Annotated in this window: 47 protein-coding genes, 1 tRNA gene and 3 pseudogenes (1 of these 51 only partly in view); 36 read left to right on the top strand and 15 right to left on the bottom strand. The window is 41.3% G+C overall.

What is annotated here, in order from left to right:
* Together CTY47_RS00505 and CTY47_RS00500 are read left to right on the top strand one after the other, a co-directional pair.
* Positions 1–697, top strand: the final stretch of a protein-coding gene (locus CTY47_RS00505; protein ID WP_099462929.1) for an efflux RND transporter permease subunit. Its footprint begins 2,345 nt before the window's first position; only the last 697 of its 3,042 coding nucleotides appear in the window; its start codon lies off the left edge, out of view; it ends in the stop codon at positions 695–697.
* A 5-nt stretch (positions 698–702) separates the two neighbouring features.
* Entirely contained in the window at positions 703–1,998 is a 1,296-nt protein-coding gene (locus CTY47_RS00500; RefSeq protein ID WP_099462928.1) for a TolC family protein, read from the top strand.
* Between the two features lie 288 nt (positions 1,999–2,286).
* On the opposite strand, the gene CTY47_RS00495 is transcribed toward CTY47_RS00500, so the two are convergent.
* From CTY47_RS00495 to CTY47_RS00480, 4 genes are read right to left on the bottom strand one after another with little or no spacing between them, the layout of a single operon-like run.
* Positions 2,287–3,837 (bottom strand): STN and carboxypeptidase regulatory-like domain-containing protein, encoded by a 1,551-nt coding sequence (locus tag CTY47_RS00495; RefSeq protein ID WP_099462927.1) that lies wholly within the window; start codon positions 3,835–3,837, stop codon positions 2,287–2,289.
* A 10-nt stretch (positions 3,838–3,847) separates the two neighbouring features.
* Positions 3,848–4,705 (bottom strand): FecR family protein, encoded by an 858-nt coding sequence (locus tag CTY47_RS00490; RefSeq protein WP_099462926.1) that lies wholly within the window; start codon positions 4,703–4,705, stop codon positions 3,848–3,850.
* Positions 4,702–5,244: an RNA polymerase sigma-70 factor gene (locus CTY47_RS00485; RefSeq protein ID WP_099462925.1), complete on the bottom strand. Its 543-nt coding sequence runs from the start codon at positions 5,242–5,244 to the stop codon at positions 4,702–4,704. The genes CTY47_RS00490 and CTY47_RS00485 overlap by 4 nt, the downstream gene beginning before the upstream one ends.
* Positions 5,245–5,298: 54 nt before the next feature.
* A complete protein-coding gene (locus CTY47_RS00480; protein ID WP_099462924.1) occupies positions 5,299–6,555 on the bottom strand; it encodes a carboxypeptidase-like regulatory domain-containing protein in 1,257 nt (418 codons plus the stop codon).
* Positions 6,556–6,816: 261 nt separating this feature from the next.
* Between CTY47_RS00480 and CTY47_RS17560 the strand changes: the two are divergent.
* A pseudogene (locus tag CTY47_RS17560) lies at positions 6,817–6,984 on the top strand (cell filamentation protein Fic); the annotation flags it as partial.
* An 8-nt stretch (positions 6,985–6,992) separates the two neighbouring features.
* Here the strand turns inward: CTY47_RS17560 and CTY47_RS00470 are convergent.
* Together CTY47_RS00470 and CTY47_RS00465 are read right to left on the bottom strand one after the other, a co-directional pair.
* Entirely contained in the window at positions 6,993–8,432 is a 1,440-nt protein-coding gene (locus tag CTY47_RS00470) for a restriction endonuclease subunit S (protein ID WP_099462923.1), read from the bottom strand.
* A gap of 6 nt (positions 8,433–8,438) precedes the next feature.
* The gene (locus tag CTY47_RS00465; RefSeq protein WP_199163376.1) at positions 8,439–10,607 is read right to left on the bottom strand and encodes an HsdM family class I SAM-dependent methyltransferase; all 2,169 of its coding nucleotides are present in this window, start codon (positions 10,605–10,607) and stop codon (positions 8,439–8,441) included.
* 576 nt (positions 10,608–11,183) lie between these two features.
* Here CTY47_RS00465 and CTY47_RS00460 point away from each other — a divergent pair.
* The 8 genes from CTY47_RS00460 to CTY47_RS00425 all read left to right on the top strand — a co-directional run bounded on the left by CTY47_RS00460 (position 11,184) and on the right by CTY47_RS00425 (position 23,550).
* Complete coding sequence (locus tag CTY47_RS00460; RefSeq protein WP_099462922.1) at positions 11,184–12,146, top strand: tyrosine-type recombinase/integrase; 963 nt, start codon at positions 11,184–11,186, stop codon at positions 12,144–12,146.
* Positions 12,147–12,736: 590 nt separating this feature from the next.
* Complete coding sequence (locus tag CTY47_RS00455) at positions 12,737–13,297, top strand: DUF3575 domain-containing protein (RefSeq protein WP_099462921.1); 561 nt, start codon at positions 12,737–12,739, stop codon at positions 13,295–13,297.
* Between the two features lie 7 nt (positions 13,298–13,304).
* Positions 13,305–14,945 (top strand): DUF3868 domain-containing protein, encoded by a 1,641-nt coding sequence (locus CTY47_RS00450; RefSeq protein ID WP_099462920.1) that lies wholly within the window; start codon positions 13,305–13,307, stop codon positions 14,943–14,945.
* Complete coding sequence (locus CTY47_RS00445; RefSeq protein ID WP_099462919.1) at positions 14,942–15,979, top strand: FimB/Mfa2 family fimbrial subunit; 1,038 nt, start codon at positions 14,942–14,944, stop codon at positions 15,977–15,979. Before CTY47_RS00450 ends, CTY47_RS00445 begins: the two co-directional genes overlap by 4 nt.
* A gap of 84 nt (positions 15,980–16,063) precedes the next feature.
* Positions 16,064–18,790: a BACON domain-containing protein gene (locus tag CTY47_RS00440; protein WP_158228489.1), complete on the top strand. Its 2,727-nt coding sequence runs from the start codon at positions 16,064–16,066 to the stop codon at positions 18,788–18,790.
* 44 nt (positions 18,791–18,834) lie between these two features.
* Positions 18,835–20,970, top strand: a complete 2,136-nt coding sequence (locus CTY47_RS00435; RefSeq protein ID WP_099462917.1) for a fibrobacter succinogenes major paralogous domain-containing protein — start codon at positions 18,835–18,837, stop codon at positions 20,968–20,970.
* A gap of 187 nt (positions 20,971–21,157) precedes the next feature.
* Positions 21,158–22,357, top strand: a complete 1,200-nt coding sequence (locus CTY47_RS00430) for an RNA-directed DNA polymerase (protein ID WP_099462916.1) — start codon at positions 21,158–21,160, stop codon at positions 22,355–22,357.
* 98 nt (positions 22,358–22,455) lie between these two features.
* Positions 22,456–23,550 carry a clostripain-related cysteine peptidase gene (locus CTY47_RS00425; protein ID WP_099462915.1) on the top strand — a complete coding sequence of 365 codons (1,095 nt, stop codon included), beginning with the start codon at positions 22,456–22,458 and terminating at the stop codon, positions 23,548–23,550.
* A 365-nt stretch (positions 23,551–23,915) separates the two neighbouring features.
* Here the strand turns inward: CTY47_RS00425 and CTY47_RS00420 are convergent, their stop codons facing one another.
* On the bottom strand, positions 23,916–25,166 hold the full coding sequence (locus CTY47_RS00420) for an IS4 family transposase (protein WP_262497723.1): 1,251 nt from the start codon (positions 25,164–25,166) through the stop codon (positions 23,916–23,918).
* Positions 25,167–25,581: 415 nt separating this feature from the next.
* Between CTY47_RS00420 and CTY47_RS00415 the strand changes: the two genes are divergently transcribed.
* Positions 25,582–25,866, top strand: coding sequence for an HU family DNA-binding protein (locus CTY47_RS00415; protein ID WP_099462913.1), 285 nt, complete (start codon positions 25,582–25,584; stop codon positions 25,864–25,866).
* Positions 25,867–25,868: 2 nt separating this feature from the next.
* Positions 25,869–26,657 (top strand): OmpA family protein, encoded by a 789-nt coding sequence (locus tag CTY47_RS00410; protein WP_099462912.1) that lies wholly within the window; start codon positions 25,869–25,871, stop codon positions 26,655–26,657.
* 121 nt (positions 26,658–26,778) lie between these two features.
* Here the strand turns inward: CTY47_RS00410 and CTY47_RS00405 are convergent, their stop codons facing one another.
* The gene (locus CTY47_RS00405) at positions 26,779–27,363 is read right to left on the bottom strand and encodes an HdeD family acid-resistance protein (protein ID WP_099464010.1); all 585 of its coding nucleotides are present in this window, start codon (positions 27,361–27,363) and stop codon (positions 26,779–26,781) included.
* Positions 27,364–27,487: 124 nt separating this feature from the next.
* On the opposite strand from CTY47_RS00405, the gene rfbA reads away from it, so the two are divergent.
* The 14 genes from rfbA (at position 27,488) to rplT (ending at position 41,993) form a co-directional block, all read left to right on the top strand.
* Positions 27,488–28,360, top strand: a complete 873-nt coding sequence (rfbA, locus tag CTY47_RS00400; protein ID WP_099462911.1) for a glucose-1-phosphate thymidylyltransferase RfbA — start codon at positions 27,488–27,490, stop codon at positions 28,358–28,360.
* 17 nt (positions 28,361–28,377) lie between these two features.
* Positions 28,378–29,451 carry a GDP-L-fucose synthase family protein gene (locus CTY47_RS00395; protein WP_099462910.1) on the top strand — a complete coding sequence of 358 codons (1,074 nt, stop codon included), beginning with the start codon at positions 28,378–28,380 and terminating at the stop codon, positions 29,449–29,451.
* A 34-nt stretch (positions 29,452–29,485) separates the two neighbouring features.
* On the top strand, positions 29,486–30,637 hold the full coding sequence (gene gmd / locus CTY47_RS00390; protein ID WP_099464009.1) for a GDP-mannose 4,6-dehydratase: 1,152 nt from the start codon (positions 29,486–29,488) through the stop codon (positions 30,635–30,637).
* 111 nt (positions 30,638–30,748) lie between these two features.
* Entirely contained in the window at positions 30,749–31,894 is a 1,146-nt protein-coding gene (locus CTY47_RS00385; protein ID WP_099462909.1) for an OmpA family protein, read from the top strand.
* 98 nt (positions 31,895–31,992) lie between these two features.
* Complete coding sequence (locus tag CTY47_RS00380) at positions 31,993–33,390, top strand: undecaprenyl-phosphate glucose phosphotransferase (protein WP_099462908.1); 1,398 nt, start codon at positions 31,993–31,995, stop codon at positions 33,388–33,390.
* Positions 33,391–33,459: 69 nt separating this feature from the next.
* A complete protein-coding gene (gene ruvX, locus CTY47_RS00375; protein ID WP_099462907.1) occupies positions 33,460–33,885 on the top strand; it encodes a Holliday junction resolvase RuvX in 426 nt (141 codons plus the stop codon).
* Positions 33,882–34,439, top strand: a complete 558-nt coding sequence (gene def / locus CTY47_RS00370) for a peptide deformylase (RefSeq protein WP_099462906.1) — start codon at positions 33,882–33,884, stop codon at positions 34,437–34,439. The genes ruvX and def overlap by 4 nt, the downstream gene beginning before the upstream one ends.
* 10 nt (positions 34,440–34,449) lie before the next feature.
* Positions 34,450–35,997, top strand: coding sequence for an acyl-CoA carboxylase subunit beta (locus CTY47_RS00365; RefSeq protein WP_099462905.1), 1,548 nt, complete (start codon positions 34,450–34,452; stop codon positions 35,995–35,997).
* Between the two features lie 12 nt (positions 35,998–36,009).
* Positions 36,010–36,339, top strand: a complete 330-nt coding sequence (locus tag CTY47_RS00360; protein WP_099462904.1) for an acetyl-CoA carboxylase biotin carboxyl carrier protein subunit — start codon at positions 36,010–36,012, stop codon at positions 36,337–36,339.
* 146 nt (positions 36,340–36,485) lie between these two features.
* A complete protein-coding gene (locus CTY47_RS00355) occupies positions 36,486–38,609 on the top strand; it encodes a tetratricopeptide repeat protein (protein WP_099462903.1) in 2,124 nt (707 codons plus the stop codon).
* A 51-nt stretch (positions 38,610–38,660) separates the two neighbouring features.
* Positions 38,661–40,610, top strand: coding sequence for a threonine--tRNA ligase (thrS, locus tag CTY47_RS00350; protein WP_099462902.1), 1,950 nt, complete (start codon positions 38,661–38,663; stop codon positions 40,608–40,610).
* A 41-nt stretch (positions 40,611–40,651) separates the two neighbouring features.
* Positions 40,652–41,293: a translation initiation factor IF-3 gene (infC, locus tag CTY47_RS00345; protein WP_099462901.1), complete on the top strand. Its 642-nt coding sequence runs from the start codon at positions 40,652–40,654 to the stop codon at positions 41,291–41,293.
* Positions 41,294–41,344: 51 nt separating this feature from the next.
* Positions 41,345–41,542: a 50S ribosomal protein L35 gene (rpmI, locus tag CTY47_RS00340; protein WP_099462900.1), complete on the top strand. Its 198-nt coding sequence runs from the start codon at positions 41,345–41,347 to the stop codon at positions 41,540–41,542.
* 106 nt (positions 41,543–41,648) lie between these two features.
* Entirely contained in the window at positions 41,649–41,993 is a 345-nt protein-coding gene (rplT, locus tag CTY47_RS00335) for a 50S ribosomal protein L20 (protein WP_099462899.1), read from the top strand.
* 111 nt (positions 41,994–42,104) lie between these two features.
* Here rplT and CTY47_RS17185 read toward each other — a convergent pair whose 3' ends face one another.
* From CTY47_RS17185 to CTY47_RS17175, 4 genes and pseudogenes are all read right to left on the bottom strand, one after another.
* Complete coding sequence (locus CTY47_RS17185; protein ID WP_233202057.1) at positions 42,105–42,371, bottom strand: transposase; 267 nt, start codon at positions 42,369–42,371, stop codon at positions 42,105–42,107.
* 39 nt (positions 42,372–42,410) lie between these two features.
* Positions 42,411–42,491 (bottom strand): annotated as a pseudogene (locus tag CTY47_RS17605) (hypothetical protein); the annotation flags it as partial.
* 2 nt (positions 42,492–42,493) lie between these two features.
* Positions 42,494–42,817, bottom strand: a complete 324-nt coding sequence (locus CTY47_RS17180) for a hypothetical protein (RefSeq protein WP_233202056.1) — start codon at positions 42,815–42,817, stop codon at positions 42,494–42,496.
* Positions 42,818–42,977: 160 nt separating this feature from the next.
* Positions 42,978–43,403 carry a transposase gene (locus CTY47_RS17175; protein ID WP_233202055.1) on the bottom strand — a complete coding sequence of 142 codons (426 nt, stop codon included), beginning with the start codon at positions 43,401–43,403 and terminating at the stop codon, positions 42,978–42,980.
* Positions 43,404–44,032: 629 nt separating this feature from the next.
* On the opposite strand from CTY47_RS17175, the gene CTY47_RS00320 reads away from it, so the two are divergent.
* On the top strand, positions 44,033–46,210 hold the full coding sequence (locus CTY47_RS00320) for a glycoside hydrolase family 20 protein (RefSeq protein ID WP_099462898.1): 2,178 nt from the start codon (positions 44,033–44,035) through the stop codon (positions 46,208–46,210).
* Between the two features lie 79 nt (positions 46,211–46,289).
* Positions 46,290–48,533: a GH92 family glycosyl hydrolase gene (locus CTY47_RS00315; protein ID WP_099462897.1), complete on the top strand. Its 2,244-nt coding sequence runs from the start codon at positions 46,290–46,292 to the stop codon at positions 48,531–48,533.
* 382 nt (positions 48,534–48,915) lie between these two features.
* Here CTY47_RS00315 and CTY47_RS00310 read toward each other — a convergent pair whose 3' ends face one another.
* Positions 48,916–49,842: a magnesium transporter CorA family protein gene (locus tag CTY47_RS00310; protein WP_099462896.1), complete on the bottom strand. Its 927-nt coding sequence runs from the start codon at positions 49,840–49,842 to the stop codon at positions 48,916–48,918.
* Positions 49,843–50,049: 207 nt separating this feature from the next.
* On the opposite strand from CTY47_RS00310, the gene dnaB reads away from it, so the two are divergent.
* The 3 genes from dnaB to CTY47_RS17165 all read left to right on the top strand — a co-directional run bounded on the left by dnaB (position 50,050) and on the right by CTY47_RS17165 (position 52,287).
* On the top strand, positions 50,050–51,567 hold the full coding sequence (gene dnaB, locus CTY47_RS00305) for a replicative DNA helicase (protein WP_099462895.1): 1,518 nt from the start codon (positions 50,050–50,052) through the stop codon (positions 51,565–51,567).
* A 15-nt stretch (positions 51,568–51,582) separates the two neighbouring features.
* Complete coding sequence (locus CTY47_RS17170) at positions 51,583–51,843, top strand: hypothetical protein (RefSeq protein ID WP_233202054.1); 261 nt, start codon at positions 51,583–51,585, stop codon at positions 51,841–51,843.
* A gap of 279 nt (positions 51,844–52,122) precedes the next feature.
* The gene (locus CTY47_RS17165; RefSeq protein WP_233202053.1) at positions 52,123–52,287 is read left to right on the top strand and encodes an EamA family transporter; all 165 of its coding nucleotides are present in this window, start codon (positions 52,123–52,125) and stop codon (positions 52,285–52,287) included.
* A 44-nt stretch (positions 52,288–52,331) separates the two neighbouring features.
* Here the strand turns inward: CTY47_RS17165 and CTY47_RS00295 are convergent, their stop codons facing one another.
* Together CTY47_RS00295 and ettA are read right to left on the bottom strand one after the other, a co-directional pair.
* Positions 52,332–52,988, bottom strand: coding sequence for a 3-keto-disaccharide hydrolase (locus CTY47_RS00295; protein ID WP_099462894.1), 657 nt, complete (start codon positions 52,986–52,988; stop codon positions 52,332–52,334).
* A 19-nt stretch (positions 52,989–53,007) separates the two neighbouring features.
* A complete protein-coding gene (gene ettA, locus CTY47_RS00290; protein WP_099462893.1) occupies positions 53,008–54,696 on the bottom strand; it encodes an energy-dependent translational throttle protein EttA in 1,689 nt (562 codons plus the stop codon).
* A gap of 167 nt (positions 54,697–54,863) precedes the next feature.
* Here ettA and CTY47_RS00285 point away from each other — a divergent pair.
* From CTY47_RS00285 to istB, 4 genes and pseudogenes are all read left to right on the top strand, one after another.
* Positions 54,864–54,936: transfer RNA gene (locus CTY47_RS00285), tRNA-Lys, on the top strand.
* Positions 54,937–55,430: 494 nt separating this feature from the next.
* A complete protein-coding gene (locus tag CTY47_RS16870; RefSeq protein ID WP_099462892.1) occupies positions 55,431–55,649 on the top strand; it encodes an Arm DNA-binding domain-containing protein in 219 nt (72 codons plus the stop codon).
* An 86-nt stretch (positions 55,650–55,735) separates the two neighbouring features.
* Positions 55,736–56,776 (top strand): annotated as a pseudogene (gene istA, locus CTY47_RS00275) (IS21 family transposase); the annotation flags it as partial.
* A 91-nt stretch (positions 56,777–56,867) separates the two neighbouring features.
* The gene (gene istB, locus CTY47_RS00270) at positions 56,868–57,650 is read left to right on the top strand and encodes an IS21-like element helper ATPase IstB (RefSeq protein ID WP_099462891.1); all 783 of its coding nucleotides are present in this window, start codon (positions 56,868–56,870) and stop codon (positions 57,648–57,650) included.
* The last annotated feature ends 21 nt before the right edge of the window (positions 57,651–57,671 follow it).

Genomic DNA, 57,671 nt, shown 5'->3' with positions numbered 1-57,671 from the left:
GGTTATTGATGATTTTTCGTTGGATTATGAATATAGCGTAGTGAAGCGTTATAACCGTCAGCGTTATATGATGATGCAGTGCGAACCTAAACGCGGAGCTAATACAATGGCTGCATTTAATAATTTGTGGACGGAAATACAGCAAAAAGTCCAGGTGCCGGAAGGGTATAAGTTACAATATTTCGGAGAACAGTCAGAACAAGATAAAGGTAATAGTGCAATTGCTGCAAATATACCTTTAATGTTCGGATTGATTTATATAACATTGTTATTCTTGTTCCCGAAATTTTATCGTAAACCGATTCTGATTATGTGTATGTTGCCGTTGATCTTTATCGGGGTTGTATTAGGTTTATTGGTATTTGGTAAATCTTTGGACTTCTTTGCCATGTTAGGTTTGCTGGGACTGATAGGTATGAATATAAAGAATGCTATCGTATTGGTTGATGAAATAGGCTTGCAGATGGATAGCGGACTGGCTCCGATAAATGCTGTTATTGAAGCTACAAAAACGCGTATTGTTCCGGTAACGATGGCTTCGGGAACTACAATTCTTGGTATGTTGCCTTTGTTGGGTGATGCTATGTTTGCCGGTATGGCTGCTACGATCATGGGCGGTTTATTTATATCTACTGTCCTGACAATATTCGTACTTCCAGTTACCTATTGTATATTCTTTAAGATTAAATCTGAATAAGTAATATGAGAAATAAAATAATAATAGGTTGTTTACTATTGGGAGCTTTGTCTGTAAAAGCACAGGATGGCCGGTTTTCGATAGAAGAGTATAAACAACGTGTTCTTGAATACAGCCGTCAGATAAAGCAAAGTGCGGAAGAAAGAATAGCTATGCAGCATGCTGTAAAAGCTGCTAAGACGGCATTTTTTCCGGCAGTGGATTTTTCCGGTAACTACCAGTATCGTATTAATAAATATGAACTGGGAATGGGAGACGGAATACCCGGAATAGAAATGGATCATAATACCTATAGTCTGGGTGCAACCGTAAACCAGCCTATCTATGCAGGCGGGCAGATTTATAATAACTATAAAGCTGCACAGGTACAGGGCGAGATTGCATCACAGGCGGAAGAATTAACTACGGATAATATAATCTATACAGCCGACCTGAACTATTGGTCGGCAGCTGCTCGCAAAGGAATGTATGAGGTTATGTGCCAATATGTGGATATAGTTCAGGAATTGGCAAATGTGCTGACTATCCGTTTTAATGACGGCCAGATCAGTAAAACGGATTTATTGCAGGTAGAGTCGCGGCTGAAGGAAGCGGAGCTTAATAAGAGTTCGGCATACAAGGATTATCAGATTGCGTTGCAGAATATGAATTCTTTAATGGGTGTTTCTCCTATGGCTCCGATAATAGTGACGGATTCCATTACAATGTATCAGATGCTGCCTTTGCAGGTGGGCGAGGATGTTGCTTTGCGTAACCGTCCGGAATATACAATTACCCAATTGGATATTGAGTATCAAAAACGTCAGATTAATTTGTCGAAGGCTAAATATAATCCGACACTGGCAATAGGATTCCAAGGTAGCTGGGGAACCCCTATGTTGAATGTGAAAGGTTCCGACTTACTTTGGACTCCGGCAGTGTTTGCCTCATTGAAGATTCCATTGTTTCATTGGGGAGCACGTTTTAAAGAGGTAAACTCTCAAAAGGCACTTCTTCGCAGCAAGGAATATGCAATGGATAATACACGCGATCAGATAGCAAATGAAGTGGCTAATGCCTGGACCAGTTTGAAGGAGAATACGAAGCAAATAACTGTAGCGGAAGAAGCATGCAAGATTGCCGAAGAAAACCTGGATTTGAATACATTTAGTTATAATGAAGGTAAACTTCCTATTTTGGATGTGCTTTCTGCCCAATTATCGTGGATTCAGTCTTATAGCAGTTTGATTCAGACCTGGTATCAGCAAAAGGCTTCTTTAGCGCAATATAATAAAGCAATAGGACTGCGCCGTTTGCAGTAAATTTTGGTTTAAATGGATATTGAAAAGAGATTGCCTCTGTTTGAGGTAATCTCTTTTTATTTTATCTTTGCCCTGTCTAAATGTTAAAATATTGCATTAGCAGCGAAGATGTTTCGATAATTTTAAAAATGTGTTGTATAATATCTTTTTTTATTTGCTCAGTTTTATTAAATGGCGCATCTTTGCATGCAGATAACCTAAACAATCTTTTTGCCTTAAAGACTAATACCTATTAAAAACCTATAAAGCGAGCCTTTGAGAAAAGGCTCGCTTTATGATTTATTAGAGCTAATAGCCTGTCTCTTCTATCTTTGACGATATTTTACTTATGGCTTCATATAACTTTTCTTCGGGTAAGATGATATTAAAATTTCCCCAAAAGTTTTCATCATATATGAAATTTGTTTCCCCAAAAATGGTGCGGGTAGGGAGTATTTCGTTCTTTACAAAACGTTTTACGTCGGAAGTATCCGTTTTACAAGTCACCATTTCGAACCATGTATGAAGATTATTTGTGTTAAAAAGTGATTTTCTTTTCTTAATTTTAAAGTATAAATCGCCTTTTACATGATTGATATAATATGTTTCATTCCATGATTTATAAGTTATCGTATACGAAACTTTTTGAGGTATGATTTTAAGTCCTTTACTTTTTTTTCGTATAAACATGTTGGCTGCATCTTTGATGTATTTGGGATTATATTCGAAAAACACACGGAGCAGGGCATAGTTTTCCGCATCGATATAAATTTCACCTTTGTATAAAGGTCCGCTTATGTTATTTTTTTGTTCGAAAGAAATGACATTTGCCAATCTGTTATCAATAACGGTAATATCAGTGTGCGCGTATGTGTACAGGTTTTCTTCGTCTAAAGTGAGAAAGTCGGGCAGGTTTTTAACAACATCCAATGTGAGGCACGCATTGATACCCGATTTTATTTTGGCGATAAGAGAATCATGGTCTTGCTCATTACTGATCCTGTGCATTTTTAATAATTTGACCTGGTCGCTATGCTGTATATTATAAGGTGTTTTGTACACTTTAAATATAGCTTCCGTAAGATTGGCCAGTTTCTTTTTATGCTCTACACCTTCTCTATAGAATGTTGTTAAATAAACGGATTGGTTCGTATAATTGGATTTTCTTTTATCCAGCATTTCCTGGATTAGTTTGACCGGATTTACCAAACGGATGACAACTTCTTGTATTGGAATAACTTTCGGTTCGAGTGCTAGCGTGTTGTATTTATCTATAAGAATTTCACTTCTTACTTCCTGAGGTTCGTAGCCTATATGTGAAAAATGAATTGTCGATTGCCGGAGTGAGTCGGGGAGCCGGAGCCTGAATTCCCCATTCTGATTGCTTATTGTTCCGATAGGATTTTCTTTTACGCTTATAGTTCCGAAAGAAATAGGTTCTTTGGAATAATGGTCTTGTAAAACTCCTCCAATGTCGAAATAAGTGCTGTCTTTAATTACCGGCGTAACTATGGGTGTGGAAGTAGTCGTGTTTGTTTTTGACGGAAGGGATAGTAGAATATGATTGCCGATAATTTGCATTTGGATTTTGTTGTTTCCTGTAATGGCATAAATAGCTTCCCTGATTGTATATTCTTTCTTTTTTAATTTTATCCTCTTTTCATTATCTATAATTTTGCTATCGTATATGAATAAGAATTCAGAACGTTCTGAAACTTCTTCCAGTAATTGGTATATTGTACCTTTTTGTTTTGAAAGGATTATTTTCCGGTCAAGCATATCATTTCCGTCTGCCTGCATAGGTAATGATATAAATAGCAGGAAGAAGCAAATAATGTATGATGCTTCCCATTTTATCATGATCGTAAAATTAGGGTTCGGAAATGAATACTATATTCTTTTCACGTGTATATTTTAGATTTAAAGCTGCACATATCAGTTGGGCAATTTCTTCCGGCGAGTTGTTTATGAAACGGACAGTCAGGCGATGTTCTTTCATCGACGGGGTTGTCTCTATGGATATTCCCGGATTTGCCTGATTGACAACTTGCAGAATGTCTGCCAGCCGCTCGTCTTTGAATTGCATTTGTTTTGTATACCGGGCAAACTGTCCCAGGTCTTGTGTTTTACTTATTTGTAAACGGCGCGAAAGGAGGGTTGCTGTTTCTCCGGCATTTACAAACACACTTTCGTTATTCTGCCTGTAAGTTACTTTTACCGTGCCATGCTGGACAGATAATTCAAATAACTTATTATTGCTGTTTTTTACGTTGAAAGCAGTACCTATTACTTCTATTTGCATATCTTCGGTTTCGATCAGGAAAGGACGTTCTTTATTACCGCTTACGTTGAAAAGAGCGTTACCTTTTAAAGATACGGTTCTTTTGTCGGTAGCGAAATGTTCCGGGTATTGTATCTGGGAATTGTCTGCCAGATAGATAATAGAACCGTCTTCCAGTGTTTTAACTAAAACCGTTGCATCTTGTTTGTTTTGCAAAGTAAATAACGCAGGCTCAGGACTGGCAGAACGATTTGTCAATAGCGCAACGGTTGCAGATATGAATAGTAGTAGAATGGCTGCCGCCCATCCTGTATTCCTTACCGAAAAGATAACATTCCGTTTTTTTTCGGCAGTATCCGTAAGCAGTCCGTCTTGTTGGAGCCTTGAATATAGCTGGTTCCAGGCTTTGTCTGTTTTACTGATATTTTTATTTGTTTGTTGTTTCATGTTGTATAACTTTCAATTTCTTTACGAAGTGCATGAAGCGCTTTTGTCATTTCCGCTTCAACTGTTTTTATAGAGATAGAAAGAGCTGTTGCTATTTCCGTGTATTTCATACCGCCAAAACGATGCATCCTGAAAATTTGCATCCTGCGTTCGGGTAATCGATAGAGTGTCCGGTTGATTAAATCTTGGAGTTCTTTGTATTCTAACAATTCTTGCGGGGAAGACGTACTGTTTTCTTCTTTCGACAAGAGAACTTCTTTATACCGGTTTCTTACCTCCTGATGTTTCAGCACTTGCAAGGAACGGTTTCGCACGGCACCATATAAATAACTTTTGACCGAGTGGAATAGCTGGAGCTTTTCCCGTTCTTTCCAAAATGTATAAAATAAATCCTGTACTATCTCTTCCGCGGTATCTGTTTGTCCGGTTATGCTGGCGGCGTACAGGCAGAGAGGCGAATAGTAAAGCCTGAAAATACTTTCGAAAGCTTTAATGTTTCCTTCTTTAATCTTGGCAAGTACAAGTAAGTCGTTCAGCATAACCGCATTTTTAGTGGTAAACTTTTTCAAATATACGAAAAAGATAGCAAGATATTAATCATGTTGTTTTTTCAGCTTATAAACGGCCGATTCTAATGATTCTGTTGGTTCTATGATGTTGTAAGCTCCCCAGAAGTCTTCATCCATAAAATCTTCTACTTTGTCGGATAGCGATTGGTTGGATTTGAATGCTACTTTGTAAGGAATGCCTTCTTTTTGTTCTTTGCCGTCGGTTACTACCATTTCGGATAAAATAGTATAATTGGTAGAGAATAATTTCCGTTTCCAATCGCATTTAAACCGCACTTCATTCCGGATATAGCTCAGATAGCTGATGTTGTTTCTTTGCTTGTATGTAACGAGGAAAGAAACTTCCAGCGGTTTGAAACGAAGCCCGAACGGCTTTTTCTTTAGAATGGCGCGGGTGGCCTTATTTCTGTCATCCATACTAAGGTTGAATTCCGCCCGGCTGAATGCCAGGTTTTCTTTATCGATATAAAGCTTGCCGTAATATAAAGCGTATGGCAATATGGCTTGTGGTTGGAAATTAATTACATAATGAGGACGATTATCTATTGTTGTGCTTTCTTCCATTCGGAAAGAATAATAGGGTAGTGATTCAAGATCAAGTAAAATGTCCGGATTTTTTGCAACATCGGCATATACTGATAGATTAGGGCCACCAAGCAACTTGACCACTAAAGTGTCGCTTTGTTTCTGACTCAATAATTTGCGTCCTTTGAATATTTGTACGCGATCCTTATCAACCCTTTCCTCATAAGATGTTTTGTAGATGTCTATGATTGCTTCCGATATATTGATGTAGCGGCGCCCTTTTTGGGCAGTTTCCCGGTAAAAGCCGGTAAATAGATTACTTTTAGGACTGTAGTTCGACGAAATTTTGCTGATGGCGGCTTCTACTAAAGAACGGGGATCTTGTGCATGAATGATCACTTCACGCAATACATTTGCATTAGGCGACAGCCATACCGTAACATCGGAAATGCTCTGGTTTTTTACGGGAATAATGTAGTTGTTATATCCGATGTGGGAAATTTCCACATTTTTGGATACGACAAAATTATTGACTTTTACCAGGAATTCTCCGTCACCGTTGGTAACTGTCCCGATATTACTGCCCGGAATAGTTACATTAACATATTCCAGTCGTTTCTTTGTGTTTTTATCTTTCACAACACCACTGATGGTAATATATTCTCCACTGTTATCTTGTGCATTTAGCGAAGATGTACCTGAAAGTATCAGGAGAATAATAATACATTCTACTATTTGTTTACATAACGTTTTCATATCCGTATTAATTTAAAGTGAATATTAGAACCTCTTTGTACTAATAGGATCGCTCAGGATATAAAAACCCTATCAAAAAATATAGGAATTTAATAGAAATTCTGGAATAAATTTCTTATCGCTTTATTATAAAGGCTTTGGGAGGAATACTCATTTTGAGATAATGGGTTGGCAACTGTGCTTGTTGCAATATCCTGTTGTGTATTACTTTCAAGTAACCCTTTTCATCTGCAAGAATACTAAAACAAATTAAGCTATCGAATACAATTCCTGCTTTATCACTTGCCGGACGAAGAGGGAAAGGTACAGGTAATAATAAAAGACGAGACCATTTGGTTTACACAGAAGGTAATGGCACAATTGTTCGGCATTGATAAGTCGGGCATTAGCCGCCATATTGCCTACATATTTATCAATGAACAGTTGGAAATGTTCAGTTAGCAAATATCATTTACAATTGCATTTAACCTCTTGTCAAGTTGTGATTTAAGTATAACTAATAGAGAGTGAAGTTTATAAACACCTATATTAGATAATGATTTACTAATGTTTAATAGATCGTTGAAGTCAGATATTTCAACGTCGTTCATGAATAGTTTTATCACTTGGGTCTTTGTATCTTCCTTAAATCTCGGGAAAGGAATATTTAAAAACTGATTTAGCTTTATTTCTTTCATTTTGGATCCAACGCAGATTGAAGAACAATATTTCCTCATAATTTGGCTATTCATAAAGCATGTCATAAAGATTAGATCGTTATTTTCATACCCAATTACTCTATATATGCCTTGATTGTGATGACCTTTCCCATGTTCTGCAATATCATAGAATGTTGCTATTCCTACATATTCTCCAATTCCACCTCTTGATGTTCTATTGATAAGGAGCATTGCATTTTCATTGATATTGTTCTTTGTAAGCATGTTGATACGCTCATCTATTAATATATAGCCAACATCAGAACAATTTGTGGGTGTTATCCATCGATATTTTAATGTTTCTTCATTGCCAATATGTCTAACTAAAGGAGTATTGCCACTTTTTAATTTTGATGATTCGATATAATAATATCCAAGACGATAATTTTTTATGGCAAAATCTATTCTTTGAAATTGCTCTGAATACATTCCTGTATCTAACCGTCTATTCTGAATGGTGTCATTATAAGTGGGATATTGGTATTTAAATATAGAGCCTGATTGTCCTGCAAATAATTCTTCTTCAATTAAATTGTTTATTTTTGTATATTTAGTTTGAATTTCAATCTCACAATCAATAATGAGTTGCATTAACGATTCTACATGTTTCGTTGTTTCTTCTATATTTTTGTTTGGTAGAGGAATCTTACAATCTAAAAATTTTGTGCCCGCATGCCTGATTGTAACTCCTTTAGGCACAATGCTATCTAATTGTTCTCTAAAAAACTTATGCTTTAAAAATGCCAATAAATAGAGTTTATTAGTAACTATGGGCAATTTGTATAATGCACCGGAAAGCATATGATTAGGATAGTCTTTATCTAATATAATAACCTCTCCAATATTACTATCTTTTGATATGATAATATCTCCTTTCCGTAAATTATGATTAATGAAAGATGCTGGATGAATACTCTCTACGCTTTCATTAGAAAAAAGGGGTAAATATGTATGAGATTGAAGTGCTTTAGTCTTAATGAAATATTTTAATGAACCTTTCACGTAATTTATCGAGCCCACTTCTGTTCCTAAATCAGTACGAAGTAAATCTCTGCTCAAGAAATCTCGTACAGTTTTTGTATTGGAATTAGGAGTAATGAATATTTTGTGCATCGAAGGAGATAATTGAAATTTCCCATCAATCACATTTTGATATTTTGTTGTAATGAATGATGACATAGTCGCTTATTTTTCTTTAATAAAAAGGTCTTTCAACGTTTCTTCTTGGCTTAAGCACCAAGCCTTAAAATCTCGTACTGTATCATTAAAATCTTCATCTAATATGGGTTGGCCTTCTTCATCTATTTCAATGTCGAATGTCTCGATGTTCCTTTTATAAATAGGGTCGAATCGCTTTACTCTATCATCTGTACTGACTTTATAGCCGACATTTGTAATGTCTTTCATGAAAATTTGATAGTTTTGTTTGATCAGTCTTTCAAGCTCTTTAGGTTTGGGTTTATAAGCAACAATAATAGTCGTTATAACTCCTGTTTCGGCAAATACATTGGCCGGCATATCAAAACAGGCAACAATTCTCATTTTAGATAATAACCATTCACGAGCCTTCTCAAATTCATCAATTGATGCTATTGAATTGGAAATAACAATACCCATACGTCCATTATCCTTTAATATGCGGTAGGCATTTTCTAAAAAAACGAGCCCCAAATCAATCCCATTACCTCCTCTTGCAACATCCCACAATTCATACATTTCAATAATATCCCTATCATGCTGAGAGGCAGGGATGTACTTACGACCCTTGCCAAATGGAGGATTAGTTAGTACGACATCAAATTTTTTAAGTTTTGTGCCATCTCTCCAATTATCCCAGTTCCCGTTTTTATGCAATTTGGGATTTAATTCAACCAAGTTGTCACGGTCATCAAATTTCCAAACAATAGAACCTTTGTCCGGCTTGTATTTTAAGATTGAGTTACCATCTCCATTCAATAACATATTCAATTGAGCTAACATGATCATCTGCTCATCGTTATCTAACCCATAGATATTTTTATCATCTAATTTTGAATGAGAATTAACATATGCTACCGATAGAAAATCAGCAATCCCTGCTGTTGGGTCAATTACTCTTTCATCATTACGGGGATTTACGATACGAACAAGAAAATCAATCAAAGGAATAGGAGTTACAAATTGCCCTTTATCCGCTTTTGAAAATTCGCTTGCAAACTTATAAAATACGATCTGGTATAAATCGGTTTTATGTGATTTTACAAAGCTATAGTCCTGGAACTGCTCAACGATTTCGGCAATAGTTCTGACGTGCTCTTCTTTTTCCCATGTTATCGTCTGTGTATCAACTCTATTTAATATAAAATGATATTCTTGGGAAGCCTCATTATATAGAGCTCTCATTCTTTCTACAAATGATATAACTTTATCGTCCGAAAGATTAATATAGTTACGCTCCTCTGGAGTAACAAAAAAAAGGAGATCTGATTTTGCCTTTTCTTCGTCCGATTTGTAGAACTCTAAATAAGCGTAATTTTTTTGACTGCGTTTTTCATCAAATATTTTTAAAGCTAATATCTGAATTAATATTTCATATCCTCGTTGATTCTTCAGGCTCACTTTATCCATTGTTTTTAGGATATTGGAGATGCCATCTGATAATTGAGAACTATATGCACCCGTAATAATCTCTAACTCATTAATAGTGCGCTTGCTTCGATCAATGGGAGGATTATATATGCGTTGCTTTAATTGCTCAAAAGACGGAATTTTGTAATAACCATCAGCAAGATGAATAGACAAGTCTTTTGTACTACTCTGCTCTTTTTTAAGGTTATATCCATCATCTAATCTTAAAAAATAATTACCCTGTTTCTTAAACAGAAAGAGCCTTTCTGTATCATATAGTATCCCTAAGCAGAAGTCGTTTTCGCTTTCTTTGAGAGCAGGTTTTAATTGCTGATTCCATACGGCCTCTGTATTTTTCCCATTTTCTTTTTTAAACTCAATAACAGCGATTAAATGTTTACGAAGCCAATCTAAAGAACTTTGATCTTTTGATGCATGAAACTTTGTGTAATGGTCAATCCAATCTTTATCATCAAATATGGCTCCATCAAACCTAATAGGAGCGGAACTGATATTCCCTTTTGGAAATTGAATTTCTGCACCCATATAATCTTTTCCATACATTCCCGAATGTATAAGTGAATAGAAAAACTGCCATTTGTAGAACTCCTCATTCGGATGTCCAGACTTATTTTTTATTTGCTTTTTTAATCCGTATGATAAGTGTATCGGTAAGAAGCAATCTATTTCAGCAATACTCTGATAAGTAGAGTTATACTCGTTTTTGCACTCGCTAAATGTTTTCATGCTCTCTAAATTAATTATTCTTGAGAACAAAGATAACTATTATTTCCATAACAGTCCATGAAAGTCTAAAAAATATCGAACTATTGCTCTTACCTTTTCCAGCTTTGCAGAGGCTTATATTCTTTGCCCTTTCTTAGTCGTGAGTGGAGCGGGTTTTATATGCGGTCTTGTAGTCTGTCGAAGTTTGCCGAACTATTCTTTGATCCACTCCCCGATGGGTTGCCCGTTGATTTTGAGCGTCAGTTTTCGGCGGTCTGTATTGTCTGTATCTTGACTTGCAGGGCTTCAATGGTTTCTTCATGCGTGACAACCTGCCTCTGTTGCAGTTGTACCGGGCGGCGTATGTTCTGCTTAATCTTCGAATAGTTCTTCGAACCAATTGCCTATGGGCTGTCTTCAAAACCATCCCGATCATTTTTCAAAACCATCCCGATGAAATTAAAAAATCATCGGGATGATTTTTTTACTGAATAGGTGTTTTAGAACAAAAAAATGCTTTCTTTTGTTAATAACAGAATCTGAGGATTATGCGCCAGGTGGGCGCTACCAAAAAAACTATGATTTTAATTGAGAATTATGAAGACAGAAAAACTATCTAAGCAGAAAACCGATGCTTTTTCGTATATGGAGCATTGTTGCGAGTTGCTTCATGGCAACCAGCGTGAAGGTACTGCACGTATTTACCGAAGCGCCTGTTCCCGTTTTATGGGCTTTACCGGAACCGATAAGCTATTATTTAGCCGGCTAACGCCTAAATTGATGCGTGAGTATGAGGACTACCTTGGTAAAATGCGCTTGCGGCCGAATACCGTCAGTACTTATCTTAATTGTCTCCGTTCGATGTATAACAATGCTGTTGGCGAAGGATTGGCAGACGGGAATGTAATGCCTTTCCGTAGCCTTCGTATCCGTCCCGTACGTACGGGCAAACAGTCTATCCGCTTTGAGGATATAGAAAAAATGATACGGTTCAGGATTTCAGATAGCAAGTTGATGTTTGCCCTTGATCTTTTTCTCTTTTGTGTCCTGGCCTGCGGCATTCCTTTTATAGACCTGGCTTATCTTACATGGGACAATATCCAGGGGGATACGCTGGTCTATTACCGTAATAAAACCAATGTCCGTATCAGTGTTGGTTTGACCCGGGGTATGTTGGCTATAATAAATAAGTATAAAGGACAAGGTGTGGGTAATTTCCTGTTTCCTATTTTAAAAAGTGAAGATGCTTCCTATACAGAGTACCGTTCTGCATTGAAATCTTATAACCGCCGTTTGGAAAAGATTTCGCTGCTGTTGCATCTTCCGGTTAAACTGACATCTTATTCAGCCCGCCACACGTGGGCTATGGAGGCCAAACGCCAGAATACTCCTATGGCAGTGATAGGTGAAGCATTAGGACATACTTCGGAAAAGACAACGCGTTATTACCTGAACAGCCTGGATCAGTCTGTTTTAAATAAAACAAATATGCGGATAGTCAAAGACCTTGACCATCTTGTCATAACGCAAAATAAAGAATGTCCCTTATTTATGAAATAAGAGACATACACCATTTATATTCTCACAAAAACTCAAAAAAGAGTCCGATTTTTACCCTGCAAACGGATATATGTCGCGAAGATAGATATAAAAATTAAATGTAAAAATATATCAACGGGATTTTTAGGCGTAAAAGGTTAAAAAAGGTTCTTTTTTATAGTTTTTACCTGTGAAACCGGTTAAGTGTTAGCTTAAATCTATGATAATTCTACTTTTCGGGTACACCACGGGCTAGCCCCTCTATGCGCTTAACAGCCATTCACATCTTTTTCTCTTCCAGTCAGTTTGTTTTGTGTAAATAAATATTTAATGCGGCTTCTTTTTTTTGCAAAATAGATCAATATTTTGTATTTGATTACTCAATATTTTTCATTTTTTTAAGTCTTTACCAATATTCTGTTTACACTATAAAATACAACCTGTGTGACTAAATCAAACTGGTCTGATGTTTGGGTTGTATTTATATAAAAATCTTTTCTGTTTGGCGCTATAGTGCTTTTAATCAGAGTTTTGTTTCAAATGTCTCTTATTTCATAAATAAGAGACATTAATGAAGCGAGAAAATTTCTTTTTAAGAAAAAGAATATAAAATGATTAGAGTTCTATTATTGATCATATTCAGTGTAGCTAGCGTCGTTGATGTCCATGCTCAGAAGTTAGCTATAAAGACAAATTTAGCTTATTTGGCAACTACCACGCCGAACCTGGGGTTAGAGGTTGCGTTAGGCCGTAAGTTTTCTTTGGATGTTTCGGGCAATTACAATTCCTGGACATTTTTCCCTGATGGGATGAGTCTTCGCCACGTCCTGGTCCAGCCCGAGTTTCGTTTTTGGCCTTGTAAGTCTTTCGAGGGTCATTTTTTCGGAGTCCATGGCCATTGGGCAAAATACAATGTAGGTCAGATCCCTTTCATTCCCGATCTGGATAAATATACGTACCGCGGTAACTTTTACGGTGGCGGTGTTTCGTATGGTTACCATTTCGCTATCGGCCGTCGTTGGGGTTTGGAACTCAGCTTGGGGGTGGGTTACGCTTATATGGAATATAATAAATATGTATGTGCGGAATGTGCGGAGTTGATGGGCCGTTACAAGCGCCATTATTACGGCCCCACCAAGTTGGGGGTTTCGATAATCTACCTGATACATTGATAAAGATATGGGAATATATATAGTATTATGGCACGCAGATGACACAGATCATACAGATTTGCGCAGATTTCTTTTTGAAGGACATCTATCTGCGTCTATCTGTGGCTGTCTGTGTCATCTGCGTGCTATAATACTGCTCATAGCCTTACTTTTGAGTTCTCCAACAATAATACATGCCGATTCCAAGAAGACGGTATCGGGTTCGGAGATCGGTATCCGTATTATCCCCCAGCAAATGGCAGTGAGGGACGATAGTGTCCGTATCGACTTAAAGATCGTTGCCCATGGCATCCGTATACCTTCCGAGCAGTCATTAAGCCTTGTCCCCGAGTTGCATTATAAAGGTAAACGCGTCGTTTTGCCTCCTGTTGTATTGTCCGGTAGCCAGCGTGCACGCTTCGACCGTCGTGAGGAAACGGTCGATCCTGCCCGCCGCGGCCAGGAGCCTTACCATGTTTGGGTGGGTGTTAAACGTGGCAGCAGTTATAATTTGCGTTACCGCGTGAGTATACCTTATGCTTCTTGGATGGAGCATTCTTCCTTGCTTTTGCGCCAGATAAGTAAAGATTGTTGTACGGAATCGGTTCTGGCTACGGATGTTTTGACAAAGGATATCAATTTAACTCCTCCTTGTTCCCAGCCAGGCGTTCAGCCGCCGGCATTGGCTTCTGTACCGGCAGTCCGCGTCATCCGCGAGGTGGAGAGTTCCGCATTTTCGGATATGGTAAATTACCTGATCCCCAAGGAAGAGGCCGTTAAAGTCCGTACATCTTCGGCTACGGCTTATATCGATTATCCCAAGGGCGTTTCGGTAGTCGATCCTTCGTTTGGCAATAATAAAGGAGAATTGTCTAAAATAGATGATTTGTTGCAACCCTTGTTGCAGAATGATATGGCCCGTTTCCGCCATATCCAGATCACGGGTTATTCATCTCCCGACGGAGCTTATTACGATAATGAATCCCTGTCAAAGCATCGTAGCGAGGGTTTCAAAAAGTACCTCAGCGGGCATTACGAATTGCAGGCTTGCCCTTTGCTCACCTCTTGGGTTGGTGAGGATTGGGAGGGCCTGCGTCGCCTGGTGGATTCATCGGGCTTGCCCTATAAAAAGGCGGTAGGTTTCATCATCGACAATTATGGGATTTTCGAGGGCAGGGAGCGTTACCTGATGGAACTGGACGGCGGTGTTCCTTATAGGGAGCTGTTAAAAAAATATTTTCCCAAACTTCGGCGAATCGAGTTGATGGTTGCTTACGAGGTAAGGAATGTCAGTGACCGTGAAGCTTCCCAACTGCTTTATACCCATCCGGATTTGCTCAGCTTGGAGGAGATCATGAGCGTGTCCCATTTTTACCGTCCCGGCACTACGCAGTTCCGTGAGGTTTACGAGATAGCCGCTAACCTTTACCCTGACGACGTTACCGCCAGCGTCAATGCTGCCGCCGCCGTTCTTTTGGTGGGCGATACAAAGTCTGCCCGTATGTATCTGGATCGTTTTAAGGATAACCCATTGACCTATAATAATTATGGCGTCTTATGCTTTATCGAGGGTAACCGTGCCGAGGCTGAGTATTACTTCCGCAAGGCATTGGCGGTTGATGCCCCGAAAGCGAGGGAGAACTTGTTAAGATTGGAGGTGAAACGATGAGAATCCGGTCTGTTCATATCAACTTAAAACGCCTCTTGTCTGCGTTCATCTGCGCCCTGTTCTTGCTTCTCCTCGTGGCTTCTTGCAGCCTGGATGGCGAGTTGGAGGAGTGTCGTTACAACGTCCGTCTGGAGTATTGGTACACAGGTAGCGGAACGGCTAACGTGTTGCCGGACTATATCCACAGCATGCAGGAGTTTATTTTTGATGACACGGGTATCCTTCGCCAGGTAAATAACCTGGTAGACAGGAATGAGATTCTGTATGGCGAGTTCACTTTGAGTCCGGGTAAATACACACTGGTTACCTGGGCAAATGTAGATACGGCCAGCCACGTAAATGAGTCTGTAATAGGTAAAACCAAACTATCCGATATGCAGCTTTCTCTGGATAACCCGTACAGTACAATGAAATCGGAATATGCTTACTGGCAGAAAAATGCAGAAAAGCTGTATTACGGTTACACCACATTTTCGGTTCGGGAGCGTGGTGTCAGCCGTCAGCGTGTCGATATGGTGCATAGCCATTGCAAATTGAATATCATGGTAAAATGGACAGGACGTTCCCCTGCCAATACGAATAATTTCGTCATGACTTTGCGTGACGTGCCTTCTTCTTACACATTCAGTCCGGAGTATGAGATAAAGGGTTCCCCTTCATCTTACTATAGTGAATCAGACGTAGGTATTACGCGTGCCGGTATATTCTACTATATCCCTCAGAAGATGGAGTCATTGGTAGACCACCGTATAGACGTCAAAATGGAAATCACAGGCAGTGTGTCGGGCGAGTTTGTCACATACCGCCTAACCAACGATACGCATCCCCTTTTCTGCCTTTATGCCGGGGATACTCCGGTCATCAAGGAGATAGACCTCTGGAAGTATTTCCGAACGATGCAGATCAACCTGGATGAGAACCTTCGCCAGGAGTTCGACCTTGTGGTGGAGGTAGACCCGTCGGGGGGTATCATCGTCTCGTCGGCCGTGGTGATGGACTGGAACGACGGGGGCAGTATCGGCGGGTTTATATAAGAGATGCGTAAGATATATATGGACGTTAATATTGGCGAATGGACATACCCCATATTTACTAATTTATTAATTAATTTTTATGTTATGAAAAAGAAGTATTATTTATTGGCTCTTGCCTCCCTCATGATGGCGGCTTGTAGCGATGACGATTCTCTTTTCACCGGTGGCCCGGAAAACGGGAATCCGGTCGGAAAGACGATTACGTTTGTATTTCCCGGCACAGCTCAGGGAGTAGTGCCTTACGCAGCACTGGCAACAGATGCTGAAAATGAATTGAAAACGCTCGACATCTATGTGTTCGGCGAAGATTCCCTGGAAGCCGATCCTAAGCCTGTGATTTTGAAAGAAATCTTCAGAAGCGGCGAAGCCGGCAGCTCGTTTACGCTTACACCGGTAGGAACCTCTTACCAGGCCACAATCTCAGTCTATCCGGGTGAACAGAAAAAGTTCTATTTCGTAGCCAACGGCCGCGACAACCTGTCATTGGATAGCCTGGAACTGGGCGTAACCGACACAACCGCTTTCCTTGCAAAGGCCACCAACACATTGAAGGGACATATCGCCTGCCCGTTGTTGATGAGCGGTTCTTTCCCCGAATTAGGTACGATCACAGTGCCGGAAGGTGGTCTGGTTGGAAACCAGGAGGTACATCTTACCCGCCGTATGGCCCGTTTCGACGTGTTGAACTGGTGTGAAGAATCATCTTTCAAGATTAGTGAAATCGTCTTGAAAGATATTCCGGGTAGTAACAGTATTTTTGCACAAGCTACTCCTTATACACCGACGATAGTGGCAAGCCTTCCTATCATAGACTTTACTGCTTACGAAAACAGCAACTATGGTGAGAGCAAGAGTGTATTCTACATGTATCCGGCAACGGCTGCTGAAACACAAAATATCAAATTGTCATTGGTTGGTGAAACTTTGGCCGGTGCGGCTCAGGTTTACAATGTAGAGTTTAAAAAGAACCAGAGTGATGCAAACACGATCCCTGTCCTGGCAAACAACCGTTATTTGTTAAGTATTTTAAATGTAGGTTCGGGTACGTTGGACGCTACCCTGGAAGTTAAAGACTGGCTGGTTGGCGATACGGTTAATTCTGATGTTACCCACGGCACTATCAAACTGAGCGTTGATGCTGCCGGATTAAAAGCAGGCCAGGCATTTGCCGACAATACGCTTTCTTTGCCTGCTGCAACAACCGGTGAAACGGCTGCTGATTCTGTAACTATTAAAGTTGCTGCCGATGAAGAATGGGAACTGGTTAAGCCGGCCGATTGCGACTGGATTGCATTCTCTGTCCTTCCGGGCGATTCTGTAATGAAGTCATTCAAATTGGTTACCCTTACTACAAATCCAAGTAGCAAAGAAGACCGTGTAGGAACTGTCATTGTGAGAAACGTAAAACGTCCGTCTATCAAACAGCCCCTTATTGTAAAACAGGCTCCTAATGCTTCCAGCTATATCGATTTGTCCGGTGCTTTGCTTGCCGGCAACGAGATCAGCTTCTCTGGCGAAAAGATGTCTTCGGACTCTATGAACATCGATGTAACTGTTCCTGACGGAGCAACATGGACAGCTTCAGAGAGCGCAAATTGGTTTAACCTGGCTGACAAAGCCGTTTTGACAAGGGCAGATGCAGGCTTTACGAATAATGATGACGGTAAAACCGGTACAGGTTCGGGTACATTCTCGATTGTTGCCCAGAAGAATGAGACGGATCAGGCACGTATAGACTCTATTAAAATGACTATCTCCGGTCCGGAAGGAGCAGATAAGGTGATTCAGTACATCGTTGTGAAACAGGCTGCCCAGAACATCGGTTCTATCCGTTTGGCTGCGCGTGGTACATTGGTAGACAAGGATGATGCTGTTAACTATAAGATGGATAGTATTCCTGCAACCGGTTTTATTGATGCTGCCGTTGAGGGACAAACAACTGAGGGCGAACGTAAGGTAACGGTTGTTGCTATTTCTGAATGGACTGTTTCTGTTGAAAGTGGTGGTGATTGGTTGTCTGTTTCAAAAAGCAAGACTCTTGTAGATGGTAATAATGGCTATTTTGGTATAACAGCTGCTACTAACAGTACCACAACTCCGCGTACAGCCGTTTTGAAGGTTGCCAATACAACAAAACCAACGGAAGTTTACAAAACAATTACCATTACCCAGAAAGCAGGTACTGCTGCTGCCCCGGCTATAACGGTGGATGAAACACCTCTTGCCTTCACAGCTACCGAAACTGCAATGGATACAAAGACTATCAGTGTAGTCTTGGGAGACCCGGCAAACACTTGGACTGCTGCTTTGGCAGGTACCGGTTTTTCATTAGGTGGTTCTTATACTGCTGTAACAGGTAATGGCGACTTTACTGTAGCTCCGGATGCAGCCAATGATACCTATAAAGCAAAAACAGCATCTATTACTGTTACGGAATCAGCAGGAAGCACGACAAAAACAATCGCAGTTTCTCAACCAGCTGGAAAGACGGTTCCGTCTTTTGCAACAGCAACAGGTTCTGTTGCTGTTGACGGTACAGGTTTAGATATTTCTACAATAGTTGTTAGTGGCGATGTAGAAAATACTTCGGATTGGACGGTTTCTGTTGTAGACGGAAGCGATAACGTTACTCCTGTTACATGGCTAACTGCTACACTGGATAGTACGTCTCAATTGGCAGTTTCTATGGCCTCCGGTGGTGATGAAGTAAATAGCACAGGTGCAGAACGTACAGCTGTTATCAAGTTGGTTAATACGACTGACAATACGGTTGTTTCTAACACGATTACAGTAACACAGGCCGGTTCTTAATCTTGAAAAGAGATAAAATATAAACAATAAAAACAGATAAAGCAATGAAAAAGAAATTTATAGCTTTAGCAGCCCTTTTGATGGTTGGGCTCTCTTCGTGTCAGGACGAAGAGATTATCAGGAATAATCCTGAGTTTGTAGAAAATGGGTATGGCGCCTTGAAGATCGCAATGACTCATAATGGAGCTTCTACAAAAGCAGTGGGAGATGTTGTTCCAAATGACGTAGCTTTTAAGGAAGAGAAGGAAATAAAGAGTGTAGCCTTCATCGTAAAAACGGAAACGGTAGGCGCAGATGCCGGTACGTATAACTATTACCTGAGCGAAGAAGACTTGCTTTCGCCTAACGGTTTTACCGAACCTCTTACTTTGCAGGATCCGGGTGCCGGCGACAGCACGTACACTTGCCAGATTAAGGTAAAGAGTCTGGGTTGGGGTACTCCTAAGGTACTGGTAATTGCCAATTATAAGGAAAATGGAGTGGATATTGCCGACATTGTTGGTAGTACGGATTGGGTTGACCTGCCTTCAGCATTGATGAGTGCACAGTTAACAGCGGGTCCTTCTACTCCGCTACTGATGTTCGGTAAGATCGATAATCTGGCAACCTGGACAACTCAAGGAGGTGGCCTGGCTGCCGAAACTATCAAGATGGAGCGTCTGGTATCGCGTATCGATATTAAAAATTATGCTTATGATGCAGATGCCAGTAAAGCCTTTATCCTTGAATCTGCACAGATTTTAAATCCGAAACAGTATTCTTTTATTATGGATACAAAAACGGCTGCTGAGATCAATGCGGTTCCTACGGTTACGGAATTTCCTGCTAATACAAAAGTTGTTACCACTACTATCCAGACCCTGGACAGTCTTTATACTTACGAAAACACCAATGATGCTGCTAATACTACAGTAACTGCATTACAGGTGAACGGTAAATATCGTGGTGCAAAGATGTCAAAATTGATAACGTTTAAGAAAGCGGATGGCGTAGGTACGGTTGGTGATCCTATTGCATTGGCACGTAATACCCGTTATGTTGTAAATATCAATCCATCGAAAGATTCTACAGATATTGTTTGGGATATAAAGGTAGACGACTGGACAGTATCCGATACAATTACAGTAGAACCTTCTTTCCCTGTTCCAACATTGAAGGACCTTAAACTGGATGGCGCTGATATTACTGATAAAGTTATAGATGCGGTAGTAAATACCGGTAAAAAGGTAACATTCACCTCTTCAGCTCCTCAGGCAAGTACTTATACGGTTAAATTTAAGTATAATACTACCGGAAGTTCTATTAATTGGGACAACGGGAAGTATAAGAATGAGATTGTACAGGGTGCTCCGGTTGTAACTTATGCCACAGAAGAAGCCAGTGTGACTCGTACTTATGAACTTACTATACCTGCTCAGGATTCTATCAAGGTTCCTTTGGATGCTTATGTTATTATTCAGAATGGTAGTGTAGCGGATGCATGTGATACTATTACATTGCGTTATTTCCCTAATTATGAGGGTACAAGTCTTAGTCCGGTTATGTATAAAGGCCAGTATTGGGCTCCGGTAAACGTGGGAGCTACTCAGGTTCCTACAAGTGTAACAACTACTTGGAATTTGGCTACTTGCGGTTATCTTTACCAGTGGGGTAGAAAGGCTCCGTTCAGTTATAATGGTTCGGGAGATATGGCTCCTGACGGAACGTTCCCAACTTATGTTGAAGCTACTGCAGAAAGTTATGAGTATGCTGATAAGTTTATTAAGGGTAAATCTGATGCTGATTATTCATGGTTCAGTGATTATAAGGGAAGTCTTTCTCCTGTATTGAGTGTTGGCGATAATGCTTGGCCTCGCGATCAGCAGCCTTGTCCTGCCGGTTGGCGTGTTCCTACGAAGGCAGAGTTGGATCCTATTATGATTGAAGCAAACGGTCCTAACAAGATGGATGGAGCTAATAAGATTTGGAAGGCTTCCTCTAACTCCAACTTCGTTCTGCCTGCTGCAGGTTACCGTAACCACGGTGACGGTAGGTCTCTCGGTCTGGCTGCCAGCGGCAATTATTGGTCTTCTACTTATTCAGGAGGCAAGTCTCCCCGTTTAGCTATCCTGCCGGGTGGTGCGTTGTTGGGTGCAGACAGCTTTGCCTACGGCTTCTCCGTCCGTTGTGTCCAAGAATAAAAAAGGGAGGCGAATTGCCGACCGCATTCGATTGATTCGATTGATTTGATTCTTTACTACCCGGCGCTTAAAGCGCCGGGTTTTCATAAACCGCCGTAAGGTGGTCGAATTCGTAAGGTAATTTAGGGCATAACTAAGAAAAAAGTTACATTTGCCCGGATAAACCGGAAAATAGAATAAAGAAAAGATGGAACTGATTGAAGATGTTTTCAAAGCCTATTATGATGCAAGGAAAGGCAAACGTAATTCGGCTAACCAGCTCCGGTATGAAATGAACCTGGAAGAAAACCTGGTTGAACTTTATCATGAGATAAAGGAACGCCGCTATCGGGTGGGGCGCAGCATCTGCTTTATGGTAGACTATCCGGTAAAGCGTGAGGTTTTTGCCGCCGATTTCAGGGATCGTATTGTCCATCATCTTTTGTTTAACTATATTTCTCCTATTTATGAACGTATTTTTATAGACGATTGCTATTCTTGCAGAAAAGGAAAAGGGACATTGTATGGTGTGAGACGCCTGGAAAAACATATCCGTTCCTGTTCGTTGAATTATACACGTGATTGCTACATATTGAAATTGGATCTGGCGGGATATTTTATGAATATAAACCGGCAGAAACTGTATGATATAATGATGAAGACGCTTAACAAATATGAATATCTTGCCATGCCTGATGGAATACATTGGGGCGATTCGGATGAATTTGAATTGGTGAAATATTTGCTGCCGTTGGTGATTATGAATGACCCGGTAAAGAATTGTTTCCGTAAGGGTTCATGGTCTGAATGGGAAGGTTTACCTCCGTCGAAAAGTCTTTTTCATTCGCCTGAAGGATATGGATTGCCTATTGGCAACCTTACTTCACAGTTGTTCAGTAATATTTATCTGAATGAGTTTGACCAATATGTAAAACGGACCTTGTGCATGAAACATTACGGGCGGTATGTGGATGATTTTTTTATTGTACACACCGACAAACGTTTTTTGCTTTCTCTGGTTCCGGTTATCCGTGAATATTTATGGGAAAATCTGGATATAACTTTGCATCCGAAAAAAATAGTGTTGCAACCTTATCAGAAAGGAATTAATTTTCTGGGTGCGGTGGTTAAACCGTATCGGACATATATTCATAACCGTGCAAAACGTAAATTTAAGAATGAATTGTATTTGTGGGAGAAGAAACTGGCAAATAATCCGAATCCGCCAAAGTATCTTTTACTGCAGATGCGTGCTTCAATTAATTCATACCTGGGTATTATGCAACATTTCCGAACCATGAATCTGAAGCGTAGAATTTTATCCGATCGTCCGTTAATCTATAAGTATGGTTATTTCAATAACCGGATGGGAAAATATATATTACTGAAAGAAAACCTTAAATTTTAGTAGTTAAGAAGTTAAGTAGTTAAAGTAGTTAAGTGGTTTTGCTTGACTGGTGATTTTTCACACTTTTTTAAATCAATTATCATATAAACTGTGTGTGTATGTACCGTAATATAGTACTCATAATCATTCTTTTCGGTCTGTTTTCATGTACAGAGGAGCGTCCTGTCGAGGTTCCTTCCGCCCGCCGTACCGTCCTGGTTTATATGTCGGGTGATAACAATCTGAGCGACGAAACCTACACGAAGATAGACAGCATAACGGCCGGTTGGCATAACCGGCAGGATAACCTGTTGATTTACCAGGATGCCCGTGGCGAAAAGGGCACTCCTTCCTTAATGCGCGTCATAGCTAATGATACCAAACCTTATACAGAAGTAATAAAAGAATATCCTGAGGACAACTCGGCTTGTACGGATGTTTTCTCGGAAGTGATACACGATGCCTTGTTTTTATATCCAGCCCCCGGTTACGGTCTGGTTGTTTTCAGCCACGGTACAGGGTGGCTGCCCGAAGGGATGTTTGCCCGTCCGCGTTCCATCATGGATGACAACGGCCGGGAAATGGAGATTGCAGACTTTGTCCGGGCGATTCCCGACCATACGTTCGACTTCATTGTCTTGGAGGCTTGCCTTATGTCCGGTGTGGAGGTGGCTTACGAGTTGCGCAATAAGGCGGATTACCTGGTTGCCTCTTCGGCGGAGATACTCAGCCCCGGTTTTACCCCTGTTTACCCTGAACTGATCAATTACCTTTTTGAGCCGGAGGTCAATTTAAAGGGTTTTGTTCGCAGCTATTATGAGTATTGTAATACGCTTCCGGGCGTTTACCGCAGTGCAACGATGAGCCTTATCGATTTGAGCGCCATGGATGAGTTGGCGGTGGCGGCGCGTTCGGCGTTGATAAATCCTGCGAAGGTGGATATAAATAATGTGCAGTGTTACGACCGCGGAAGTAATAGGCTGTTTTTCGACTTAGGCGATTATATGGAGCAGGTAAATCCTTCTTTGTATCCCCTGGTGGAATCGGCTTTGAATAAGGCGGTCGTTTATAAAGTCTCGACGCCTTCATTTGTGAATATCCCTATCCGTCGTTACAGCGGTTTGACAACCTATATAGAGCAGCCCGGATACCCGGAACTGAATAAGGCTTATAGGGAAACGAGATGGGGGATCCAGATGATAGTTGACAAGTGATAGTTGACAGTTTTGAAGGCTTTAGCCTTGTTTCAATTGCCGTCGGTTTTAACTGACGGATGTAGGTGTTGAGTGGTTGGGGTTGGCGATTTTGAAGGCTTTAGCTTGGTTTCAATTGCCGTCGGTTTTAACCGACGGATGTAGATGTTGAGTGATTGGGGTTGGCGATTTTGAAGGCTTTAGCCTTGTTTCAATTGCCGTCGGTTTTAACCGACAGATAGTAGAGTCTTCCTTTTTCAAGGGCTTCAGCCCAATAAGAATGAGATAATCAAAAAGAGCTTTCCAAGAAGAAATTTGGCTAAAGCCAATACAGATAGATATTCCTTTAATCCGTCCGCTGAAGCACAATGTCATTAAGTTAAGCACTAGACCGCTCTTTTATAATTCGTAAGTGTCACATACTTGCCTAGAAGTTTGATTGATTTCTTTGTTCGTGTATATTTCCTGCCTGGCCTGACAGGCTCTAAATACCTTTCGAATAAGGAAGTCAATTCCTTCAACAAGTAACCTGCTTGTTCAGCATGGAGAAATAAATCGATAACCCTCCCTTTCATCAGAGCCCAGCATACGTTCTTATTGATCTTATACTTGATTGTCCTTTGTCGGTTTACAGTTCGCACGTATTCCTCACAGCTCTCTTCTATAACGGCTTGCAGGTTGAACACAAAAATGTTAGCATAGAAGTCCTGTTCTATACTAACAGGGCTGATCCCACTGAAGCACTCTACCTGTAGCTCATTTTTGAGGTAGCCATAAGTGGTCTCCACCGGCCAACGCAAGAAGTAGAGTTCCTTTAGAACCGGAAGTGTATATGCTTTTGTGTCGTAGAGATCCGTTATCAATATCTCGTCCTGACCATCATCCAGCCGTATTCTGGCCAGGCGAACCTTGACCTCTGTCTCCGGTGGGATTTCCACACCCTGATCCTTTAAGCCTTTGATCGCCTTATAAGTGGCTCGAAGGGTGACTATCTCTTCTTTTTTGCCAGAGGAACGGAACTCGTCAACCACCTTGCAGAAGTTTGCTTGGGCACGCATCACGAAGTGAGAGTCTTGCCTGTTTATTAGTAAATAGAACAACATGAAGGATGGATATCCGCGGTCCAGTAGCAGCAAGTCGTCCTTATTCAAGAAAGGGATCAGGTCGCATGCCGTGGTACGCTCAGCCTCTTTGAGTGAGCATAATTTGCTATTAACCACCAACTTGTTCAATACGTCATAGAGAACTGAAGCACGGGCTGTGGCCGATTTTATTCCATGCTGGTTGGTACTGTATCCAAAATGCTGTCTCAAAGCTCTCGTATTTGGCAATGATAACTTCGTGCCATCAATGGCGAATATCCTAAAACCTCGCCACCTCCTCTCTTGCCTCCGGGTATTCCGATAATAGGAGGATATCAGTATGTCATTCCAGTCCTGAAAAAAGACAGGCTTTAATTTTCTTCGCTGTTGGCAAAAGGCCGACTTGGTCACGGTCGCAGAGCTGATATGAGAAAAAAAGCTCTCTAGTTCTACGCTTAAACTCCTTTTTAAGAGATTGATATGTAACGCAACCATCCTCGAAAAGGATAAACTGCGTTTACGCGTGAAATCTGTTGCCTTGTTTACGTATCGCATTTTTGTTTCTTTATCACTCATTGTATTTTGAAAAAACTCATTCAAATCGTTTATTATTTCTATATTTGCGGAAACCATTGGCTTGTTTTTTTAGATTCAATTATAAAAAAACGGAGTTTCCGTTTTCAATCCAATGGTTTTTCTCTTTTTTTCTCTTCCTGAAAAAACTTATCATCCATTCTGCATTATTGAACTTCCACTTTCTTGTAAAGCTTCTCTTCATTGTCATGAGAACACAAGGTTGTCAGGCACTTATCGCTTAACTTAATGACATTGCGCTGAAGCAGACGGCAATTGAAACCAGGCTAAAGCCAATGAAGATAGAGTTATAAAGGAGGCTGTCAGGCTGAAGATATCAGGATAAAGCTTGGTTGCTGAACAAATAAAGAATTACAAACAATTAAATATTGAGATTATGAACAAGACAGAGTTAACAAAACAGATTGCGGAAACATTAAATATACCGCATACCGAGTCGATCCGTTACTTTAATGCTCTGCAGGAGGCTTTGACATCGGAGTTGGAACGTCAGGGTTCCATCATCCTGCAAGGTTTCGGCACCTTTACTCCGTGGCACCAGAACGAACGCCCTGGACGTAACCCCCAGAACGGCGCCCCATGTGTTATCCGCCGGCGTTTGAGTGTGAAGTTCAAACCGGGTAAGTATTTGTTGGAGGCTATGAATGCGAAAGGGCAATGAGGATGCAGATACACTTGATAGAAGTGGGGATTCTGTTTACCCTGTCGTCATGCGGGAGTATGCAGGATCTTTCCACAACTGAAACCGACAATACATTGCCGGCGGTGAAAGGTACATCTTCATTGTACCGCCAGGCGGAGATACCCATGTTGCAGGTGGATGCTTCCGCTATTTACCGGCAGATGTTGAGTTATGTTACTCCCGTCCCGGAGTCTCCTTCCGTTCCGGTAACACAGACGGAGGAGTTGACGGCTTATATTGATTTCCCGGCAGGAGGTGTAACGGTTAATCCCCGCTATGGCAATAACCGGGCAGAGTTGGAGAAGTTGCGCGAACGTCTCGGCCGGCTTTCCGGTATTCCGGCTGGCCGTGTCCAATCCATCGGGTTAAAGGGTTTCGCTTCTCCCGATGGTAATACAAAGGAGAATGAACGCTTGTCCGGCAGCCGTGTCGTTCAGTTCAAGGATTATCTTGTCAAACAGTTCGGTTTGCCTGATAACGGTTTGATCCGAATCTCCTGGGAGGGTGAAGATTGGGCCGGTTTGGGTCGCTTGCTTTCTTCTTCGGATAAGAAGTATAAGGGTCAGGTTCTATCGATCCTGTCGGCGACTTCCGACGGTGATATGCTCCGTAAACGTATCAAAGCGCTGGATAAAGGTTCGGTCTATAAGGATATCGAGAAGACATTCTTTTCAAAATTACGCCGTATGGAGTTATCTGTAACGTGCCTGGTTTTGATGGTTCACTACCCAATAGCAGGCAGTGAGGCAAAGATCGGGATTTATTGTTGAAATGGCTCGTATAAGTAGACATGTTGTCTCCACAAGGTGGCTGATAACTACTTGACTACTTTAACTACTGATTCCTATAGTGAGACAAAGGCGCGGGTTTATGATTAAAACAGTTTGAAAGTTACTCCTCGCTTTGTACCTCTTTATTCCTTTTATGCAGACTTTTCAATTCGAAACCTAACATTACCCTGAATATTCCAATGATAAGTAAAGCATAGGCTATTAAGTAGACAAGAGTAAATGCCCCGGCTCCCGGTTGCCAGATTATACCGATAGAACAAATGATAGCCAATATGCCAAAAGCCATATACCAGCCCCAATTACGTGTACCATATCTTTTTAAATCAAGAGAATAACCGGTTGCTGAAAATCCTCTGAACATTAACCAGAATGCTAAAATGAATGGTAATACACTCATGCTTAAACCAGGATTAGCCATAAGAAGAATACCCAGAATCAAATCGACGATACCGCCGGTAAGGTACCATCCCCAACTGGAAATATTGTTTTTATTACTGATTGCAAATGCAATTTCAAACATCCCACTGACAAACATCGATATACTGAACAGTATACTTAAAACAATATAACTAGCCAAAGGAGCAAACATTAAATAAATAGCAATGATGATATACAAAATGCCTATTAACAATGACATCCACCAGTTTTTTACGGCATAATTAATTTGATCGATAAAAGTCTTCATATTGAATCTGTTTTTTAATTTTAATTTTCTCATGTAACAAACCGTCCCAAAGAAAAGTTCCGAAACTCCTCTCTTGTAGAATATTTTACATATATTTGCCCTAAATTTAACAGATTGTACACGCATGAAAGGTATCGTTTTAGCAGGTGGCTCGGGTACACGATTATATCCGATTACGAAAGGTGTTTCCAAGCAGCTTTTGCCTATATATGATAAGCCAATGATATATTATCCGGTGTCGGTTCTTATGTTGGCCGGCATACGTGAAATCCTGATTATTTCGACACCTCAGGATTTGCCTGGTTTTCGCCGTTTATTGGGTGACGGTTCGGATTATGGCGTTCATTTTGAATATGCAGAACAACCTTCTCCGGACGGATTGGCCCAGGCGTTTATCATAGGAGCCGATTTTGTGGGAGATGATTCGGCATGTTTAGTATTGGGTGATAATATTTTTTACGGACAGAGTTTTACTTCTATGCTGAAAGAAGCTGTTTCCAATGCTGAAAAAGAGAAGAAAGCAACCGTTTTTGGGTATTATGTAAATGATCCGGAGCGTTATGGAGTAGCTGAGTTTGATTCGGAAGGAAATGTTTTGAGTATTGAAGAAAAACCGAAAGAGCCGAAATCAAATTATGCTGTAGTCGGCCTTTATTTCTATCCGAATAAGGTTCTTCAGGTTGCAAGCCGGATAAAACCTTCGGCAAGGGGTGAATTGGAAATAACAACGGTTAACCAGGAATTTCTGAAAGATGGAGAATTGAAAGTCAAATTGTTGGGACGCGGGTTTGCCTGGCTGGATACAGGAACGCATGATTCTCTTTCGGAAGCATCTACTTTTGTAGAGGTGATAGAAAAGAGACAAGGGTTGAAAGTTGCTTGTTTGGAAGAAATCGCTTATCGGGCCGGATGGATCGGTGCAAAAAAGTTGACTGAAATTGCTCGACCTATGGTTAAGAATCAGTATGGGCAGTATTTGCTTAATTTATTGAGGTGAAAAGATTTGAATCAGAGATGAATAAAGAGAGTAAAATATTTGTAGCCGGCCATCGTGGATTAGTCGGATCGGCTATATTAAAGAATCTTCAGGACAAAGGATATGCTAATTTTGTCTTTCGTACACATACAGAATTAGATCTGACAGACCAACAAGCTGTTAATGCTTTTTTTGAAGCGGAAAAACCTGAATATGTATTTTTATCGGCAGCGCATGTCGGAGGTATAATGGCAAATAGCCGTTATCGTGCAGATTTTATTTACATTAATTTGATGATTCAGAATAATGTTATACATGCATCTTATAAAAATGGAGTTAAGAAACTCTTGTTTTTAGGAAGTACATGTATATATCCTTGTGAAGCTCCTCAGCCGATGCCTGAAGATTGTTTGCTGACTTCTCCATTGGAATATACAAATGAACCTTATGCTATTGCAAAAATTGCAGGTATTAAAATGTGTGAGAGCTATAATTTGCAATATGGTACTAATTATATTGCCGTTATGCCGACAAATTTATACGGCCCTAATGATAATTTTAATTTGGAGACTTCACATGTGCTTCCTGCAATGATTCGTAAAATACATCTCGGAAAATGTTTGTTCGAGAGAAATTTGGATTTCATCCGGAAGGATTTGGATTTTCGTCCGGTAGAAACGATTTCCGGCTCTGCATCGGAAAATGAAATAATTGCCGTTTTGGATAAATATGGAATACGGGAGGGTGAAGTTGAACTGTGGGGAACGGGGAAACCTTTGCGTGAGTTTTTATGGAGTGAAGAAATGGCCGATGCTTCAGTTTATATAATGGAGCATATAGATTTTGCAGATGTCCGCCAGAAAGAAGGCGAAGTCCGTAATACCCATATAAATATAGGTACCGGTATTGAACTTAGTATAAAAGATGTTGCTACATTAATTAAAGAAAAGATAGGATATAAGGGCGATTTAAAGTTTAATTCCTCAAAACCGGATGGCACGCTCCGAAAGCTGACGGATGTAACGAAGCTGCATTCTCTGGGTTGGCACCATTCAGTCGAAATAAATGAAGGCGTTGAGCGTTTATATAAATGGTATTTGGAGAATTTATAATTAATGGTTGGTAAATGATAATTTGAAATATGATATGAGCAAAGTTGCGTTAATTACAGGAATAACAGGACAAGATGGTGCTTATCTGGCTGAGTATTTAATAAAGAAGGGCTATACGGTGCACGGTATCAAACGCCGTTCGTCTATGTTTAATACGGATAGGATAGACCATTTATACCAGGATCCGCATATTGAAAACCGTAATCTTATATTGCATTACGGTGATTTGACAGACAGCTTGAATCTTACCCGTATAATAGGAGAAGTTCAACCGGATGAGATTTATAATCTGGCAGCTATGAGCCATGTAAAGGTCAGTTTTGATACCCCGGAATATACAGCCAATGCTGACGGATTAGGTGTGTTGCGTATATTGGAAGCAGTGCGTTTGCTGAATTTGATTCCTAAAACACGTATATACCAGGCTTCGACCTCGGAATTGTATGGTTTGGTACAGGAAGTCCCTCAGAAAGAAACGACTCCGTTTTATCCGAGAAGTCCTTATGCAGTAGCTAAGCTTTATGGTTACTGGATTACTGTTAACTATCGTGAAGCTTATAAAATGCATGCATCAAATGGTATTTTGTTTAACCATGAATCACCATTACGCGGAGAAACATTTGTGACTCGTAAAGTGACACGCGCAATATCCCGTATTGCCTTGAATATGCAAGAGAAAGTTTATATGGGAAACTTGTCATCTAAACGGGACTGGGGGCATGCCAAAGATTATGTTCGTGCCATGTATGCCATTTTACAACAGGATGAGCCTTCTGACTACGTAATTGCAACGGGTATTACGACGACAATCCGGGATTTTATAAAAATGACTTTCGAAGAAGTTGGCATGGAGGTAAGTTTCCATGGTGAAGGTGTTAATGAAGTTGCTGTTTTGCGTTCTATAAATGAAAAAATATTTAAAGAAAAAGTAGGTGAAGTTTATTTTGAAAATGCTAATAAACGTATAGGGGAGGAAGTTGTGGGGGTTGATCCTCAGTATTTCCGCCCTACGGAAGTTGAGCTTTTAATTGGCGATGCAACGAAGGCACGTGAACGTTTGGGGTGGGAACCCCAGTATTCTCTTAAAACATTAATAGAGGACATGGTGTTATCTGATGTGAAATTAATGAAGAAAGAATCCTATCTGAGAGAAGGGGGATATAAAATTTTGAACTATTTTGAGTAGCAGAAAACAAAATACAACTTTTATTTGTTATAATTGAAAAATGAGTTAATTTCGCGTTGTCTTTAAACGTTTTTTTAGGTGAATTAATTGTTTAATTTAAATGTTATAAATATGAAGACTAAGATTTTACTTTTAGCTTTATTATCAGGATTTGTATTTTCTGTCTCCGCGCAGGAATTTCAACCTCAGGTAGGTTTCAGTACTGAGAAAGGCTATAAAACAAATTTTAAAAAGAACAGAGCGAGAGATAATTGGTTTATTTCTGTTGCTGGTGGTGCTAGCATTTTGTTGGGAGACCAGAACAACAAAGCTGATTTTGGGAACCGTTTGAATTTTGCACCTCAATTTTCTTTTGGTAAATGGTTTAATCCGTATTTGGCATTCCGTACTCAGTTCAACGGTGGTATTCTTCACGGATTTGTAGGTGACAATGCCCAACTTATGCAGCATAATAAATATGTAGCAGGTCATGTGGATTTGTTGTGGGATGTAACTAATTTCTGGGGAGTTTATAATGAATCAAGAGTGTTCCATTTCATTCCTTGGGTCGGTTTTGGTTATGCCCAGCGTTTCAAAACAACAGAAGCTGCTGAATTTGCAAGAACAGAATCTCCTTCTTTAAATGCAGGTATTTTGATGGCATTCCGTGTTAGCAAACGTGTAGATATTAACATTGAAGCACAGGGTTCTTTGTTGAACGAACAATTTAACCGTGTTGAAATGAATCATTTGTCTGACGGTATTGCCCAGGTAAGTGCCGGTTTGACATTCAAGTTAGGTAAGACAGACTTTGAAGTTCTTCAGCCGATGGATTATAATTTGTTGAATGACTTGAATAATCAGATCAACTCTTTGCGTGCAGCTAATGATGAATTGAGCAAACGCCCGGTTTCTTGTCCTGAATGTGAAGAAGTGGTAACTGAGGTTGTAAATAACTATGTAGACAATATAGTTTATTTCCGTCTGAACAGTGCCAAGATTGACAAGAACCAACAGATCAATATTTACAATACTGCTGAATTTATGAAGAATAACAAGACTCCGATTAAAGTCATTGGTTATGCAGATAAAGATACCGGTACTTCTAAATACAATATGGGCCTTTCAGAAAAACGTGCTAAAGCCGTTGCTAAAGAATTGATCGATAAATACGGTATACCATCTGAACAGATTTCCATTGAATGGAGAGGCTCTGATGTTCAGCCTTATGGTGTAAATAACTGGAACCGCGTTGTTATTATGAGTGCAAATAATTAATTTGTCAGAAATTATATGACAAAAAGGCTACACAATCCGTGTGGCCTTTTTTTTGCTCGAAAATATTGATTACTTTTGTGAGATTTTAGCAAGTTTGTATGGAACTAAATAAAAAACATAGCTATCTGATTCAGTGGCTGGTCGGAGTAGGGGATTTAATTGTTCTGAATGCCCTTTTTGTGTTGGTATTTTATATATTGGGTGAACATTATACAAATGCTATAGCTCATAATTTCAGGGAAATTCTTTTGTTGTTGAATTTCTGTTACTTCTTTTCTTTGTATTTTGTGCCGATGCAGTTGCACATGCCTGTTGTCTATATTGATAAAATTGTGCAACGGGCATTTGTGTTGGTTACTTTCTTGATATTTCTGTTTGCAACCTGTCTCATTTTCTTAAATGTTGGTGATATCTTAGCGACCTTTTTATTTGTTTATTATTTTTCCGCGATAGTTATATTTTCACTATGGCGCGTTATTGTACGCGTATCATTGAAAATCTACCGTAAGAAAGGATATAACTTTAAGAAGATTATTATCGTTGGTGCAGGAAAAAATGGAATGGAACTTTATCGCGTAATGAAAGATGATCTTTCTTATGGTTTTAGTGTAATGGGTTTTTTTGATGATAATTTATCATTGAAAAGTGCATTACCCAATTACTTGGGAATGACGAATGAGGTGGAAAATTATGTTTTAGCTCATGATGTTGACGAGATTTACTGTACGTTGCCAGGAACGAATGATGAGAAAATATTAAGGATACTGAACTTTGCAGAAAAGCATATGGTTCGTTTTTATATTGTTCCGGAATTTTACAGAAATATAAAGAAGAGCCTGGTGATGGAAGTGATGGAGTCTATTCCATTGCTGACAGTACGTAGAGAACCATTGCAAGCCGCTTATAACAGAGCATTGAAGCGCTCTTTTGATGTTGTTTTTTCTTTTATTATATTGGTTACTATATATCCTGTATTATATGTTGTAATAGGTGTTTTAATCAAAATGAGTTCGCCCGGTCCTGTTTTGTTTAAACAAAAAAGAACCGGATTATACGGTCAGGAATTTGAATGTTATAAATTCCGGACAATGAAAGTAAACCGGGAAGCCGATACATTGCAAGCAGTGAAAGATGATCCTCGTAAAACACGTATTGGCGATATTTTACGAAAGACAAATCTGGATGAATTTCCTCAGTTTATTAATGTAATAAAAGGAGAAATGTCGATTGTCGGACCGCGTCCACATATGTTGAGACATACGGAACAATATTCTGCACTTATAGATAAATACATGGTTAGACATTTGGTAAAACCGGGTGTGACCGGTTGGGCTCAGGTGACCGGCTATCGAGGAGAAACCAAAACACTTGAACAAATGGAAGGCCGTGTTAAAAGAGACGTTTGGTATATCGAAAACTGGACTTTTTTCCTGGACTTGAAAATTATAGTCGTAACAATTTTAAATATGTTCAAAGGAGAGAAGAATGCTTATTGATAATATAGGTTGCACACTTTTTCTGAATTTGTGTAATCTGTAATTATAATTGTGCTATCTTTGCAGCCGATGGGAAGAATAATTGCAATAGATTACGGTCGGAAACGTACCGGTTTGGCAGTTACAGATACATTGCAAATGATTGCAAATGGTCTTACTACGGTTCCAAGCGGAGAGCTTGTGAAGTATCTGTCGGAATATGTTTCGCGTGAGTCTGTCGATCTTTTTGTTGTAGGTCTTCCGAAGCAAATGAATAATGAGTTGTCCGAAAATATGAAATATGTCCAGGCTTTTGTGACTCATCTTAAACGGACAATCCCTGATATCCCGGTAGAATATTATGATGAACGCTTTACGTCTGTAATGGCTCATCAAGCTATGCTTGAAGGTGGTTTGAAGAAGAAGAAGCGGCAGGAAAAAGGTCTGGTAGATGAGATTAGTGCGGTAATTATCCTGCAAGCATATTTGGAAAGTAAAAAATATAATAATTTATGATTTTACCTGTATATTTATATGGCCAGCCCGTATTGCGGAAAGAGGCTGAGAACATATCGAAAGAGTATCCCGAATTAAAGCAACTGGTGGCAAACATGTATGAAACCATGTATAATGCGGATGGTGTAGGTTTGGCCGCCCCGCAAGTAGGACTGTCAATACGCGTATTAGTGATAGATGCCGATGTGTTGGGTGATGATTGTCCTGAGTGTAAAGGGTTTAAACGTGCAATGATTAACCCCGAGATTGTAGAACGTAGCGAAGAAGAAGTTGCGATGGAAGAAGGTTGCCTCAGTCTTCCCGGAATACATGAAAAAGTATCCCGTTCAAAAAAAATCCGTGTAAAATATTTTGATGAGAATTGGGAAGAACATGATGAGGTTGTTGAAGATTTTGCAGCACGTGTGGTGCAACATGAATGTGAGCATCTGACCGGACATGTTTTTATAGATAATATTTCGGCAATTCGCCGTCAATTGAATAAAGGCAAACTAAATAATATAATAAAAGGGACAGCCCGTTGCTCATATCGCATTAAGGCTGTAGGTAAGTAAAAAAACAAATATGACAGATTTAAGTAAAAACATTCAGACCCTGAGGGAAAAGAAAGCCGTCGTTGAGATGGGTGGAGGTGAGGCTGCTATCGAAAAGCAGATCGCAATGGGTAAATTAACTGCCCGTGACCGTATTCTCTCTTTGTTGGATAAGAATTCTTTCCACGAGTACGATTTGTTTGTAAAGCACGATGGTCGTGACTTTGGTATGGAAAAGAAGGATCTGCCTGGTGACGGTGTTGTTACCGGTACTGGTACGATTTTTGGTGCTCCTGTTTGTATCTATGCGCAGGATTTTACAGTTGCCGGAGGTTCATTAGGTTTGCAGCATGCCCGTAAAATTACAAAGATCATGGATCATGCACTAAAGATGAAATGTCCGATTATTGGCATTAATGACTCGGGTGGTGCACGTATTCAGGAAGGTGTTGGAGCTTTGGCCGGATATGGTGAAATATTCTATCGTAATACAATTGCTTCGGGAGTAATTCCGCAGCTTTCATTGATATTGGGACCTTGTGCGGGGGGCGCTGTTTATTCTCCGGCGTTGACAGACTTCGTTTTTGTAGTGGAAAACATTTCCAAGATGTTTATTACAGGTCCGAATGTAATCAAAACCGTTTTGGGAGAAGATATCTCAATGGAAGATTTGGGAGGAGCCCGTGTACATGCAGAAATTACGGGTAATGCTCATTTCTACGCAATGAGTGAACAGGAATGTTTTGAGCAGGTGAAACGTTTGGTCAGCTTTATTCCTTGGAACAACCAGGAGCGTGCAAAAGCTGTAGAGCCGAAAGAGCCATCTGCTATGTTGAATATTGAACAGGTTGTTCCTGCAGACCCGAAACAGCCGTATGATGTACGTGATGTTATCAAATGTATTGTTGATGATTCGGATTTTCTTGAAATCCAGGAATTATGGGCAGCAAACATTGTGATTGGCTTTGGTCGTATGGGTGGTGAAACAGTTGGATTCGTAGCTAATCAGCCTATGTATCTAGCAGGTGTATTGGATTGTGACAGTGCAGACAAGGCTGCACGTTTCATCCGTTTCTGCGATTCATTCAATATACCTATTATTACATTGGAAGATATGCCGGGTTATTTACCTGGTGTAGATCAGGAACATGCAGGTGTAATTCGTCACGGGGCAAAGGTGTTGTATGCATATTCTGAAGCTACTGTTCCTAAGATTACAGTTATTTTGCGTAAAGCTTATGGCGGTGGTTATATTGCTATGAACTCCCGTCACTTAGGTGCAGACTTTATGTTTGCTTGGCCAAGTGCTGAAATTGCGGTTATGGGACCGGAAGGTGCGGCTAATATTATTTTCCGTAAGGAAATCATGGAAGCCGAAGATCAGCATGCAATGCGTCAGGCTAAAGTAAAAGAGTATATTGAGAAGTTTGCAAATCCGTTTGTTGCAGCATCTAAAGGATTTATTGATTCTGTAATCGAGCCAAAAGAAACACGTTCATTGTTGTTGCATGCGTTGAAACTTTCTGTCCAGAAAGAAGAATATCGTCCGGCTAAAAAGCATGGTTTGCCTCCGTTCTAATTAGTTATAGGTATGGAAAATAAAGAAGACAAAGAATTTGTAGACTTCATCGTAACAGCACGTAAATATAAAACGTTGCTTACCGAGAAGTACAAGAACCGCCAGGTATGGCACAAGCCGTTTCTTGGTGATGTGATTTCTAATTTACCCGGAACTATTATTAAGATTGAAGTGAAAGAAGGAGAAACAGTAGAAGCCGGTCAATTATTGCTTATTCATCAAGCGATGAAAATGCTGAATCGTGTAGTAGCCCCTGTTTCAGGTGTAATTGCAGAGATCGGTGTTCAGGAGGGAGAAAAGATTGGAAAGAATCATTTGATGGTAAAGATAGAACCTAAATAAAATAATAAGGTAATAAAGCAGACTCCCGTGTAACTATATGTTGTACGGGAGTTTTTTATTATTAAGATGGAGTGTGAATAAGATAAATTACTTATTTTTGCCTCCTATTCGGGTGAATCGTCTTTCACCTATACAATTAATTTAGAATGAAAAAGGCAATACTCTGTTTAATAATACAAATATGTACATTTTCGCTGTGTGCACAGATTAATACGGATCGGGTGTTAGCAATCGGGCGAAACGCATTATATTTTGAAGATTATGTTTTATCTATACAGTATTTTAATCAGGTAATTAAGGCAAAACCCTGGTTGGCTGAACCCTATTTTTATCGTGCTGTAGCAAAGATCAATTTGGATGATTATAAAGGAGCAGAAGAAGATTGTTCTTTATGTCTTCAGCGCAATCCGTTTTTAGTTCAGGCATATTATGCACGTGGGATCGCCCGTCAAAGTCAGGAAAAGTATGATGAAGCAATTGCAGACTATCAGAAAGGGCTTGAGTTTAAACGTGAAGATCGGCAGATGCTCGTGAATGAAGCGGTTGCGTATATACAAAAGAAGGACTATGATGGGGCGGAAAAGGTGTTTAAAGTATTGATGGAAGCTCATCCGAAGTATTCCATGAATTATCTTACCCGTGGAGCAATGTATCTTGAAAAAGGAGATAGCGTAAAAGCTTTGGCCGATTATAACAAAGCTATAGAGATGGACCCGTACTATGCTCCTGCTTATGGAAATCGAGCAATATTATATTATCAGACAAATGATCTGAAAAAAGCCTTGACTGATTTGAATGAAGCTATCCGTTTGGATATTCGTGAAGGAGGCTATTATATTAATCGTGGCCTTGTGCGTTATCAGTTGAATGATTTGCGTGGAGCTATGGCCGATTACGATCAAGTTATCAGTATGGATAAACGTAACCTGATAGCGCGATTTAACCGGGGTTTATTACGTTTTCAGGTTGGAGATAATAATCGCGCTATTGAAGACTTTGATGTTGTTATAGAAGAAGAACCGGATAACTACATGGCTTATTATAACCGGGCTTTATTGCGTGTGGAAACAGGCGATTATGCCGGAGCTGTCAACGATTTTGATTTTGTTATAGGACAATATCCTAACTTCTTGCCGGGATATTATAATCGTGCCGAAGTAAAACGTAAGATGCGTGATTTTGCCGGTGCCGATCGCGATAACTGGACAGCTTACGAGTTGGAACAAAAAATGAAGAAAGAACGGGAAGAAGGCAAAACCGGTATGGCAACAGCAGATGCATCTTCCAATTCTAAGACGAATAATAACAATAGCGGAAAGAACGAAAATACACGTGAGCAATCCGATAAGAATATTGATAAATTCAATCGTCTTGTTGTTTACGATAAAGAGCAGGAACGTAAGAGTAAATATCAGAGTGAAGTGCGTGGTCGTGTACAGGATCGGAATGTCCGCGTAGATTTGGAACCGCAGTTTGTGTTGACATATTATGAGAAACCTGATCCGGTTAAAAAGCTAGTCTATTATGATAAAAAACTGGAAGAATTTAACAAAAAAATGATTTTGCAGCGCAAGCTTCGTTTAACCAATGAAGAAGCGGCACTAAATGAAGATCAGATTGCCCAACATTTTGCATCAATAGATGAATATTCGGCTAAGATCGCTCAGAATCCGACGGATCCTAATGCTTTTTTTGGACGGGCTTTGGATTTTATGCTGGTACAGGATTTTACAGAAGCAATTAAAGACTATGATAAAGTTGTTGAATTAGATCCTTCTTTCTCGATGGCTTATTTCAACCGGGCTGTAGTACGTTATAAACAACTGGACTATAATCAGTCGCAGTCTGCTTCATCGGATGATGATTTTTCGACAATGAGTATGAGTTTTAATGTGGGAAAAAAGCCGCAGCTTCAAAATAATAACACGGATGCATCGACAGCCATGTTGAAAGATAATAAACGGGCTTATGAGCATGAGATGATAATGCGTGATTATGACATGGTAATTAAGTTGAATCCGGAGTTTGTATATGCTTACTTTAACCGGGGCAATTTGCGTTGTGTCCAACGTGATTTCCGTGCAGCTATTCAGGATTATACTGAAGCGATTCAAAGAGATCCTGAATTTGCCGAGGCTTATTTTAACCGTGGGCTTGCCCGTTTGTCGTTAGGAGACGCTAATCGGGGTGTTGCTGATTTGAGTAAGGCGGGAGAGCTGGGAATCATTAATGCATACAGTATAATTAAACGTATGATGAGCAATAATTAAAAAAAGAATACTACCTTTGCAGATTAGTAAAAGAATTTTAGTAAACAGATTATGATAAAGATTACATTTCCGGATAATTCTGTAAAAGAATATGCCGAAGGAACGACTGCAATGCAGATAGCAGAAAGCATCAGTCCTCGTCTGGCTCAGGATGTTCTGGCTGCAGGTGTAAACGGTGAAATCTGGGATTTAAACCGCCCCATTTCTCAAGACGCCTCAGTTAAGCTTTTCAAGTGGGAAGACGAAGAAGGTAAACATGCATTCTGGCATTCCAGTGCACACTTGATGGCAGAAGCATTACAGGAATTGTATCCGGGCATTAAATTCGGTATAGGACCGGCTATCGAAAATGGATTCTACTATGATGTAGATCCGGGTGAAGCAGTTATTAAAGAAGGCGATTTTCCTGCTATCGAAGCAAAAATGCAGGAGCTGGTTGCCAGAAAAGAAGAAATCAAACGTCAGGATATTTCCAAGGCGGATGCTTTGAAAATGTTTGGTGATAGAGGCGAAGAGTATAAAACGGAACTTATCAGTGAATTGGAAGATGGTAGGATTACAACCTATACACAAGGTGCATTCACTGATTTGTGTCGTGGTCCGCACTTGCCGAATACATCTTATTTGAAAGCTGTTAAGATTCTGAGTGTTGCCGGTGCATATTGGCGTGGTGATGAGAAGCGTAAACAGCTGGTTCGTTTGTATGGTATTACTTTCCCAAAGAAAAAAATGTTGGATGAATATCTGGCATTGATGGAAGAAGCCAAGAAACGGGATCATCGTAAAATCGGTAAAGAACTGGAATTGTTTACTTTCTCTACAGCAGTAGGAGCAGGGCTTCCGTTATGGTTGCCACGTGGTACGCAATTGCGTTTGAAATTGGAAGATTTCCTGAAACGTATTCAAAAGAAATATGGTTACCAACAAGTAATGACTCCACATATCGGAGGAAAACAACTTTATGTAACTTCAGGCCATTATGCCAAGTACGGCAAAGATTCTTTCCAGCCGATACATACTCCGCAAGAAGGTGAAGAGTTCTTGTTAAAACCGATGAACTGCCCTCATCATTGTGAAATTTATAAATCATTCCCGCGCTCATATAAAGACCTGCCTTTGCGTTTTGCAGAGTTTGGTACGGTTTATCGTTATGAACAAAGTGGGGAATTGCATGGTTTAACCAGGGTACGTGGTTTTACGCAAGATGATGCTCACTTGTTTTGCCGTCCTGATCAGCTAAAAGATGAATTCCTGAAAGTAATGGATATTATTTTCATTATTTTTAAAGCGTTGGATTTCGAAAATTTTGAAGCTCAGATTTCTTTGCGGGATAAAGTAAACCGTGAGAAATATATCGGTTCCGAAGAAAATTGGGAAAAAGCAGAGACTGCTATTATCGAAGCATGTCAGGAAAAAGGCTTGAAAGCGAAGATAGAGTATGGTGAGGCTGCTTTCTATGGTCCGAAATTGGATTTTATGGTGAAAGATGCTATTGGCCGTCGTTGGCAGTTGGGTACAATTCAGGTTGATTATAATTTACCGGAACGTTTCGAATTGGAATACACCGGTGAAGACAATAAGAAGCATCGTCCGGTAATGATTCATCGTGCACCATTTGGATCAATGGAACGTTTTGTGGCTGTATTGATCGAACATACAGGTGGAAAGTTCCCGTTGTGGCTTACTCCTGATCAGGTATGTATTATGCCTATCAGTGAAAAATTCAATGAGTATGCATGGAGTATTGCCCGTCAACTGGAAGAACAAGATATTCGTGTTCTTGTAGATGATAGAAACGAAAAAATAGGTCGTAAAATTCGTGATAATGAATTGAAGCGAATTCCTTACATGCTTATCGTCGGAGAGAAGGAAGCAGAAAATAATGAAGTTTCTGTAAGAAAACAGGGCGAAGGTGATAAAGGTTCGATGAAAATTACTACCTTTGCAGTGCTTTTAAATGGCGAGGTAGAGGATATGATGAATCGCTGGCAAAAAAAGTAAAGATTAAATAACTAATAACGAGGAGAATAAATCATTTTTGAATGAAGAATGACAATCAGAAAGAACAGTATAGAATTAACGAACGTATTCGTGTTCGTGAAGTTCGTTTAGTAGGTGATAATGTAGAACAGGGAGTATATCCAACATCTCAGGCTCTAAAGATGGCTGAAGACCAAGGATTAGACCTGGTTGAAATTTCACCAAATGCTGCGCCCCCCGTTTGTAGAGTGATCGATTATCAGAAATTCCTCTATCAACAGAAAAAACGTCAGAAAGAGCAGAAAGCTAAGTCTGTTAAGGTCGTTGTAAAGGAGATTCGTTTCGGACCTCAGACTGACGATCATGATTATAACTTTAAGTTGAAACATGCTAAAGGTTTCTTGGAAGAAGGCTCAAAGGTGAAGGCGTATGTGTTCTTTAAAGGCCGTTCTATTCTTTTTAAGGAGCAAGGAGAAGTATTGTTACTTCGTTTTGCAAACGATTTGGAAGAGTATGGAAAAGTGGAGCAATTGCCTGTGTTGGAAGGAAAGCGAATGATTATCATGCTTACTCCAAAGAAAGCTGCAAATAGTGCCCCGTCTCCTAAAAAGGTGGAGATATCTAAGCCGGTAGTTAAGAAAGTTGTAGTATCTCCTAAACCGCAGACTGATTCTGCCAGCGGTAAAGAAGAAAAAGAAGATTAATAATCTGCCGATTAAAGGCAGTCAAGTTTAATAATTAAATATAATTGGAAAATGCCTAAGATGAAGACTAATTCCGGTGCCAAAAAGAGGTTCGCCCTTACCGGATCAGGTAAAATCAAAAGAAAACACGCTTTTAAGAGTCACATTCTGACAAAGAAGACTACGAAGCAGAAGAGAAATCTTACTCACATAGGTTTAGTAGCTAGTGTAGATGTAAGCAATGTTAAGCAATTGCTTGGCTTGAAGTAATCTTTTTAATTAAGCGAGTTTTAAACGATTTTTATTAACCGAATGCATTTAGCAAATTAAGATCATCTGAAAAGGATGACGCTAACATTCAAAACAGATTAGAATTATGCCTAGATCAGTAAATCATGTTGCTTCAAGAGCAAAAAGAAAACGGATTTTAAAACTTACCCGTGGTTATTATGGTGCACGCAAGAACGTTTGGACTGTAGCTAAAAACACATGGGAAAAAGGTTTGACATATGCTTTCCGTGACCGTCGTAACAAAAAACGTAATTTCCGCGCATTGTGGATTCAACGTATTAATGCTGCAGCACGTTTGGAAGGTTTGTCTTACTCTCGTTTAATGGGAGCTTTGCATGCTGCCGGCATCGAGATGAACCGTAAGGTTTTGGCCGACTTAGCCATGAACCATCCTGAAGCTTTCAAAGCTATCGTAGCAAAAGTAAAGTAAATTTATGCTATACATGAATGAAAAGGTCTTTCGGAAGAAAGGCCTTTTTTTATTTTATGGTGACTAGTCCTAAATAACCGTTACAGTTATTGGACAAAACTAAAACATTTATCACAGTTCAGCAAGGCTAGCCTTGCTGAACTGTTTGTTTTTATAACTTTTAATTTTAATCTGCCTCTGATGGTGCATATACTCCGGTGTTTTGTATCCGCACGAGTAATGTGGTCTGAGATTATTATATTTATAAACAGCATCCTTTACCAGACGCTTCATCTGTGCCAATGGAAGATTAAGGTCTTCAAGCAGAAACTCATGTTTGAGTATCCCGTTTATCCTTTCTGCTATGGCATTTGCATAAGGATCATAGGACTCAGTCATGCTCGGTATGATATGATACCGTTTCAATAATCTCTGATATGCATCGGAGCAGTATTGTATACCACGATCTGAGTGATGTATTAAGGGTTCCTCCCTGTACAATCGGTTGCCGTTGGCCATCTTTAAGGCATTAAGGGTACCCTGAGTGTCCAAAGAACAGGAGAAAGGTCATATCCCATAACCTTCTTTGAATAAGCGTCTGTAACCAATGAGAGATACAAGTGACTGTTTCTATTTCTTATATAGGTTATATCCGAAACCCAGATTTCTTCCGGACGTATAGATTCCATATTTGCCACAAGGTTCTTGTGCCTGCGGAACCGATGGTGGGAGTTGGTCGTCACATGATAGGAACGGACAGGCTTTATGAGCATGTGGTTGGCACGTAGTATGTCAAACAGCCTGTCACGGCCAACTTTCTTCTCTTTCAATACCGGCTGAAGCATATGATAGAGTTTACGGGTACCTATATGGGGCATCTCCAAACGGAGACCCTGTACTATCTCTACAACTTCGGTAGCTTTTTGGCGACTCCTGTCTATACTCCAATGCTGACGGTAATATTTTGCCTGCTTATCCCGAGCAGTCGGCAGATCCCGCTGATACTTACGGATTTTTCTTCTTTGTATTGGAGGACTGTTCGGGAAAGGAGTTTTTTCGGATATCGATGTGATATTCCTTTTCTGCGATATCTATCATCATATCAAAGAATTCGGCTTTTATATCCTTTAATTCGAGTTCCTTCTCCAGGCGGGCGTTCTTGCGCTCCAACAACTTTATTTTCTGCTCCAATTCAAGCAGTTGCTGTTCCTTACTCTTTTCCACGGGACAATGAGATTTGTTTGACACGTCAAAGTTACCATATTTTTCAATCCAACGTTTTAATGTATGGCTTCCTTGTATGCCATATTTACGCTGAATAGTCTCCATACTTAGCCGGCTTGTTTCATACTCTTGAACTACTGATAATTTAAAGGACATGCTGTAATCCTTTTGTGTACGTCTAATGTACTTGGTTTCTGACTTTTTCATTTCGTTACTTAATTTGGTGTAACGCTATTTTAGGACTAGACATGGAGAATAAAAACATACTTTTTTCCAGGAAAATGTTTGGAATTATCAATCCTATTACATATCTTTGTGAAAAGAAAGATGAGTTAAGCCGCACTTGTTCGATTGGGAAACTCATCAGTTTATTCAATTCCGAGACATAGCTCTTGTTGCTAATGGCGGGCCGCGCCCTTCGGGGTATGTTTAGCACGGCGGATTACAAAGGTGACAAAGCACTCAAATCCTGTCATACGGAGTTTGTTCATATCTACGGTGCGGCTTTTTCAATACGGAAGGGAAAATCTCAAATGAGGTTTTCCCTTTTTTATTGGATATGAGCTCGCATTACGGTATCCATAACAGAATTGGACAATAAAATAGGAAACGATTTGAGCTTTTCTTGTTTGCAAAGTTCTTTATTTTGCATTATCCTTCTATTTTTGTAAAAGTATGCATTTGTATAATACCTGCAAAACATCCGTTTCTTGTATTTTCGGAAGTATAAAGGTGGCCTCCTTTAGCGACTTTTTAGTATATGTATCTTGGGGAAGAAAACTAATCTTCGTATATTTACCCGCCAAGAAAGAAACACTTAAATAATAACCGATTCTATGCAACTGCCAAAACAGTCATTTAAACATGTTGCTCTCTGTATGGTCGCTTCGGCGTTCCTCATGGGAGCTTGTACACCCAAACAAACCATGCGGGTAAACCTTATTCCCAAACCTGCCGAAATGGTAGTTGGCACCGGCTACTTCCAAGCCGATACCAACCTGCTGATGGGAGAGGGGCAATCCGGTACTATCCGGTATATCCTCCATGAAAATTTTGATGGTGGAAATCTCGAAGCCTACCGGCTCAAAGTCACTTCGAAAGGAATTGAAGCGGAAGCGGCTACCGGCGCCGGCTTGTTTTATGCCAAACAGACGCTTCGTCAGTTAGTCACCCCCGAAGGTATTCCTTATGTCGATATTTATGACACTCCTCGTTTTCCTTACCGTGGGTTGCATCTAGACGTGTCTCGCCATTTCTTCCCCAAAGAGGAGGTATTTAAGCTACTTGATGCTATGGCTTATTATAAACTGAATACTCTTCATTTCCATCTTACCGATGCCGGAGGCTGGCGTTTTCAAAGCGATAAATACCCTAAACTGACTGCCGAAGGTGCTTTCCGTACAGAATCCGACTGGCAGAAATGGTGGGACGGCAAAGACCGCCAATACCTTCCTGAGGGCACTCCCGGTGCTTATGGAGGATATTATACCAAAGAGGATATCAAGCAAATGGTGGCCTATGCTACCGAACGCCACATTAACATTATCCCCGAAATCGAATTCCCAGGCCATTCGGATGAAGTGTTGTTTGCCTATCCGGAATTGTCCTGCTCGGGCAAGCCCTATCAGAACGGCGATTTCTGTATTGGCAACCCAAAGAGTTTTGCTTTTATGGAGGATATACTGACGGAAGTAACAGACCTTTTCTCATCCAAATACATCCATATCGGAGGTGATGAAGCCGGGAAAGGCGCCTGGAAGAAGTGTCCTAAATGTCAAGCTTTGATGGCCAAAAAAGGCATGAAAAGCGTAGACGAACTGCAAAGTTATATGATACACCGCGCCGAAGAGTTCTTGATTTCTAAAGGCCGAAAACTGATAGGCTGGGACGAGATACTTGAAGGCGGTCTGGCGCCGGAAGCAACCGTGATGTCGTGGCGCGGCGAAAACGGAGGTATTAAAGCTGCCCGCATGGGACACGATGTGATTATGACTCCCGGAGGTTATATGTATTTCGATTTTTATCAGGCCGATCCTAAAACACAGCCGTATGCAATTGGCGGTTATACGCCGGTTAAGCATGTATATAGCTATAACCCTGTTCCCGTCGATTCATTGACTGCGGAAGAGAGCAAACATATTATAGGCGTGCAAGCTAATACGTGGACTGAGTATATCCAGACAACCGATCATTTAGAATATATGATGTTTCCCCGTGCTCTTGCGCTGGCCGAAATTGCCTGGACACCGCAAGACTTGCGTAGCTGGGAAGACTTTAAGCCACGTATGAATGCCAATATTCCGGTATTGCAAAAGATGGGTATAAATACTTTCACTTTGTCGGATGAAATAGAAGCTGTGATGAAAGTAGACGCAGTAAAGAAGCAGATAGAAGTTGTGCTTGATGCCGAGAAATATCCGGCCGAGATCCGCTATACAACCGACGGATCTGTACCTACAGCTTCTTCAACATTATATAAAGGAGCTATTGTTGTGAAAGACTCCGCTTATATCAAAGCTGCCATTTTCCGTGACGGCAAGTTGCAGGGGACGCCTACTGAAAAGAAAGTAGACTATCACCGGGGCATCAACAAACCTATACATTATAACAGTAAACTCTATAGCGGATATATGGCCGGCGGAATGAATGCCCTGCTGGATGGCTATCGTGGCGGTCTTACCTATTTGGACGGACGTTGGCAAGGGTATCTGAATGACCTCGACTGCGTGGTGGATATGGAAGAAGCAACAGATATACATAAAGTCTCTATCCGTTTTATGCAATTGATAGGTCCTGGCGTCTTTCAACCGGGTGAAGTGGAACTGTTAACTTCCGAAGATGGCGAAAACTTCATATCCCGGGGAGTTGTTCCTACAACGATATCCAATACGGATAAAGATCTTTCTTTCCAGGAATATACGTTCTCCGGCGATTGGAAAGCCCGGTATATCCGCCTGAAAGCAACAGAAGTAAACAACGGTTTCATCTTTGCAGACGAGATAGTAATCTGGTAGATCGGAGGAAGACTTTCTACTTACGCATGGGAAGTCTTTTTACTTATAACTCGGTAATAATACTAAAATTAATAGATAAATGAAGAAGCAATTAATGACCTTTCTCTTGTGTGGCGGCCTTATGGCATCGGCACAACAACCGGTAGATTATGTGAATCCTTTCATAGGGACGAGCAATTACGGGACAACTAATCCCGGCGCTATATGCCCGCAAGGAATGATGAGCGTTGTTCCTTTTAATGTAATGGGTTCCGCAACGAATAAGTTCGACAAAGATGCCCAATGGTGGAGTACGCCGTATACGTCGGACAACAACTTCTTTACCGGTTATTCTCATGTAAACCTTAGTGGTGTAGGGTGCCCGGATTTGGGCAGTTTGCTTTTGATGCCTACAAGCGGCGAACTTAATGTAGATTATAAAGAATACGGCAGCCAGTATAAAGATGAAACGGCTCATCCCGGCTACTATAGCAATACGCTGACTAAATATGGAATCAAGACCGAGGCCACAGCAAGCATGCGTACCGGACTTAGCCGCTTTACTTTTCCGAAAGGGCAGGGCAATATCCTGATGAATCTGGGTGAAGGCCTGACAAACGAATCGGGAGCAACCGTTCGCATCGTGAACGATACAGAGATAGAAGGAAGCAAATTACTGGGAACTTTCTGCTATAATCCGCAAGCCGTGTTTCCTATCTATTTTGTAATGAAGGTGAGCAAAGCTCCCAAGCAAATGGGGTATTGGAAGAAACAACGCGAGATGAAAGGCGTAGAGGCCGAATGGGATGCCTATTCCGGCAAATATAAACTGTATACCAAGTATACCCGCGAAATGAGTGGCGATGATGTTGGCGTCTGGTTTACTTATGATACAGACGAAAACGAAGTTATAGAGGTGAAAGTCGGCGTTTCTTTCGTCAGCATCGAGAATGCCCGTCTGAATATGAATACGGAGCAACCCAACTTCGAATTCGATAAAGTACGTGCAGCAGCCAGCGCGATGTGGAACAACGATCTTTCGCGGGTGAAGGTAGAAGGAGGCACAAATGACGAGAAAGCAATCTTTTATACCGGCATGTATCATCTGCTGATCCATCCGAACATTATTCAGGATGTGAACGGAGAATATCCGATGATGGAAAGCCTGAAAGTTGGCCATACAACAGGCAACCGTTATACAGTTTACTCTTTATGGGACACCTATCGCAATGTCAGCACGTTGATGACACTACTTTACCCCGAACGTCAGCTCGATATAATCCGTACCATGATCGATATGTACAAGGAAAGCGGCTGGTTGCCCAAATGGGAGCTTTACGGACGGGAGACACTCACCATGGAAGGTGATCCTTCCATACCTTATATCGTAGATGCATGGATGCGCGGTTTACGCGATTTCGACGTGGAAACAGCTTACGAAGCTATGCGCAAAGGAGCAACTACTCCGGGCGAATTTAACCTGCTCCGTCCGGATGCAAACGATTATTTCAGCAAAGGCTATGTGCCACTGCGCGAACAATACGACAACTCAGTCTCCCATGCTTTAGAATATTATATTGCCGATTGGAACCTGGCCAACTTTGCCGGAGCTTTGGGCAAGAAAGAAGATGCCAAGCTATTCCGCGACCGCTCTTTGAGCTATAAACACTATTATAGTAAAGAGTTCGGCACGCTTCGCCCTATTTTGCCGGACGGGACGTTCTATTCCCCTTTCGATCCGAAGCAAGGCGAGAACTTTGAACCAAGTCCGGGCTTCCATGAAGGCAATTCATGGAACTACACCTTCTATGTGCCGCACGATATTAAAGGGTTGGCAAAGTTGATGGGCGGTGATAAGAAGTTTGTAGACAAACTTCAGATGGTGTTCGATAAAGGGTATTATGATCCGGCCAATGAACCCGATATTGCATATCCTTATCTGTTCAGCTACTTTAAAGGCGAGGCCTGGCGTACGCAGAAGATTGTCCGTCAATTGTTGAAAGACTCCTATCATAATGCGCCGAATGGTGTGCCGGGCAACGAGGATACGGGAACGATGTCTGCCTGGGCTATTTTCTCCATGATGGGATTCTATCCGGCCTGCCCCGGAGATGTGAACTATGTAGTAACTTCGCCAACGTTTGACAAGATAACGATCCAACTGGATAAGAAGTTCTATCCCAAAGGCCGGTTGGTAATAGAGTCTGTACACAATAAGCCGGAAGATATTTATATCAAGGACGTATATGCCGGTGATAAGAAACTGAGAGGTTATACCATTTCACAGGAAGAACTTGTAAATGCAGGCGTACTTAAATATATTCTGGAAGATACACATAAGTAATTAAGAAGAGGCTGTCAAAAGCCGGAATTAAGGAACGCAGACCCTATTGATTTTATTAATAATCAATAGGGTCTGCGTTCTTCTGCGTGTTCTACATCCGGTAATACAAATCCGGGGGGGGAGGGGCATCTCTTTCAACCAAAAGCGTCGGCTGCCCACTGCCGGCTGCAGAAATCATTGACACTCCCCTGATTGAAGCATCTCCCTACTTAGGGAGATTATTTCCCCCTAGCTAGGGAGATTGTTTCCCCTTATCTAGGGAGATTGTTTCTCCCTACCTAGGGGGATGGTTCAACCAGGGAAGGGCGGGAAGCCGAATGAGGCTAAGACAAAGAGGATGTACAGGCGGCGGTATATCCGGGCTTGGGAAAGTCTGGGCTTATTAGAACCACTTGATCTTTCTGAATATGAAGAATGCTGTAGCAGATAGAAAAATGGAGCATAAAACAATGAGAATAAACCCGTGTGGCATGTCTTCCATATAAATTGGAACATTCATACCATAAAAGCTGGCAATTAACGTAGGCACCATCAGGATAATGGATAAAGACGTCATGCGTTTCATAATTGTATTCACATTATTGGATATAATAGAGGCAAAGGCATCCATCGTACCGGTAAGAATGTCGCTGTATATGTTTACTGTCAGGTGAGCCTGCTTCAACTCGGTTTCTACATCCTCTACTAATTCTTTGTCCATATAAATCGGGTCCTGGAAAATACTTTGCAGTTTGGTAAGCATCACTTCGTTGCCGCGGATAGAGGTATTAAAGAAAACCATACTCTTTTCCAACTTCATCAGCGTAAGCAAATCTTCATTGCGGATGCTTTTCTCTAATGCCTTCTCTGCCTGCGAAACGGCATAATTTATTTGTTTCAGGTATTTCAGATACCAAACGGCAGACGAATGAATAAGACGTAATATCAAATCATATTTATGCCGTACTACCACTTCCTTGCGGCGTGTGTACCGGATAAAGTCAGAGATCAGTTCTGTTTTATAATAGCAAACCGTTACTATAATTTCATTATTTGTGATGATTCCGATAGGTACGGTAGTAAAAAGAATCCCTTGCTCTTTGCTTTGTACCGGAATACGCAGGATCGTAAGCAACCATTTTCCCTCATATTCAATGCGGGCACGCTCGTCGGTGTCGGCAATGTCGCTAAGAAAAGATTCGGGAACCTGGAATTCGTTAATAAGATATCGGATATCGTCCGTAGTGGGGCATTCTACATTAACCCAGCAGTTAGGAAGCCATTGCTTTTTTTCTACAAAGCCGGCTTCACAATAAAGAAAACTTCTCATTATTGCCTCCTTTCATCATTGTTGAGTGCAGAGGATAATGAGGTGGTATATCCTCCGCGCTACATTAATTTGTACTTGTCTGTCTGTTCTCGCGGAATACTGTCGTCCATAATTGATAATTACTTTTTACGGTCGCAAAGATAGTCTTTTTTTCTGTATACTTTGGCAAAAAATGTTACCTTTGATTCCCCAATTAAGTAATGAACAATGGCAGAAGGAACCAAGAATACAGGAAGAGGAAGACAGAAGACAGTGGTAGTGCCCGATATGGGACGTTTGCAACCACAGGCTCGCGAACTGGAAGAAGCTGTGCTGGGGGCATTGATGCTCGAGAAAGACGCATATTCAATAGTAAGTGAAATATTGAAGCCAGAGTGTTTTTACGAAAAGTCGCATGAGAAGATTTATTCTGCTATTGTAGACCTGGCTATCAGCCAACGTCCGGTAGATATGCTGACTGTGACCGAGCAGTTGAAACGCAGAGGCGAGCTGGAAGAAGTGGGAGGACCTTTTTATATTTCCCAGCTAACCAGTAAAGTGGCCAGTAGCGCCCATATAGAATACCATGCCCGCATTATTGCCCAGAAATATCTGGCACGCGAACTGATTTCTTTCACAGCTATGGTTCAGGGCAAAGCATTTGACGAAACCATTGACGTAGACGATCTGATGCAGGAAGCCGAAGGCAAACTGTTCGAAATATCCCAACGTAATGTAAAGAAAGACGTTACCCAGATCAATCCCGTAATCAAGGATGCAATGGAGATGTTGCAGAAAGCAGCCAACCAGAAGGAAGGCTTGAGCGGTCTGCGAACCGGTTTCGAAGGGCTTGACAAGATTACTTCGGGTTGGCAGAATTCCGACCTTATCATTATAGCCGCCCGTCCTGCGATGGGTAAGACTGCGTTTGTGCTTTCTATGGCTAAGAATATGGCGGTTAACTTCAATACTCCGGTAGCTTTGTTTTCGCTTGAAATGAGCAATGTGCAGTTGGTGAACCGTTTGATTGTGAACGTATGTGAGATTCCGGGCGAAAAGATTAAGAGCGGACGCCTGGAGAGCTACGAATGGGAGCAGCTGGACTTTAAAATCAAGGAACTTTATGATGCGCCTATTTATGTGGATGATACGCCCAGTTTGTCAGTCTTTGAATTGCGTACCAAAGCGCGCCGTCTGGTGCGCGAACATGGCATCAAATGTATTATTATTGACTACCTGCAGTTGATGAATGCCAGCGGTATGAACTTCGGTAGCCGTGAACAGGAAGTAAGTACCATTTCGCGATCTCTGAAAGGCCTGGCTAAGGAGTTGAATATTCCTATTATTGCCCTGTCACAGTTGAACCGTGGTGTTGAAAGCCGCCAAGGAGTAGAAGGGAAGCGCCCCCAGTTGGCCGATTTGCGTGAATCAGGTGCAATTGAGCAGGATGCCGATATGGTTTGCTTTATTCATCGTCCCGAATATTATAAGATTATAGAAGATGAACGTGGAAACTCATTGATAGGCCTTGCCGAAATCATCATTGCCAAACACCGTAACGGTGCAACAGGAGATGTGAGACTCCGGTTCAAAAACGAGTTTGCCAAGTTTATGAACATAGAAGAAGACATCCCGATCCGCGAGTTCTCTTCTAATATGAACAGTGCGCCGGAACCTTTGCCTCCTATACCTCCGGCAGGTGCCGATTTCCTGAATCAGGGAAGCAGCAACGAGGTACCGTTTTAGCGGATAAAATACATTATGGCGATAGGCAGTCTTTCCTCCTTGCAGGTTTATACGGGAGAAATTATATCTTTAGGTGTGGCGGCTTCGTGGACAATAACCGCATTATGTTTTGAGTATGCCGGCAAGCGGATAGGGGCGTTGCCACTTAATATAATCCGCTTGCCGGAATGGTGGTTACCCTGTTTGGTATCGGTCTTTCCATTGTGGGCCGGGGTGGTGGCGGGCCCGAAAAATGGCATTTTACACTTCCTGCCAAAGGCATCTTATTTGGCATAGGTGCCGGAGTAGGGCAGGGCGTAGGCTTGGTGTTCAGTAAATTAGGAATGTCCTGTTATATGGAAAGTGCCGATCCTGCCAATACAGTCGTTGTACAAATGATTCCATTTGCCTCTACGTTGATACGTGCCATAGTGGGAGTGAGCGGCTTTTTGATCGTAATGCTGTCTATGCGGCAAGGCAAAGCCTTTGTCCGTTCCTTTGGCGACTGCAAAGCAATGACGGCGGCAACCGGGGGGAACCATATTCGGCCCGTTTCTGGGTGTCTCTTTCTCGTTAATGGCTGTGCAATATACGGGGGCTGGCATTGCCTCCACATTGATGGCGCTTACGCCGATAATCATTCTGGCACCCGCTTGGTTTTTCTTTAAGCAGAAGGTTACTTTGAAGGAAATTATTGGAGCGATAATCAGTGTGTGCGGCGTATCGTTGTTCTTTGTCTGATCGCCGCATCACACTGTTTAGATGAGTTGCATGGTTTATTCAGATCATTCCCACGGAGTAAGCGTTACGTTGCGGAACTGTACTTCCTTGCCTTCGCTTTGCAGACCGATATAACCGCTCTTTTGGTTGCTTGTTCCTATATTCTTAAGTGCGCCGTTAACATAAACGGTAATTACACCATTCTTCACGAAGATGTTTACTTCGTTCCATTCTCCTGCAGGCTTTTCTGTGTCTTCCCCCAATTTCTTTACAACGGGAAACATCGGACGGGGCTCGCCGGGCTTGCCCTGATATTCGGCCAAATCGGCACCGTTAAGGGCAACAAAGTCGCCTGCATTGTCAAGCATCAGGTTGCATTCGATACCATTCGGGAAGGGATTTGTCGGATCGGTGATCAGTAGAAAAATGCCACTATTTGCTTTTTCTTTACCGTTTGGCCAGCGGTATTCCAAATGCAATTTGTAGTCGCCGTACTTTTCTTTCGTGTACATATAGCCGAAAGGCTGGCCGGTGATGTTTATTATGCCGTCTTTTACGGAATATACCTGATCGGCGGGAACTGAGTTTTTGTCTACTACAAAATTCCAGTTAGAAAGGTCTTTGCCGTTAAACAACTTGATAGTTTTCTGTGCAACAACTTCACTTCCAATGCACAAAAGGGCAACAGCTATGGCTGCCAGAGAGATTAGTCTTTTCTTCATGGTATTAAATATTATATAATTAGTCTGCAATGAGTTTACGGTAGCGTACACGTTTTGGTTCTACGTCTCTCAGTTGTTTACGCTTATATTCTTCATAATCGGAATACGTACCTTCGTAAAATACAACATTTGAATCCCCTTCAAACGAAAGGATATGCGTACAGATGCGATCAAGGAACCAGCGGTCGTGTGAAACAACAACGGCACAACCGGCAAAGTTTTCCAATCCTTCTTCCAGTGCACGGAGCGTATTTACGTCTATATCGTTGGTAGGTTCGTCCAGCAACAATACGTTTGCTTCCGCTTTTAGGGTAAGAGCCAAATGTAACCGGTTTCTCTCGCCGCCGGATAATACGTCACAAAGCTTTTCCTGGTCGGCTCCTGCAAAATTGAATTTGGAAAGATAAGCGCGCGAGTTGACTTCTTTGCCTCCGACGCGTATAAACTCTTGTCCTCCGGAAACAACTTGGTAAACGGTTTTCTTCGGGTCAATATCTTTGTGGGTCTGGTCTGCATAGCCAATCTGAACCGTTTCGCCCACTTCAAAAGAGCCTTTGTCAATGCTTTCCATTCCCATAATCATCTTGAATAATGTCGTTTTTCCAGCACCATTAGGGCCAATAACGCCAACAATTCCATTGGGAGGGAGCATAAAGTTCAGATCGTCGAATAACAATTTGTCGCCAAAGGCTTTTGCTACGTGTTGCGCTTCTATTACTTTATTACCGAGACGCGGTCCGTTCGGAATAAAGATTTCCAGTTTGGCTTCGCGTTCTTTCTGGTCTTCATTCAAAAGAGCCTCATACGAGTTCAAACGGGCTTTGCCTTTGGCCTGACGTGCTTTCGGAGCCATATTGATCCATTCCAGCTCACGTTCCAACGTTTTACGACGTTTGCTCACCTGTTTTTCTTCTTGAGCCATACGTTTTGTTTTTTGATCCAGCCATGACGAATAGTTGCCTTTCCACGGAATACCTTCTCCACGGTCTAGTTCAAGAATCCATCCGGCCACATGATCCAGGAAGTATCGGTCGTGTGTGATGCAGATAACTGTGCCTGGATATTGCTGTAGATGCTGTTCCAGCCAGTCTATGGATTCGGCATCCAAATGATTGGTTGGTTCGTCCAGTAACAATACGTCGGGTTGTTGAAGCAATAAGCGGCATAAGGCAACTCGACGGCGTTCGCCTCCTGATAACGTGTCAACTACCTGGTCTTCGGGCGGACAGCGAAGAGCGTCCATGGCACGTTCTAGACGGCTGTCCAGGTTCCAGGCATCCGTTGCATCTATCTTATCCTGTAATTCAGCCTGACGAGTAATCAAAGCATCCATCTTGTCAGGATTTTCCAATACTTCGGGGTCACCAAATTTTTCGTTCACCTCTTCGTACTCTTTCAGTGTGTTAACAATATCCTGTACACCTTCCTGTACGATTTCCTTCACAGTCTTTCCCGATTGCAATTTCGGGTCTTGTTCCAGATAGCCAATTGAATAACCAGGTGAGAAAATCACATCTCCCTGGTACTCTTTTTCAATGCCGGCGATAATTTTCAATAAGGTAGATTTACCGGAACCATTTAAACCGATAATACCAATCTTAGCTCCATAAAAGAAAGAAAGATATATATCTTTTAGTACCTGTTTCTGAGGCGGGAACATCTTGCTTACGCCCACCATAGAGAAAATAATTTTCTTATCGTCTGCCATATTGTTAGATATATAATTATAAATAGTTTGTTTGTAGACAAAAGTACATGATTATTTTGGTATACTCTAAAACTTTTCCTGTATTCTAAAAAAAAACTCTCAAAATTTGTATAATTAAACTCTACGCTTTATCTTTGCACCCGCATTACAGAAGTAATGCATAGGATGATTCGCTAGCTCAGCAGGTAGAGCACATCCCTTTTAAGGATGGGGTCCTGGGTTCGAACCCCAGGCGGATCACTCAAAGAAAGAGGCTTAGAGATTTATCTCCGAGCCTTTTTCTTTGGTACGACATTAAGCTGTGACCTGCGTGTAACCTCAAGATCATTATTTGCTTTATTTCTTTGATAATCAAATGAATAACAAGTAATCAAGCATACCCAGCGGGATCACAAAGGCGATAAATCATTGATTTGTCGCCTTTTTCGTATCTTAACGGCTGATTGCTAACTATTTGATAATCAAATACCTCTAAATCCGTTTTTAGTGTCGCTCTTAGTGCCGTATTTAGTTACGGCCTTAAAGTCGTGGGACTTACGACCGTAAAAAGTAACCAGATCGTAACCAAGGTTCAGAAAATCGTGTAACCTATTCCATCGAATGATTAGTGTCGGTATTGGTGTCGCTTAATTGATTTTTAGTGTCGTTTCTTGTGTATCTATTTGTTTCTATGGTAATTAAACTCAAACTACCTTTGCCGTAGTAATTGTTTAACACTAAAAAAATAGAAACAGATGAAAAGTACATTCACCGTTCTCTTTATTATTCAAAAGGGAAAACCCAAAGCTGATGGCCGAGTGCCGATTATAGCAAGAATCACAATCAACGGCAAAATGTCCCACTTCTCCACCAAGTTTGATATTCTTGGAAAATCTAGTGTAAGATGCCCCCTAAAACCAAGCGATTCTATCCCCTTGTGCCAAAATAATCCTGCCCCCTTGATTCCAATATAAAAATGCCCCTGTCAGACAATGTCCGGCAGGGGATTTTTCGTAGATTTGATTCCTGTCTTGACCGGTGGGATAAAATCATTTCTATTATGACAACAAAGATAGCAAACATTCTCCAATGTTACGCATTGGGGATGGGGATAAAGCAGATAAGCAGGAGCTTTGAGCTGTCCCGCAACACGGTGCGCAGATATGTGCGCCTGTTTCAAGAGTGTGGCATACCGATAAAGGAACAGGCAGCCATGCCTTCCGCGCGCATCCAGGAGATGTTCTCCGAAGGTATTGGCCGCAACAGGGTTCCGTCACAACACTAGCTTGAGCTTGAGGCGCTCCTTCCTGAGTATGCCGCCCGGCTTAGCCGCCGGGGCGTAACAGTGAAAACCCTGTACAAAGAGTATCGCGAGACCCACCCTGACGGATACAGACATGCCAGTTTCGGCAGCTATCTCATGCGTTACCGCATGGTGACACATGTCGTAGGCCATGTCGAGCATTATGCCGGAGACCAGATGTATATCGACTTCGCCGGTGACAAACTTGAAGTCGTTGACAGTGAAAGCGGTGAATGTCGCAGCGTTGAAGTGTTCGTGGCCATACTCCCATGCAGCCACTATACCTATTGTGAGGCGGTCTGGTCCCAGTCAAGGCAGGACCTGATCAAGGCGTGTGAAAACGCACTTCATTTTTACGGCGGGGCTCCGATGGCAATAGTACCTGACAACCTCAAAGCGGCAGTAACCCGCAGCGACCGTAACGAGCCGATAATCAACGAGGAGTTTGCGGCATTTGCCGAGCATTATGGATGTACCGTATACCCTGCACGGGTACGTCATCCAAAGGACAAGGCCTTGGTGGAAAATGCCGTGAAACTGCTTTACCGCTCGGTGTATGCAGACATCGAAGGGCTTGTGTTCAACTCGCTGGAATCTCTGAATGCGGCCATCTTCGAATCGCTCTCGTCCTTCAACGGACGCAGGATGAGCGGACGTCCCCTGTCCAGACGGGAACAGTTTGGACAGATTGAATCCGACTGCCTCCGCCCGCTTCCCGCCATACGTCATCATATGAAAGAACGACGCTCCGCAACGGTAATGCGGAACAGCTACGTCACCTTCCGGCTTCACCATTACATTGATGATGAAGTCCCAGTAACATCTACCCACAAAAACATCCGCGGAACAGCCTACTTCGCAAAATCAAAACATTTAAATAAGAACAACAATGGAAACAAATAATCTTACCACCCCAATAACAGTCGAAAAAGACCGCAACACGTTGACGGTTGAACTGATGAACCGCATGAAACTACACGGCATGGCCTCTGCCTTCACTGAAAGCCTGACCTCCACCATGGCCGAAACAATGACAATCGACTCTTTCCTACATATGTTACTTGCCAGGGAATGGGATTACCGCGCCAATGCGGCCATCCAACGCCTTATACGCGGGGCGGCGTTCCGCTACAAGGCCTGCCTCGAACAGATAGACTATGCAATCCCGCGTGGTCTTGACCGTAACCAGATGGAACGGCTTGCATCACTGGAGTTCATCCGTCAGGGACAGAACCTCTTCATCACAGGTTCGTCTGGAACCGGAAAGAGTTTCCTTGCCACAGCCATGGGGTATGAAGCCTGCAAGAAGAGCATACGTACATACTATGCAAATGCCCCGAAACTTATGGGCACGCTCAAGGTGGCAAAGGTAAAAGGCACACTGGAATCGGAACTCAAGAGAATCGAACGGAGCGCGCTACTCATCTTGGATGACCTCTTCCTTGTGAGTCTTGATGCCAAGGAACGTCCCATACTGCTCGATATAATAGAGGACCGGCATGGACGCAAGTCCATCATCATTACCTCGCAACTGTCGACAGACAATTGGTATGATGCAATCGGAGACCCTACCGTAGCAGATGCCATCATGGATCGTATCATACATACGGCCCACCGGATTGAGTTAACTGGGGAAAGCGTACGTAAGATGGCGGTGTACAAAGGAAAATAAGTTAAAATAATAATGACCCCA

This window comes from Parabacteroides provencensis (genome assembly GCF_900232875.1).
Classification (GTDB): domain Bacteria; phylum Bacteroidota; class Bacteroidia; order Bacteroidales; family Tannerellaceae; genus Parabacteroides; species Parabacteroides chinchillae.
The sequence above is the reverse complement of the archived record's forward strand: the minus strand, read 5'-3'. Positions and strand labels throughout refer to the sequence as shown.

What these genes read in the sequence shown, in the direction of transcription:
- CTY47_RS00395 (WP_099462910.1), top strand. Translation starts at nt 28,378, where the DNA reads ATGAATAAAGAGAGTAAAATATTTGTAGCCGGCCATCGTGGATTAGTC.
- ettA (WP_099462893.1), bottom strand. Translation starts at nt 54,696, where the DNA reads ATGGCAGACGATAAGAAAATTATTTTCTCTATGGTGGGCGTAAGCAAG.
- gmd (WP_099464009.1), top strand. Translation starts at nt 29,486, where the DNA reads ATGAGCAAAGTTGCGTTAATTACAGGAATAACAGGACAAGATGGTGCT.
- CTY47_RS00445 (WP_099462919.1), top strand. Translation starts at nt 14,942, where the DNA reads ATGAGAATCCGGTCTGTTCATATCAACTTAAAACGCCTCTTGTCTGCG.
- CTY47_RS00485 (WP_099462925.1), bottom strand. Translation starts at nt 5,244, where the DNA reads ATGCTGAACGACTTACTTGTACTTGCCAAGATTAAAGAAGGAAACATT.
- CTY47_RS00465 (WP_199163376.1), bottom strand. Translation starts at nt 10,607, where the DNA reads ATGAAAACATTTAGCGAGTGCAAAAACGAGTATAACTCTACTTATCAG.
- CTY47_RS17175 (WP_233202055.1), bottom strand. Translation starts at nt 43,403, where the DNA reads ATGAAAAAGTCAGAAACCAAGTACATTAGACGTACACAAAAGGATTAC.
- CTY47_RS00455 (WP_099462921.1), top strand. Translation starts at nt 12,737, where the DNA reads ATGATTAGAGTTCTATTATTGATCATATTCAGTGTAGCTAGCGTCGTT.
- CTY47_RS16870 (WP_099462892.1), top strand. Translation starts at nt 55,431, where the DNA reads ATGAAAAGTACATTCACCGTTCTCTTTATTATTCAAAAGGGAAAACCC.
- CTY47_RS00435 (WP_099462917.1), top strand. Translation starts at nt 18,835, where the DNA reads ATGAAAAAGAAATTTATAGCTTTAGCAGCCCTTTTGATGGTTGGGCTC.
- CTY47_RS00490 (WP_099462926.1), bottom strand. Translation starts at nt 4,705, where the DNA reads ATGAAACAACAAACAAATAAAAATATCAGTAAAACAGACAAAGCCTGG.
- CTY47_RS00320 (WP_099462898.1), top strand. Translation starts at nt 44,033, where the DNA reads ATGCAACTGCCAAAACAGTCATTTAAACATGTTGCTCTCTGTATGGTC.
- CTY47_RS17165 (WP_233202053.1), top strand. Translation starts at nt 52,123, where the DNA reads ATGGCTGTGCAATATACGGGGGCTGGCATTGCCTCCACATTGATGGCG.
- def (WP_099462906.1), top strand. Translation starts at nt 33,882, where the DNA reads ATGATTTTACCTGTATATTTATATGGCCAGCCCGTATTGCGGAAAGAG.
- CTY47_RS00310 (WP_099462896.1), bottom strand. Translation starts at nt 49,842, where the DNA reads ATGAGAAGTTTTCTTTATTGTGAAGCCGGCTTTGTAGAAAAAAAGCAA.
- CTY47_RS00365 (WP_099462905.1), top strand. Translation starts at nt 34,450, where the DNA reads ATGACAGATTTAAGTAAAAACATTCAGACCCTGAGGGAAAAGAAAGCC.
- CTY47_RS17170 (WP_233202054.1), top strand. Translation starts at nt 51,583, where the DNA reads ATGGCGATAGGCAGTCTTTCCTCCTTGCAGGTTTATACGGGAGAAATT.
- rplT (WP_099462899.1), top strand. Translation starts at nt 41,649, where the DNA reads ATGCCTAGATCAGTAAATCATGTTGCTTCAAGAGCAAAAAGAAAACGG.
- ruvX (WP_099462907.1), top strand. Translation starts at nt 33,460, where the DNA reads ATGGGAAGAATAATTGCAATAGATTACGGTCGGAAACGTACCGGTTTG.
- CTY47_RS00355 (WP_099462903.1), top strand. Translation starts at nt 36,486, where the DNA reads ATGAAAAAGGCAATACTCTGTTTAATAATACAAATATGTACATTTTCG.
- CTY47_RS17180 (WP_233202056.1), bottom strand. Translation starts at nt 42,817, where the DNA reads ATGCTTCAGCCGGTATTGAAAGAGAAGAAAGTTGGCCGTGACAGGCTG.
- CTY47_RS00460 (WP_099462922.1), top strand. Translation starts at nt 11,184, where the DNA reads ATGAAGACAGAAAAACTATCTAAGCAGAAAACCGATGCTTTTTCGTAT.
- CTY47_RS00440 (WP_158228489.1), top strand. Translation starts at nt 16,064, where the DNA reads ATGAAAAAGAAGTATTATTTATTGGCTCTTGCCTCCCTCATGATGGCG.
- CTY47_RS00410 (WP_099462912.1), top strand. Translation starts at nt 25,869, where the DNA reads ATGCAGATACACTTGATAGAAGTGGGGATTCTGTTTACCCTGTCGTCA.
- CTY47_RS00315 (WP_099462897.1), top strand. Translation starts at nt 46,290, where the DNA reads ATGAAGAAGCAATTAATGACCTTTCTCTTGTGTGGCGGCCTTATGGCA.
- CTY47_RS00450 (WP_099462920.1), top strand. Translation starts at nt 13,305, where the DNA reads ATGGGAATATATATAGTATTATGGCACGCAGATGACACAGATCATACA.
- rpmI (WP_099462900.1), top strand. Translation starts at nt 41,345, where the DNA reads ATGCCTAAGATGAAGACTAATTCCGGTGCCAAAAAGAGGTTCGCCCTT.
- CTY47_RS00430 (WP_099462916.1), top strand. Translation starts at nt 21,158, where the DNA reads ATGGAACTGATTGAAGATGTTTTCAAAGCCTATTATGATGCAAGGAAA.
- CTY47_RS00385 (WP_099462909.1), top strand. Translation starts at nt 30,749, where the DNA reads ATGAAGACTAAGATTTTACTTTTAGCTTTATTATCAGGATTTGTATTT.
- CTY47_RS00360 (WP_099462904.1), top strand. Translation starts at nt 36,010, where the DNA reads ATGGAAAATAAAGAAGACAAAGAATTTGTAGACTTCATCGTAACAGCA.
- CTY47_RS00380 (WP_099462908.1), top strand. Translation starts at nt 31,993, where the DNA reads ATGGAACTAAATAAAAAACATAGCTATCTGATTCAGTGGCTGGTCGGA.
- CTY47_RS00415 (WP_099462913.1), top strand. Translation starts at nt 25,582, where the DNA reads ATGAACAAGACAGAGTTAACAAAACAGATTGCGGAAACATTAAATATA.
- infC (WP_099462901.1), top strand. Translation starts at nt 40,652, where the DNA reads ATGAAGAATGACAATCAGAAAGAACAGTATAGAATTAACGAACGTATT.
- CTY47_RS00470 (WP_099462923.1), bottom strand. Translation starts at nt 8,432, where the DNA reads ATGTCATCATTCATTACAACAAAATATCAAAATGTGATTGATGGGAAA.
- CTY47_RS00405 (WP_099464010.1), bottom strand. Translation starts at nt 27,363, where the DNA reads ATGAAGACTTTTATCGATCAAATTAATTATGCCGTAAAAAACTGGTGG.
- dnaB (WP_099462895.1), top strand. Translation starts at nt 50,050, where the DNA reads ATGGCAGAAGGAACCAAGAATACAGGAAGAGGAAGACAGAAGACAGTG.
- CTY47_RS17185 (WP_233202057.1), bottom strand. Translation starts at nt 42,371, where the DNA reads ATGACTGAGTCCTATGATCCTTATGCAAATGCCATAGCAGAAAGGATA.
- rfbA (WP_099462911.1), top strand. Translation starts at nt 27,488, where the DNA reads ATGAAAGGTATCGTTTTAGCAGGTGGCTCGGGTACACGATTATATCCG.
- CTY47_RS00480 (WP_099462924.1), bottom strand. Translation starts at nt 6,555, where the DNA reads ATGAAAACGTTATGTAAACAAATAGTAGAATGTATTATTATTCTCCTG.
- CTY47_RS00495 (WP_099462927.1), bottom strand. Translation starts at nt 3,837, where the DNA reads ATGATAAAATGGGAAGCATCATACATTATTTGCTTCTTCCTGCTATTT.
- CTY47_RS00500 (WP_099462928.1), top strand. Translation starts at nt 703, where the DNA reads ATGAGAAATAAAATAATAATAGGTTGTTTACTATTGGGAGCTTTGTCT.
- CTY47_RS00420 (WP_262497723.1), bottom strand. Translation starts at nt 25,166, where the DNA reads ATGCGATACGTAAACAAGGCAACAGATTTCACGCGTAAACGCAGTTTA.
- CTY47_RS00425 (WP_099462915.1), top strand. Translation starts at nt 22,456, where the DNA reads ATGTACCGTAATATAGTACTCATAATCATTCTTTTCGGTCTGTTTTCA.
- thrS (WP_099462902.1), top strand. Translation starts at nt 38,661, where the DNA reads ATGATAAAGATTACATTTCCGGATAATTCTGTAAAAGAATATGCCGAA.
- istB (WP_099462891.1), top strand. Translation starts at nt 56,868, where the DNA reads ATGGAAACAAATAATCTTACCACCCCAATAACAGTCGAAAAAGACCGC.
- CTY47_RS00295 (WP_099462894.1), bottom strand. Translation starts at nt 52,988, where the DNA reads ATGAAGAAAAGACTAATCTCTCTGGCAGCCATAGCTGTTGCCCTTTTG.